General features: G+C 69.5%; 45 protein-coding genes and 2 pseudogenes (2 of these 47 running past the window's edge). 29 read left to right on the forward strand and 18 right to left on the reverse strand.

The features are described 5' to 3' along the window. The 5 genes from ACIBJC_RS08355 to ACIBJC_RS08375 form a co-directional block, all read right to left on the reverse strand. Positions 1–637, reverse strand: the 5' portion of a protein-coding gene (locus tag ACIBJC_RS08355) for an alpha/beta hydrolase (RefSeq protein WP_399289504.1). Its footprint begins 53 nt before the window's first position; only the first 637 of its 690 coding nucleotides appear in the window; the start codon lies at positions 635–637; its stop codon lies off the left edge, out of view. 5 nt (positions 638–642) lie between these two features. Then, the gene (locus ACIBJC_RS08360; RefSeq protein ID WP_399289506.1) at positions 643–1,653 is read right to left on the reverse strand and encodes an ABC transporter permease; all 1,011 of its coding nucleotides are present in this window, start codon (positions 1,651–1,653) and stop codon (positions 643–645) included. A gap of 71 nt (positions 1,654–1,724) precedes the next feature. Next, positions 1,725–2,672: an ABC transporter permease gene (locus tag ACIBJC_RS08365; RefSeq protein ID WP_399289508.1), complete on the reverse strand. Its 948-nt coding sequence runs from the start codon at positions 2,670–2,672 to the stop codon at positions 1,725–1,727. Beyond that, on the reverse strand, positions 2,665–4,329 hold the full coding sequence (locus tag ACIBJC_RS08370; RefSeq protein ID WP_399289510.1) for an ABC transporter substrate-binding protein: 1,665 nt from the start codon (positions 4,327–4,329) through the stop codon (positions 2,665–2,667). The genes ACIBJC_RS08365 and ACIBJC_RS08370 overlap by 8 nt, the downstream gene beginning before the upstream one ends. A gap of 182 nt (positions 4,330–4,511) precedes the next feature. Further along, positions 4,512–6,458 (reverse strand): primary-amine oxidase, encoded by a 1,947-nt coding sequence (locus ACIBJC_RS08375; protein ID WP_399289512.1) that lies wholly within the window; start codon positions 6,456–6,458, stop codon positions 4,512–4,514. 188 nt (positions 6,459–6,646) lie between these two features. On the opposite strand from ACIBJC_RS08375, the gene ACIBJC_RS08380 reads away from it, so the two are divergent. Then, positions 6,647–7,369 carry a GntR family transcriptional regulator gene (locus ACIBJC_RS08380; protein ID WP_399289514.1) on the forward strand — a complete coding sequence of 241 codons (723 nt, stop codon included), beginning with the start codon at positions 6,647–6,649 and terminating at the stop codon, positions 7,367–7,369. 140 nt (positions 7,370–7,509) lie between these two features. Here ACIBJC_RS08380 and solA read toward each other — a convergent pair whose 3' ends face one another. The 11 genes from solA to ACIBJC_RS08435 all read right to left on the reverse strand — a co-directional run bounded on the left by solA (position 7,510) and on the right by ACIBJC_RS08435 (position 23,599). Then, on the reverse strand, positions 7,510–10,062 hold the full coding sequence (gene solA / locus ACIBJC_RS08385) for an N-methyl-L-tryptophan oxidase (protein WP_399289516.1): 2,553 nt from the start codon (positions 10,060–10,062) through the stop codon (positions 7,510–7,512). Next, on the reverse strand, positions 10,059–11,510 hold the full coding sequence (locus tag ACIBJC_RS08390; RefSeq protein ID WP_399289518.1) for an aldehyde dehydrogenase family protein: 1,452 nt from the start codon (positions 11,508–11,510) through the stop codon (positions 10,059–10,061). The genes solA and ACIBJC_RS08390 overlap by 4 nt, the downstream gene beginning before the upstream one ends. A gap of 73 nt (positions 11,511–11,583) precedes the next feature. Beyond that, positions 11,584–13,116, reverse strand: a complete 1,533-nt coding sequence (locus tag ACIBJC_RS08395) for a glutamine synthetase family protein (protein WP_399289520.1) — start codon at positions 13,114–13,116, stop codon at positions 11,584–11,586. After that, complete coding sequence (locus ACIBJC_RS08400; protein WP_399289522.1) at positions 13,103–14,455, reverse strand: Rieske 2Fe-2S domain-containing protein; 1,353 nt, start codon at positions 14,453–14,455, stop codon at positions 13,103–13,105. Before ACIBJC_RS08400 ends, ACIBJC_RS08395 begins: the two co-directional genes overlap by 14 nt. Positions 14,456–14,579: 124 nt before the next feature. Beyond that, entirely contained in the window at positions 14,580–15,194 is a 615-nt protein-coding gene (locus tag ACIBJC_RS08405) for a hypothetical protein (RefSeq protein ID WP_399289524.1), read from the reverse strand. Positions 15,195–16,040: 846 nt separating this feature from the next. Continuing rightward, the gene (locus tag ACIBJC_RS08410; RefSeq protein ID WP_399289526.1) at positions 16,041–16,211 is read right to left on the reverse strand and encodes a hypothetical protein; all 171 of its coding nucleotides are present in this window, start codon (positions 16,209–16,211) and stop codon (positions 16,041–16,043) included. Between the two features lie 624 nt (positions 16,212–16,835). Next, entirely contained in the window at positions 16,836–17,858 is a 1,023-nt protein-coding gene (locus tag ACIBJC_RS08415) for a hypothetical protein (protein ID WP_399289528.1), read from the reverse strand. A gap of 336 nt (positions 17,859–18,194) precedes the next feature. Next, complete coding sequence (locus ACIBJC_RS08420; protein ID WP_399289530.1) at positions 18,195–18,647, reverse strand: hypothetical protein; 453 nt, start codon at positions 18,645–18,647, stop codon at positions 18,195–18,197. A gap of 212 nt (positions 18,648–18,859) precedes the next feature. Beyond that, complete coding sequence (locus ACIBJC_RS08425; RefSeq protein ID WP_399289532.1) at positions 18,860–20,689, reverse strand: ABC transporter ATP-binding protein; 1,830 nt, start codon at positions 20,687–20,689, stop codon at positions 18,860–18,862. Further along, the gene (locus ACIBJC_RS08430) at positions 20,686–22,590 is read right to left on the reverse strand and encodes an ATP-binding cassette domain-containing protein (protein ID WP_399289534.1); all 1,905 of its coding nucleotides are present in this window, start codon (positions 22,588–22,590) and stop codon (positions 20,686–20,688) included. Before ACIBJC_RS08430 ends, ACIBJC_RS08425 begins: the two co-directional genes overlap by 4 nt. Before the next feature lie 763 nt (positions 22,591–23,353). Beyond that, complete coding sequence (locus ACIBJC_RS08435; protein WP_399289536.1) at positions 23,354–23,599, reverse strand: acyl carrier protein; 246 nt, start codon at positions 23,597–23,599, stop codon at positions 23,354–23,356. 356 nt (positions 23,600–23,955) lie between these two features. Here ACIBJC_RS08435 and ACIBJC_RS08440 point away from each other — a divergent pair, with 356 nt between their 5' ends. The 21 genes and pseudogenes from ACIBJC_RS08440 to ACIBJC_RS08540 all read left to right on the forward strand — a co-directional run bounded on the left by ACIBJC_RS08440 (position 23,956) and on the right by ACIBJC_RS08540 (position 47,534). Beyond that, positions 23,956–25,479 carry a class I adenylate-forming enzyme family protein gene (locus ACIBJC_RS08440; protein WP_399289538.1) on the forward strand — a complete coding sequence of 508 codons (1,524 nt, stop codon included), beginning with the start codon at positions 23,956–23,958 and terminating at the stop codon, positions 25,477–25,479. Continuing rightward, complete coding sequence (locus ACIBJC_RS08445; RefSeq protein ID WP_399289540.1) at positions 25,476–26,765, forward strand: type III PLP-dependent enzyme; 1,290 nt, start codon at positions 25,476–25,478, stop codon at positions 26,763–26,765. Before ACIBJC_RS08440 ends, ACIBJC_RS08445 begins: the two co-directional genes overlap by 4 nt. Beyond that, the gene (locus ACIBJC_RS08450; protein ID WP_399289542.1) at positions 26,758–27,936 is read left to right on the forward strand and encodes an acyl-CoA dehydrogenase family protein; all 1,179 of its coding nucleotides are present in this window, start codon (positions 26,758–26,760) and stop codon (positions 27,934–27,936) included. The genes ACIBJC_RS08445 and ACIBJC_RS08450 overlap by 8 nt, the downstream gene beginning before the upstream one ends. Positions 27,937–27,994: 58 nt before the next feature. Continuing rightward, complete coding sequence (locus tag ACIBJC_RS08455; RefSeq protein WP_399289544.1) at positions 27,995–29,107, forward strand: nucleotidyltransferase family protein; 1,113 nt, start codon at positions 27,995–27,997, stop codon at positions 29,105–29,107. A gap of 541 nt (positions 29,108–29,648) precedes the next feature. Next, positions 29,649–30,794: a glycosyltransferase gene (locus ACIBJC_RS08460; protein ID WP_399289546.1), complete on the forward strand. Its 1,146-nt coding sequence runs from the start codon at positions 29,649–29,651 to the stop codon at positions 30,792–30,794. Between the two features lie 348 nt (positions 30,795–31,142). Beyond that, a complete protein-coding gene (locus tag ACIBJC_RS08465; protein WP_399289548.1) occupies positions 31,143–33,044 on the forward strand; it encodes a condensation domain-containing protein in 1,902 nt (633 codons plus the stop codon). 76 nt (positions 33,045–33,120) lie between these two features. Next, positions 33,121–33,556 (forward strand): annotated as a pseudogene (locus ACIBJC_RS08470) (transposase); the annotation flags it as partial. A 56-nt stretch (positions 33,557–33,612) separates the two neighbouring features. Further along, a pseudogene (locus ACIBJC_RS08475) lies at positions 33,613–34,077 on the forward strand (DDE-type integrase/transposase/recombinase); the annotation flags it as partial. 23 nt (positions 34,078–34,100) lie between these two features. After that, on the forward strand, positions 34,101–34,382 hold the full coding sequence (locus ACIBJC_RS08480; RefSeq protein WP_399289550.1) for a hypothetical protein: 282 nt from the start codon (positions 34,101–34,103) through the stop codon (positions 34,380–34,382). An 830-nt stretch (positions 34,383–35,212) separates the two neighbouring features. Beyond that, entirely contained in the window at positions 35,213–36,472 is a 1,260-nt protein-coding gene (locus tag ACIBJC_RS08485; RefSeq protein WP_399289552.1) for a nucleotide sugar dehydrogenase, read from the forward strand. Positions 36,473–36,664: 192 nt separating this feature from the next. Further along, positions 36,665–36,820 (forward strand): hypothetical protein, encoded by a 156-nt coding sequence (locus ACIBJC_RS08490; protein WP_399289554.1) that lies wholly within the window; start codon positions 36,665–36,667, stop codon positions 36,818–36,820. 112 nt (positions 36,821–36,932) lie between these two features. After that, a complete protein-coding gene (locus tag ACIBJC_RS08495; protein WP_399289556.1) occupies positions 36,933–38,297 on the forward strand; it encodes a protoporphyrinogen/coproporphyrinogen oxidase in 1,365 nt (454 codons plus the stop codon). Positions 38,298–38,324: 27 nt separating this feature from the next. Beyond that, positions 38,325–38,996: an AAA family ATPase gene (locus tag ACIBJC_RS08500; RefSeq protein WP_399289558.1), complete on the forward strand. Its 672-nt coding sequence runs from the start codon at positions 38,325–38,327 to the stop codon at positions 38,994–38,996. Continuing rightward, entirely contained in the window at positions 38,993–39,877 is an 885-nt protein-coding gene (locus ACIBJC_RS08505) for a glycosyltransferase family 2 protein (protein WP_399289560.1), read from the forward strand. Before ACIBJC_RS08500 ends, ACIBJC_RS08505 begins: the two co-directional genes overlap by 4 nt. Beyond that, positions 39,874–41,028, forward strand: a complete 1,155-nt coding sequence (locus ACIBJC_RS08510) for a hypothetical protein (protein ID WP_399289562.1) — start codon at positions 39,874–39,876, stop codon at positions 41,026–41,028. Before ACIBJC_RS08505 ends, ACIBJC_RS08510 begins: the two co-directional genes overlap by 4 nt. A gap of 67 nt (positions 41,029–41,095) precedes the next feature. Beyond that, the gene (locus tag ACIBJC_RS08515) at positions 41,096–42,028 is read left to right on the forward strand and encodes a phosphotransferase family protein (RefSeq protein ID WP_399289564.1); all 933 of its coding nucleotides are present in this window, start codon (positions 41,096–41,098) and stop codon (positions 42,026–42,028) included. Positions 42,029–42,111: 83 nt separating this feature from the next. Next, a complete protein-coding gene (locus tag ACIBJC_RS08520; RefSeq protein WP_399289566.1) occupies positions 42,112–43,107 on the forward strand; it encodes an NAD-dependent epimerase/dehydratase family protein in 996 nt (331 codons plus the stop codon). A gap of 148 nt (positions 43,108–43,255) precedes the next feature. Continuing rightward, positions 43,256–44,368: a radical SAM protein gene (locus tag ACIBJC_RS08525; protein WP_399289568.1), complete on the forward strand. Its 1,113-nt coding sequence runs from the start codon at positions 43,256–43,258 to the stop codon at positions 44,366–44,368. 13 nt (positions 44,369–44,381) lie between these two features. After that, positions 44,382–45,347: a hypothetical protein gene (locus tag ACIBJC_RS08530; protein ID WP_399289570.1), complete on the forward strand. Its 966-nt coding sequence runs from the start codon at positions 44,382–44,384 to the stop codon at positions 45,345–45,347. A gap of 28 nt (positions 45,348–45,375) precedes the next feature. Further along, a complete protein-coding gene (locus ACIBJC_RS08535; protein WP_399289572.1) occupies positions 45,376–46,356 on the forward strand; it encodes an aKG-HExxH-type peptide beta-hydroxylase in 981 nt (326 codons plus the stop codon). Further along, positions 46,353–47,534 carry a phosphotransferase gene (locus ACIBJC_RS08540; protein WP_399289574.1) on the forward strand — a complete coding sequence of 394 codons (1,182 nt, stop codon included), beginning with the start codon at positions 46,353–46,355 and terminating at the stop codon, positions 47,532–47,534. The genes ACIBJC_RS08535 and ACIBJC_RS08540 overlap by 4 nt, the downstream gene beginning before the upstream one ends. Positions 47,535–47,720: 186 nt before the next feature. Here ACIBJC_RS08540 and ACIBJC_RS08545 read toward each other — a convergent pair whose 3' ends face one another. Further along, positions 47,721–48,284, reverse strand: coding sequence for a histidine phosphatase family protein (locus ACIBJC_RS08545; RefSeq protein WP_399289576.1), 564 nt, complete (start codon positions 48,282–48,284; stop codon positions 47,721–47,723). 144 nt (positions 48,285–48,428) lie between these two features. Here ACIBJC_RS08545 and ACIBJC_RS08550 point away from each other — a divergent pair, with 144 nt between their 5' ends. From ACIBJC_RS08550 to ACIBJC_RS08570, 5 genes are all read left to right on the forward strand, one after another. Continuing rightward, positions 48,429–49,403 (forward strand): class I SAM-dependent methyltransferase, encoded by a 975-nt coding sequence (locus ACIBJC_RS08550; protein WP_399289578.1) that lies wholly within the window; start codon positions 48,429–48,431, stop codon positions 49,401–49,403. Then, the gene (locus ACIBJC_RS08555) at positions 49,400–51,070 is read left to right on the forward strand and encodes an MBL fold metallo-hydrolase (RefSeq protein ID WP_399289580.1); all 1,671 of its coding nucleotides are present in this window, start codon (positions 49,400–49,402) and stop codon (positions 51,068–51,070) included. The genes ACIBJC_RS08550 and ACIBJC_RS08555 overlap by 4 nt, the downstream gene beginning before the upstream one ends. A gap of 14 nt (positions 51,071–51,084) precedes the next feature. After that, on the forward strand, positions 51,085–51,714 hold the full coding sequence (locus ACIBJC_RS08560; protein ID WP_399289582.1) for a 2OG-Fe(II) oxygenase: 630 nt from the start codon (positions 51,085–51,087) through the stop codon (positions 51,712–51,714). Positions 51,715–51,727: 13 nt separating this feature from the next. Beyond that, positions 51,728–52,729: an aldo/keto reductase family protein gene (locus ACIBJC_RS08565; protein WP_399289584.1), complete on the forward strand. Its 1,002-nt coding sequence runs from the start codon at positions 51,728–51,730 to the stop codon at positions 52,727–52,729. A gap of 107 nt (positions 52,730–52,836) precedes the next feature. Beyond that, positions 52,837–53,040: a hypothetical protein gene (locus ACIBJC_RS08570; RefSeq protein WP_399289586.1), complete on the forward strand. Its 204-nt coding sequence runs from the start codon at positions 52,837–52,839 to the stop codon at positions 53,038–53,040. An 80-nt stretch (positions 53,041–53,120) separates the two neighbouring features. Here ACIBJC_RS08570 and ACIBJC_RS08575 read toward each other — a convergent pair whose 3' ends face one another. After that, positions 53,121–53,552 carry a nuclear transport factor 2 family protein gene (locus tag ACIBJC_RS08575; RefSeq protein ID WP_399289588.1) on the reverse strand — a complete coding sequence of 144 codons (432 nt, stop codon included), beginning with the start codon at positions 53,550–53,552 and terminating at the stop codon, positions 53,121–53,123. Between the two features lie 440 nt (positions 53,553–53,992). On the opposite strand from ACIBJC_RS08575, the gene ACIBJC_RS08580 reads away from it, so the two are divergent. Continuing rightward, positions 53,993–56,950: an AfsR/SARP family transcriptional regulator gene (locus tag ACIBJC_RS08580; RefSeq protein ID WP_399289590.1), complete on the forward strand. Its 2,958-nt coding sequence runs from the start codon at positions 53,993–53,995 to the stop codon at positions 56,948–56,950. Positions 56,951–56,966: 16 nt separating this feature from the next. Continuing rightward, positions 56,967–57,671: the 5' portion of an ATP-binding protein gene (locus ACIBJC_RS08585; RefSeq protein WP_399289592.1), read on the forward strand. 1,383 nt of this gene lie beyond the right edge of the window; 705 of the gene's 2,088 nt are visible here — the first part of the coding sequence; it begins with the start codon at positions 56,967–56,969; the stop codon falls past the right edge of the window.

Genomic DNA, 57,671 nt, shown 5'->3' on the forward strand with positions numbered 1-57,671 from the left:
GTTCCGGATGCACCAGCGTGGTGTAGTGGCTGCCGGGAACGTTCGAGGTCGTGGCCTTCATCCGGGCGGCCATGTCCCGTTGGGCCTCGGGGCGCAGGGTGCGGTCGTCGTCGGCGACCAGGTACCAGCTGGGCAGGGTGCGCCAGGCAGGCTCTCCGGTCGGCTGCCTGAAGATGAGGTTCGCCGCGGGGCGTCCCTCGGCCTCGACGACGGCCCGGTGGCGGGGCGAGAGGTCGGGGCCTATCTCGGCCCAGAACCTCTCGTCCGGTTCGGACTTCCACTCGCCGTCGGGGCCACGCCGCATGTACGCCGATATCTCCGCGGGCTCGTACCGTTCGACGATCCCGTTGACGGTCTCGCCCTTGTCCGGCCCGAACGCGGCGATGAAGACGAGTCCGCGGACGGACTTGTGGTTGCCCACGTTGGTGATGACCGCGCCCCCGTACGAGTGACCGGCGAGCAGTACCGGGCCCTGGAGCGCCTCGACGGCGGCAGTGGTGTGCGCGACATCGTCCTGAAGAGAGGTCAGCGGATTGGTGACGGTGACGGTCCGGTGCCCCAGGGCGGCGAGCCGGGGCTCCACGTCGATCCAGGTGGTGGGGCGCCCTCCGGCGCCGTGGACCAGCACGATGTTCATGTGGCTCAGCCTTTCCCTGTTCGTGGGTCGAGGATCATGTACAGCAGGTCCACCGCGTAGTTGACGAGAGTGAACAGAAGGGCGATGGCGAGGGCCGCGCCCTGCACGACCGGGTAGTCGCGCTGAAGCACTCCCTGCACCAGGAGTTGGCCGACACCGCCGTAGGAGAAGACGGTCTCGGTGATCACGGAGCCGCCCAGGAGCGAGCCGAACTGGAGGCCGAGGACGGTGACGATCGGAAGCCAGGCGTTGCGCAGCACGTGGCGGCGGACCACGGCACCCGGCGCGAGACCTTTCATCCGGGCGGTTCTGACGAAGTCGTCGCCGAGGACCTCCAGCACCGAGGCGCGCACGATACGGGTGATGTAGCCGGCCATCGACAGAGCCAGGGTGGTGGCGGGCAGGACGAGGTGCTGGATCCAGGGGCCGACCAGCTCGGGCCGGTTCTGCAGGACGGCGTCGATCAGCACGAAGTTCGTCGTCGGCGAGTAGTCGAGCGAGCTGGGCAGCCGGCCGAGTACGGGCAGCCAGCGCAGTTGGACACCGAAGACGACGATGCCGAGGACACCGAGCGCGAACCACGGCAGCGAGAAGCTCACGGTGGCCACGGTCCTGGTGACGGTGTCCACCCAGGTGCCCCTGCGCAGTGCGGCGAGCACGCCGGTGGTCACCCCGATCAGCACCGCCAAAGCCATCGCGGCCACGGTCAGTTCGATGGTGCCCGGCAGCGCGTCGCCGAGCAGGCTGAGGACACTGTTGGAGCCGAAGAACGACGAACCGAACCGCAGGTGCACCAGGTCGTCGAGATAGCTGACGTACTGGGTGAACAGCGGCTGGTCGAGGCCCAGGGCCTGGCCGGCGCGCGCCTCGTTCTCCGCGATCTGCTCGGCCGACAGGTTTGTTCCGCCACCCGCGAGGGATGCGGCGGGCGAGCCGGGCAGTAGACGCATGGCGAGGAACACCAGGGACGCCAGCGCGAACAGCACGACCGGCACGGCCAGCAGCCGGGCGGCCATGACCCGGAGGGTGCCGAGGCTCCCGGAGCCGGGGCGTCGCGGGCGCCGGGGACGAGGCACAGTGAGGGTGCTCATACGGTCCCCCGGGGGTCGAGCGAATCCCGCAGGTCGTCGCCGACGAAGTTGCAGGCCACGACGTACAGCAGGGTTAGGCCCGCGGGGAGCACCACCAGCCGCGGTGCGGAGTGCAGGAACTCCTGACCGGCCTGGACCATGTAGCCCCAGTCGGACGTGGGCGGTTGGATACCGAGGCCGAGATAGGACAGGCCGGCGGCGAATCCGGCGGCGACGGAGAGGGTCATCACCACCTGGGCCAGCATGGGCCCGGCGATGTTGGGCAGGATTTCCTGGACCAGCACACGGGGTGTACGGGTTCCGCCGAGCCGGGAGGCGACGACGTAGTCCTTGGCGGCCTCCCGGGTGGTGAGGGCGCGGGCCAGCCGGGCCAGGCCGGGTGCCAGGGAGACGCCGATGCCGACCGTGAGGCTCACGGTGCCCGGTCCCGCCGCGGCCACCAGCAGGATGACGAGCAGGATCGACGGGAACGCGAGCGCCAGGTCGACGACACGCATCAGCGTCTGCTCGGTAATCCCGCCGACGTAGCCCGCGAGCAGGCCGATACCGGTGCCGGCCGCGGCGGCGAGGGCGGTTGCCGCGAAGGACACCAGCAACAGGGGACGCGCCCCGTACACCAGCCGGGCCAGTTCGTCGCGGCCCAGATCGTCGGTGCCGAGCGGATGGCCCGGCGAGCCGATGGGCAGCAGCGCCGAGGGAGTCTGGCGTGCCGGGTCGGCCTGGATCAGCAGCGGCCCGACGAGGGCGATGAGGATCACGGCGGCCAGGAACACCCAGGACACCACGGCCGGCCAGGATCCGCCGATGCCCAGGCCGCGCAGCCACTCGAGCGGGCCCGGCCGCCCCGCCCGGCCCCTGGGGGGAGCGGGGCGGGGGACGGGGGGACCGGCGTCCCCCGCCGGCACCTCGATGGCGCCGGTCACGGCACCCACCGGGTCAGACACTGGCTTTCTCCATGAAACAGCGGTGGGTGCTGAGGGCGGCGGTGTTCATGCCCTTCACGTCGGCGCCGCTGACCACCAGATTGGTGGAGCAGGCCAGCATGGAGATCACCATGTACTCCTCCGCCCAGCGCCGCTGTATCCGGGAGTAGGCGGCGGTGCGTTTCGGGCCCTCCGGCAGGTTCTTGGCCTCTCGCAGCTCGTCCGCCAGCGTCTCGGCGCCTTTCAGCGTGTCCATACCGGTGATGGTGCTGCCGTAGAGACCGGCGGGGTTGGCCATGGAACCGACCATGTTGTTGGGGTCGGGTACGTAGGAGTTGCGTTCCCAGATCATCAGGTCGTGGAAGTCGTCCTTCGTGTCGGCGAGCCGGCTGAAGTAGGACGCCGGGTCGACGGACGCGGTCTTCACTGTGAACCCGGCGTCCTCCAGGTTCTGCTTGATGATCTGGGCGGCCTTGGGGTGCCAGGAGTCGCTGGCCGCCATGAGCCCGATCTCGCGGCCCTGCGCCCCGGCCTCGGCGAGCAGCTTCTTGGCCAGCGCGAGGTTCCTCTCGCTGAGATCGGCGAGGCTGGTGTCGTAGCCGTTCTGGGCCGGCGGGATGGCGTAGCCCTTCGGTTCGCTGCCGATGCCGTAGAAGGCTTGTTGCAGGATCGCCTTGCGGTCGATGGCCAGGTTGATGGCCTTGCGTACCTTCAGCTCGGGGACGCGCCGGGCATCGATCATCAGGATCGCGTCGAAGCCGTCCGGGGTGTCGTGGACGGTGACCGCGGGGTCGGACTTCAGCTGCTGGGCGGCCGAGTAGGGAGTGAACTGGGTGGCGGACAGGTCGCCGCTGAGCAGGGAGCTGACGATCGTCGACTGGTCCTGCACCTGGCGCAGGACCAGTCGGTCGACCGGTGGGCGACCGAGCCGGAAGCCGTCGAACGCCTTGAGGGTGATCGACTGGCCGGAGGTGGCCGAGGAGAGCTGGAAGGGGCCTGTACCGACGAGGTGCTTGCCGATGTCGGCGCCGTACTTGTCGAGGGCCGCCTTGGAGATGACGCGTCCGCCGATGTCGGAGAGCTGGGCGAGGACGGTGCGGTCCGGCGTCTTGAGCACCATCTTGACGGTGAGTTCGCCCTCGGCGGTGAGCGAGGCGACGTTCGCGCCGAGCGAGCCGAGTGGTCTGGTGGCGCCCTTGGGCAGGGTCTTGTTCTCGGGATCGAACTGCCGGTCGAGGCTTGCCAGGACGTCCGCGGAGGTGAGGGTCGTGCCGTCGTGGAACCTCACGCCCTCGCGGAGGGCGAAGGTGTAGGTGAGCTGGTCGTCGGAGACCGTCCAGCTCTTCGCGAGGTCTCCGGTGGGTTCGTTGGACGCGAAGGATATGAAGGTGAGGCCGCGGCAGACGCAGTCCACCGCCATCCAGTCGCCGAGCGTGGTGTAGAAGGCGGGGTCGTTGACGGCACTGGTGGAGTCGATGCCGAGGGTCAGGGTGCCGCCCTTGCCGGATCCTCCACCGGACTTCCCGGCCCCGTCGACCACACCGCAGGCGGTGAGCAGGGGAGTGAGTCCGAATCCCACTCCGACACCGAGGACGCCTGCTCCGCGCAACATGGTGCGGCGCGAGACGTCCGGTGCGGCCTGCTGGTGTGAGGGCGATCTCTGCGACTGATCCGGCATGAGTGCCTCCTTGGCGGCGCCATCCCTCTAAGGAATGGATCTAATCAACAAAGAATTGGATCCAAAGTATTGTGTCCGGCTCGCGCTTCACGGGTGTATCTCGGATATTGCGAGCTGATTAAATGCAAACTTATGTGACAACTGTTGGCATAAGTTGACATCACATGGTGTGTGACGGTCGGTCAGTCCGCGCAGCAGTGGTCGCCGCTGCCGTCGGCGGAGGGGTCGGGGATGTCCATGGCGGGGTTGCGGTCGAAGAATCCGTCGGGCTCGAAGACCAGCCTCACCTTGTCGACCGGCATGACCGGCCACTGCTCGGGACGCGGGAAGTGGTGCGATCCCACGACCGGCCACAGCACCAGCTCCGCCCCGTCCAGCGAACGGTTCTTCCGTTGCCAGACGTGTACGCCGTCCTCTCCGGGCTCCGCCTGGTTCGGGTACTGGCCTCCGAGGTACTGCTCGGCCGGGTCCGAGACGGTCGCCCACAGATGCTGGTGGACGAAGGGCGCCCGACGGGCCATCACCGAGTCGGGCCGCGCGAACGGCCGGGTGGTGTGGGGCAGCAGCAGCCGGTACGCCGTCGGCTCCCCGTAGCGGTTCGTCCGCTCGGCGCTCTCCACCCGCCAGTGCCGCGCCGTCTCCGGGCTGGTCCGGCGGGCGGCCTCGGACTCGGAGAGCAGCGGCGTACGCACCATCCGGACCGCGTTGCCGTACGGGTCGTGGGCCGGGTCGTCCTCGGCCTCGGCGTTCTCCTCCACCAGGCGGTTGCGCGGGCCGTCGACGGCGGTGTCCAGGCGCAGGCCGAAGTAGTGTTGATGTGTGGGGGTCTGGACGGTGCGCGAGACCACCCGGCCGTGGCGCACCTCCTCGCCCTCCTGGATGCCGGAGGCCGACAGCATGCCGGTCAGCTTGATCTCCAGCTCGATCCTGCCGTCCTGGTAGAGCGACCAGTAGAAGCCGTAGTCGTAGTTGGCCACCGTCTGGAAGCAGGAGATGATCAGCCGCCGGGAGCGGCGCACCTCACTCACCCCGCGGCGCAGGTCGTTGTGCTTCCAGAGGATGCCGTCGTCCTCCTCGTGCATGCAGATCGCCTGGGTGATCTCCTGGGCGGTGCCGTCGCCGCCGAGGTAGGCCGCGTCGAAGTAGTGGATGACCCCCAGGCAGTCGCAGCCCAGCGCCAGGGAGTTGGTGAGCGGGCCCGCGCCGTACTCGCCCCAGTCGAAGAAGTTCTTGCGGAACTGCGTGGAGCTCGGGTCGAGGTAGGGGACGTACATCTCGTTGCAGGCGGCACGCTTGAGCACCGAGCGGTCCAGGAACCGCAGGTCGTACAGGACCAGGCCCTCACGGTGGGTGAAGCCGATCCGGAAGTCCCAGCCCTGCCAGCGGACCCGGTGGCCGTCGACGGTGAAGCTCGGGCCCTCCGGCTGCACCACTTCCAGAGGCTTGAGGCCCTCGCGGTCCGGGCCGAAGCCACCCGCCGCCAGCGGGCCGGGCTCCTCCGAGACCGGGACGACGCCGTGGTCCTCGACCTCCAGCACCTCCATCGTCGCCATGTCGACGAGGGGGATCACACCCTGTACGGGACGGACGTAGGCGTTGTCGTCCTCCTGGACCCGGTGCCAGACCGAACCCCAGGTGATGCGGCGGTCCTTGTACTTCTCCGGCACGAAGCCACCGATCGACTCGGCGTCGATCACCGTCAGAGACACGTCGTGGATGCCGCGCCGGGCCAGCGCCTCACGGAACAGCGGACTCTCCCTGCACGCTTGGGCCGCGGCGCGCGCCTCGGTCGAGGTGATGCCGGGGCGGCGGATGTCCACCGGCCGCCAGTCGAGACAGCGCGGCTCGGCGCCGAGCTGGACGTCGATCTCCCAACCGCCGGGCAGGTCGTGGTCCATCGCGACCAGCCCGACCCGCAGTTCGCCCTCGGGATGCCTGCCGGCCATGACCTCGCGGGCGAAGTCCTCGTCCAGGACCGCGCCCCAGAACCGGGTCCGCTCGCCGAGCCGTCCGTCGGCCCGCGCGACGGCGACCGCCGCGTCGATCTCCGCGGGGGACAGCGGGTCGATGGGGTGGGTACGGTCCCGCCGCGCGTGCACGCGCGTGCTGACACTTCCAGGACGATTCATGGCTTGCTCCACTCACTCGCGCGAACTGCGGATCCAGTAGTGGATCCTGAAATCACCGAACTGGATACATAATGGTCGGCATGGAGTCCTCAAGGGAGTCCCGACTCCTGCCGGGGCCGGGGCTCCCGGTGCGGCTGCGCCGCGTCCCGGACCGCCGCCCCGCCCTTTCCCGACCAGACGGAGGCTTCATGGACACCGCCCCAGCACAGGACGAGAGTTCGCCCGGAGGAACGGGCAAGGCCCTCGTCGACGACACGGCCGCCGCCATCAGGGCCCGCATCCTCTCCGGCCTGATCCCCATTGGAGCCCAGCTCCGCCAGGCCGAGCTCGCCAAGGCCCTCGGCGTGAGCCGCACCCCCGTGCGGGAGGCGCTGCGCCAGCTCCAGGCCGGCGGTCTCATCGAGGTGCTGCCCAACCGGGGCGCCGTCGTCCGGGTCCCCGCCCCCTGGGAGGTCCGCGAGGCCTACGAGGTGCGCGCCGAGCTCGAAGGGCTCGCCTGCGTACGTGCCGTACGGGCGATCACCCCCGATGTGCTGCGGGAGCTTCGCGAGGCCAACCAGACGGTGCGGGCGATGAGCGGCCGGACCGCACCCGTGGAGGGCGCCTCGCCCTCCACCTCGGCGAACGACTGCTTCCACACGCTCATCCACACCACGGCCGGCAACGAACGGCTCGCCCGGGCGATCAAAGACATCAACGAGGCGTTCCCGCGCAACATCTCCGCCCTCGTCCTCCGGGACAACTCCCGTCATCGTGAGGACAACATCCGTGAGCACGAACGGATCGTCGAAGCGCTCGCCGCCGAGGACGCAGAAGACGCCCGCCGCCAGATGAAAGCCCACGTGATCAGTGCCGGCGAGCAATTGGCCCGGTGGTACGAGCAGCGGTCGGCCACCGTATTCCGGGGCTGAGAAGCCGTTGTCCGACCCCGCTCCGGGCCCGAGGGGCTCGGCACCTCCGCCTCGGATTCGACAGCCCCGCGCCCCTCGGTCTGATCCGAATCGGAGTTGGGCAACAGCTCTTGACGCTTCGCCCGCGCGGGCACCGGGGGTCATGTCCGGGCCTCCCGCGTCGGCCCGGCGGCCCCGGAGCGGCCCGTTTCCGCGGTGCCGGCCATCGCGGCCGGGGACAGGAAATCCAGGTCGGCCCGCTCCTTGCCCTCCGCCAGGTCCGCGAGAGCGGCGCCCAGGGCGGGGCCGAACTTGAAGCCGTGGCCGGAGCAGGCCGCGACGACCAGGACCCGCTTCTCGCCGGGCAGCCGCCCGACGGCGAACCGATTGTTCGGTGCCATCGTGTAGCGGCAGGTGATCGTCTCCTCCACCGGACCGTCGGCGGCCGGGAGGAACCGCGAGGCCACGCCCAGGAGCCGGTCGCGCTCGGCGGCGGTGACCGGCTCGGCCGGCGCCGACGGGTCCTCCTCCGGGCCGTGGTCCAGTCCGATCTTGACGCCTGCGCCGTCGAAGGAGGGGATGCCGTACAGCAGGCCCAGGTCCGGGACATCGACCGAGAACGGGCCGAGGAGCGGTGGCTGGAGCAGGTGCTGCCGGGAGGAGCCGAGGTGCACGTTGACGATCCGCACGACGCTCAGCGGTCCGGCGAAGGCGGGGAGCAGTTCGCCGGTCCAAGGGCCCGCGGCGACGACCAGCCGGTCGGCCCGCAGCACGCCCACCTCCGTCTCGACGCGTACGCCGTCGCCGTCCCGACGCCAGCCGAGTACGGCGCAGCCGTCCCGCCGGTCCACCCCGTGGACCCGGCCGAGCGAGGCCAGCGCCGTGAGCGAGGCCGCCGCGTCGATGACTCCGGCGGCCGGGTCGTGCGTCGCGGAGAATCCCTCGCACAGCCGCAGGCCCGGGAACAGCTCCGCGGCGCGGACGTGGTCCACCTGTTCGCAGCCGGGGCCGCGCAGGGTGATCGGGGCGTCGGCCGCGCGGGCGTACAGACCACCGGTCCTGGTCACCAGCCGCTGTCCGGCGGCCAGTTCGAGTTCCGCCCAGGCCGCGTAGGCGGTGTCGACCAGCGGATCCCAGACAGGGGAGGGGTACGCGCGCCTGATCATCCGGGTCCGGCCGTGCGAGGAGCCCCGGGTGTGGCCCGCCGCGAACCGGTCGAGGTGGACGACGCGTGCACCCCTGGCCGCCAGATGCCAGGCGGCGGAGGACCCGTGAATCCCGGCCCCGACGACGATCACGTCGGCCCGCCCGCCACCGCGCCCGGCCCGAGCGCGAAGCACGGAGCCCGGGGCGGGCTCCCCCGCAACGGCGGCCGGGTCGGTGACAGGTCCTCTCGCAGCGGCGGGGAGGCCGGGGACGCGCCCCGCGAGCGCAGCTCCGGCGGGCCGGGGCGCGGCGAGTGCCGCGGTTCCGCGTCGCCGTTCCCGCTCCGCCAGAGAGGCAAGGAGGGCGTCCACGTCGTCCTCACTGTTGTAGACGTGGAAGGAGGCCCGCGCCACCCGCGCCAGCCCGCGCCGCCCCAGGTCCCACTGCCCGTGCGCGGCGGGCACCGTCGTCAGGCGGCAGCCGGTGGCCCGCAGGTCCCGTACGGTCTGGCGCGGGTCCTCGTCCTCCCGAAGGAAGGTGACGATCCCCGACGCCGCCGCGGGCGGATCGGTGACCCGGATCCCGGGTACGCCGGACAGTCCGGCCCGCATCCGCCCGGCCAGCGCGGTCACGTGGTCTCTGATGCGCTCCACCCCTAGGTCGAGCGTCTCCTGAAGGGCCGTGCCAAGACCCAGCCGCAGCGCGTGGGAGGCTTCCCACGTCTCGTAGCGCTGGGCCCCGGCCACGAGTTCGTAGCGGTGGGCCGCCGACCACGCGGCCCCCCGCACGTCGGGGGCCGCGGGCCGGGCCGTCGCGCGCAGCTCCGGAGCTACGTACAACAGCCCGGTCCCGCGCGGGCCGCGCAGGAACTTACGGCCGGTGGCGACGACGATCCCGCAGCCCATACCCTCGACGCTGACCGGGAGTTGCCCGAGCGACTGCGTCGCGTCCAGCAGCATCGGCACGCCCGCGCGGGCGGCCAGCGCGCCGACCTCGGCGACCGGTTCCACCAGCCCCGACGAGGTGGGCACATGGGCGACCGTGACGAGCGCCGCAGGCTCGCGCAGAGCCCTCTCCAGCGCACCGAGGTCCACCTGTCCGCTCGCGTCCGCGGGCAGCACCTCCAGCACGATGCCGTGCGACTCCCGCAGTTCCAGCAGGTGCAGGGCCGAGCTGACGTACGTGGACGAGGTGGCCAGGACCCGGTCCCCCGCCCCGAGCCGCAGTGCGCCGAGCGCGCGTTGCCAGGCCACCGACGCGCTCTCCACCAGCGCGATGTCCTCGGGCCTGGCGCCGAGCAGCCGCGCCGCCGCGCGGTACACCTCCTCCGTGCGCGCGCTCAGCGCCTCGGCGGCTTCGTAACCGCCCAGCAGGGACTCCAGACGCAGGTGCTCGGTGACGGCGGACAGCGTCGCCCGGCTGGGCAGCGCGGCGCCCGCCGCGTTCAGATGGCGGGCGTGCAGCATGCCCGGGGTGGCGGCGCGCAGCGCCGCTACGTCGAAGGCCCCGTTCAGGGCGGCGGCCGGGGACTCCGCCGACGCCGCGGTGCCGGCTGTGTTGGCGTTCATAGTGCGACGACCACCGCCTTGCGCTCGCAGTAGGAATAGAGGGCGTCGTCGCCCAGGTCCCGGCCCAGTCCGGAGTCGCCCAAGCCGCCGAAGGGAAGCGCCGGGTCGAAGATGTTGTAGGTGTTGATCCAGACGGTCCCCGCCCGCAGCCGCGCCGCCATCCGGTGCGCCCGGGACAGGTCTTTGGTCCAGACGCCGGCCGCGAGGCCGTAGGCGGTGTCGTTGCCGATGGCGACGGCTTCCTCCTCGTCCTCGAACGGGATGACGCCGAGCACCGGGCCGAAGATCTCCTCGCGGGCGATCCGCATCATGTGGGTGACGCCGGTGAAAAGCGTGGGCTCGACGAAGAAGCCGACCCGGTCCGGCACGCCGCCGCCGACCACGAGGGTCGCTCCCTCGGCCACGCCGGCTTCGACGTATCCGAGAACCTGCGCCCGCTGCTCCTCGGAGACCAGCGGTCCGACGGTGACACCACCGTCCAGTCCGTTGCCCATCGGGACCCCGCGTACCGCCTCTGCGAGACGTTCCTCCATCTCGGCGAGGACGGAGCGCTGGACCAGCAGCCTGCTGCCGGCCGTGCACATCTGACCCGAGTGGCCGAAGGCGGCCCGCATCGCGGTGGTGACGGCGGCGTCGAGGTCGGCGTCGGCGAAGATGATGTTGGGGCTCTTGCCGCCGAGTTCCAGGGTGAGGCGCTTGACGGAGGGGGCAGCGGCCGCCATGACCTGTCGGCCGACCTCGGTGGAGCCGGTGAAGGACACCTTGGCCACGCCGGGGTGCGCGGTGAGTGCGGCGCCCACCGCGCCGTCTCCGGTCAGCACGTTGAGCACGCCCGCCGGCAGGCCCGCCTCCTCGCACAGGGCGGCGACGCGGAGCATGGTCAGCGGGGTCTGCTCGGCGGGCTTGACGACGACGGTGCAGCCCGCGGCGAGCGCGGGGGCCAGCTTGAAGCAGCCGGTCATGATGGGGAAGTTCCACGGCAGGATCAACGCGGCCACGCCCGCCGGCTCGGGCACCGTGTAGATGTGGTGTCCACCGTCGACGGGAACGACGGTGCCGGTCAGCCGCGTCGGGGCACCTGCGAAGTGCCGGAAAGTCTTCGCGCTCATCGCCGTGTCTGCGCGCGACCTCTCGATCGGCTTACCGTTGTCCCGGGTCTCCAGCACCGCCAGCTCTTCGGCATGCTCCTCGATCAGCTCCGCGACTCGGTTCAGCACGCGGGTCCTCTCCGCGGCGGGCAGACTCCGCCAGCGGCCGTCCTCGTGCGCACGGGCCGCGGCCTCCACAGCGGCGTCCACGTCGCCGGACGTGGCCTGCGCGACATGCGCCAGGACGGTGCCCGAGGCCGGGTCGACGACCGGGAACGTACGGTGGTCTCCGGGGGCGATCCACCGGCCGTCGACGAAGAAGGGTTCCAGCTCCATGGGCTGTGCGGTAAACATGGTCATGGGGTCTTCCTGGATCGGATGCGGGGCATGGGACCTACCTGTGTGTCGCGGGAGCGGGGCCCTGGGGCCGCAGTCAGACGAGGTCGAAGTACTCGCGCTGCTCCCAGTCCGAGACATGGCCCAAGTAGCGTGCGAACTCGGCACGTTTGATCGCGGTGAGCCAAGAGACGACGTGCGGGCCGAGCGCGCGGGCGAAAACCGGATCCGCGTCGAGCGCGTCCAGCGCCTCGGCCAGCGACCCCGGAAGTCCCGGGGCCTTCGCGTCGTACGGGTCGAGGACCGGCGGGCCGGGATCGAGTCTTCGGGCCATCCCGTCCATCCCGCTGACCACCTGCGACGCCACGTAGAGATACGGGTTGGCCGCCGGCTCCCCCGATCTGTTCTCCAGCCGTACGCCGCCGGTGCCCGGACCGCCGACGACCCGCACCATGGCCCCCTTGTTGTCGACCCCCCACACCACCCGGTCCGGCGCCAGCGACAGGGGCAGGTACCGCTTGTACCCGTTGACGGTGGGGGTGGTGAACACGGTGGCGGCGGAAGCGTGCTCCAGCAGCCCGGCCAGGTAGTGCCGGCCCTGTGCCGACAGCACCTCACCGTCCCCGTCCCGCGCCGCCGAAGGGTCGAAGACGGTCTCGCCGGTCGCCCGGGAGCGCAGCGACTGGTGCAGGTGCCAGCCTGTCGACGCGGTCTCCGCACCGGCCGGACGGGACATGAACGTCGCGTGGTAGCCGTTCCTCCGGCAGATCTGCCGCACCGCCGCCCGCGCCAGCAGCGCGTCGTCCGCGGCCCGCGCGGCGCCCCGCGCGTCCAGCGTCAACTCCAGCTGATTCGGCCCGAATTCGAGTTCGAGGGAGCGCAACGGAAGATCCAGGCCGGTGAGCCCGCGGTGCAGCAGCCCCACCAGCCCGTCGAGCCGGTCAAGACCCTCCTCGTGCAGCAGTTGCGAACCGTCATTCACCGGCTCCACCTCGGGCGCCGGACCGGGCGTCCCCGGCCTGCCCGCACCTACCCGTACGGACCCCGCCGCCGGGCGGAAGACGTGGAACTCCAGCTCCACGCCGACCGTGAGGTCGTACCCCGCCCCGGCCAGCGCGTCCAGCCTGGCGCGCAGCATCCCGCGCGGGCAGAACGGCGAGGGCGTGCCGTCCGGGTGGAACACGTCGCACAGGATCCAGCCGGTGCGTTCCGTCCAGGGCAGCACCCGGAACGTCGTCGGATCGGGCACCAGAACGATGTCGCCGGCGCCGGCGAAGCGGCGATCGACCCGTGGGTCGCTCCCCGAGAACACCGGGAGGACGGTCCTGCCGGAGGTGTCCTTCAGCAGCAGCGAGGACGGGGCGGTGACTCCGGAACGCAGCGCGCCGGGCACCGCGTCGCGGGTCAGCGTCTTGCCGCGCAACACTCCGTGCTGGTCGGCGAAGGAGAACCGCACCATGTCCAGGCCGAGTTCGTCGATCACGCGGCGGATCTGACCGGCAGCGGCGTGCTGCCTGTCGTCCCACAGACCGTGCCGTTCCACGAAGCCTCCGGCTCCGGCGTTCGTCAGCGGGCGCACCTTCAGGCCCTCGCCGCCCTCGGCCCGCGGCCGTTCGTCAGCACTGCGCACGACGCACATCCCGCCCGGCCCACGGAGACCGCTTACGCCGCTCCGACTCCCGCTCCCGCCAGGCCCGTTCCCAGTCCTCGGCGGGCGTGACGGTGTCGATGGCGGGGGGACCGGTCAACTCCTCGGCGGACTCCACGTCCAGCGGCAGACCCGGCACCGGGTTGCCGTTCTCGAAGGAGTCGATCGCCTTCAGCAGCAGCCGCCGGTTGGCTGTGACGGCGCGGTCGGACACACCCAGCCGCTCGACGGTGCGGTCCTGGACGGGCCCCATGCTCTCCACCGCCCACTGGTCGTGGACGTTGATGTCCAGACCCATGCCCGTATAGGTGAGTTCCCGCTGCTCCGTGGGGTCGAAGCCCCAGTCGTTCGTCCGGTTGCGCAGCGGACGGTAGTCCGGCAGCGAGACCTCCCTCAGCCGCTGGGTCAGCAGAGTCTCCTGGTCGGTGACCTCCTCGAAGTCGTAGAGGATCATGAACCAGTAGTGGTTCTCGTCGTCGATGGGGACGTGCCACTGGCAGAAGGACTTGCTGTTGCCGAAGGGCACCACGAAGGCGTTCGGGAACACCAGGTTGGTGATCCGCACGTGCCGTACGTCCTCGGTGAGATCGCGCAGCGCGAAGACCCGGAGACCGTGCTCGGCGCCCTCCACCTCGATGTCCGGGCGGAAGTTGTCGCCGACCAGCTCCGACAGCTTCTTCCCGGTGCCCGCCACCTCCTCGCTGAACTGCTGCCCGTACGCCTCGCGCGGGTCCTCTCCGACGAAGCGGTGCAGGAAGGAGACATGGCTCGGGTCGATACCACCCTCCAAGCCCTGCAGCCAGTTGCACTGCCACCGTCCTTTGAAGGCGAAGGTGTACGACTCGGGGGCGCGGAAGCAGTCGTAGGCCGGAAAGGGCGGCGGGTCTCCGGCACCGAGGTAGGCAAAGACGATGCCGTTGTGTTCTACACACGGATAGCTCGGGATGCGCACCTTCTCGGCGAACGAGCTGTGCTCGGGCTCCGCGGGCTGCTCCAGGCATCGGCCGTCCGGCCCGTACAGCCACCCGTGGTAGAGGCAACGCAGCCCGCCGTTCTCCCGCCGCCCGTACGAGAGATCGACCCCGCGGTGCGCGCAGTAGCGGCCGACCAGACCCCATTCACCCGTGGGGCCTGCCGCAGCTGATCCGCCCTCGCCGACCTCGACGGAAACCTCATCCCGACGAAAGAGGACAAGGTCCTCGCTCATGACCCGGACCGCCTTGACCGGGCGGTCCTCGGGCATCTCCGAGACAAGGGCGACGGGCTGCCAGTAGGCCCGCAGGAGCCGACCCAGCGGTGTACCCGGGCCGCTGCGCGTCACGCGCACATTGTCCTCGTGTCTGAGCATCACTCTCCCCTTGCATGCGATCACCCCAACATTGGATCCAATACTTACACATTGAGATCCCATTGCGGAAGGCCTTGCTATGACGGCCGAACGTTCCTCACGCCCCATCGACCATCCCGGCCATGGCGGCGACCATAAGCAGGGCCCCCGACTCCCGGAGCAGCGCCACACGGCGCCCGGGGCGAGCCGAGGCAACTCCAGGCAACCCCCTGGACGGGGCACCGGACGGGACACCGGGCGCTGGCCACGCCTGGGAGACGAGCACGACAGCCGCGCGGACCACGGCCCAGCATGCGACGAAGAACAGCGCCAACCACGGTTCCGTCGCGACCGGCGCGGAGCCACCGTGACCGCCGGTGCCGTGCTGACCCCGCGGGAGGATCGACACCGCCGCCAGCAGCGCCATCATGGTCAGGTTCACCACCTCGGCACCTCGGCGGAACGAGCAGCCCACGCACGCGTTCCACAGGCAGGCGGCGGCGAGCGCGGCGGCTGCTCCCGCCATCAGCGGCCCCGCCCCCTCCGCCCGGAGCCCCATCGGCAGCATGGCAGCCAGGGCGACCGCGTGCGGCCCCCACTGGCGCGCGGGGGCCGGCAGATGACCGGCGAGACACAGGAGCCCGCCCACCGAGCCGACCAGCCACAGCGCGTCATGCACGACGTCCACCCCGGCTGCGGAGCTGTGCGCGACGAGCTTGCGGGGTCCGGGCACGCCCGGCCGCGACGAACGGATGGCAGTGCGATGTGCTCACAGCTCTCGTGCTCCTGGTGCGATTTGCATCGGATTGCCGCCTTGGCGGACAGGAACAAAGTGCACCGCGCACGTTTCAAGTCGAGACGGTGTCGCGTTTCCCTCTCATTACGGCTCCTGACACGGCTCCGCTCGCCACGGACCCATCGCTGCACGTCAGCGGGCCGGACACGACCCTGGGCCGGAACAGCCGGTTCGAGTCACAGCCGCTCGCCACCACAGTGCCGCGCACCACATGGCTCAGGCCCGCCGCCGCTCGCATCTCCTAGCTTGCCGAGATGGAATGGACGACGCTCCTGACCACCGTTCTCGGAGCCGCCATTGCGATGGGGGCGACTCTCCTCGTCGAGGTCTGCAAGGAACGACGGGAAGCGATGGGGGAGTGGAGGCGCAGCAGGCGTGAGCTGTACGGGGCCTACCTCGGTGCGCTCTCCGCAGCGCGTGGCCAACTACAACTGATCATGCTCAACCGAACGTTGACCGACACAGAGTGCACCGTCGTCACACGGAGGTCATCGCACCCAAAGCAGTCGTTGAGCCGGCGCTCTCCTACTTCCGAAGCATGCGCCGGTTGAGACGTGCCGCGGAAGCAGGAGCGCAGGATGGTGACGAGGAGTGCGAGAACGCCTTCCGCGAGGTGATGAATGCCTTGACGGAGGCACGCGCCGCCATGTAGCTGGACATGGGAACCGATGCCTTTGGCACCGCCTGAGGCGCGGCTTGTATTCCAGCTGTAGTTCGCGATCTTCATGTCTGCTTGCCGTCGGTGTGGAGCAAGTCGCCGCGGGCGGCGGGGCGCAGACCTTGTCAGGTGTTGGCGGTGAAGTATGCAGCGGCAGCGTCGATGAAGCGGTCGTGTGCGGCCCGTGCTGTGTCCTGCGCTGAGGTGAGCTTCTCGATGCTCGCGGCGGCATCGACCATGTCGTAGGTGGCGACGACCATCGCCTGTGCGGTGGCGTGGACAACTGGGGCGGGCACGAGGTCGCAGCGCGACCAGGGGGCGGGTGATGGCGGCGCGGGTGACATGGGACTTGGCCCGCAGTTCTTCCAGCTCATCGTTGCTGGCGCCGGGCAGCCGAGCCTCCCACGCATCCACAGGGCCCGGCGGTGGTCGGAGCCGGCTGGCTTCGTTCACTTCCAGCAGGCGACGCGTGGGTGGACGCGCTGGCGCCCCGCTGAAGCCTGCGGGCCGGCATTTACGAAGGTGTCTGTTCTTCGTGCCCGTCACCGTCAGCCAGATGTCCGCGCCGGTCCTCGCTACGGCTTTTGGAACCTACGCCTGGAGGGAGTTCGTCGGAATCTCGCCGACGCCGTGCTGAGAAACAGTGCGGTATCGAAAGCGTCGTAAAGCTGCCGCTCTTCTTCGCCTGCACCCTTCCTGTGCCGCACGTTGCACAGACGGGGGTTTAACAGGTGCTTATCGGGGCGACTGCCGTTCGCCCGCTGTCGCGGGCCCTGGCTGTTTGCGCCGCCCGACCGGGCCCCTTGATCGCGGCGTCAGCGTCGGTCCCGCGCCGCAGACCTTTTATGCGGAGCCGTCAGTGCTTCCTGATGGCCTGACGAGGAGCCGGCGGTCTGCTGAGTGCCCAGGCCGGGGGTGAGTCAGCGTTTGATGCGTCCGCGGATGGCGAGGACTCCGAGGGCGAGGAGGGTGGGTTCGAGGAGGCGGGAGGTCATCTCGATGTAGGTGTCGGGGGTGGTGAGGTTCTGTCCGCTGGAGCGGAAGACGACCGAGTTGACGGCGACGCGGGTAGCTTTCTCCGCGCGGACCCAGGTCATGCGCAGCTGCCATCCTCCGTGCAGCGCGGGCTCGGGGGTGCTGGTGTTGAGACTGACCTTGCTGCCGTGGAGAAATCCGGTGGTGGCGGGGTCGGGGTCGTGGGTGGGCAGGCCGACGCCCATGAGGAGCACTACGGTCAAGGCCATGGCGGCGAGCAGCCAGGTGAAGGCGCGGGAAGCACGCAGGCCGTAGCCGGACAGCAGCCAGTACCCCCACAGCGGGCGGCGTTCGCTCTTCGTGGTGCCGGTGGGGTCGTGGCGGCGCATCTCGCATTCGCCGTAGTAGAAGTCGGCGGCGCCGGGTTCGTTCTTGCCGTCCTCGAAGGCTTTGCGTAACTGCCGGTACAGCGCGGCGACGTCTTCCGGGCCAGGGGTGCGGGCAGGATCGGTGTGGTGCGGGCCGGGACGCCACAGCCGGAGCTCCGGTGCCGCGTCCGCGGCAGGAACAGGCTGGCCGGCGGTGTGGGCGCGCCAGTGGTGTTCCTCGGCGAGGACGCGCCGGCGGGTGAAGCGCACTGGCCGGATGGCGCGGCGGTGCCATCCGGTGGGTGCGGGGGCGACGGCGGTGCGGCCTTCCAGACGGATCTGGTCGAGGTGGAAGGCCCCGGAGAACAGGCAGTCGCTCAGGTCGGTGTCGGTCAGCACCAGGTGCGCGGCATCCACGCCCTGCACCGAGACGACCCGCACCTGGTCCGCAGGCCCCGGCTGCGGACCGGGGCCTGCCAGCAGGGCCTCACCCACATGCTCGCTGCCGCGGCCGAAGGGGATGGGGTGGGCGATGACCGCGACGGGGGACCGCGCCGCGATGCGGTGATCACCACCAGCCGAACCGCCAGGCCAGCACACCCCGACCTCAGTCGCGCACCACGCCGTAAAGGTGTGCTCATGGCGCGGCGGCTCCACAGGAGTGTGTCGAGGTGTCAGGCATGCACAAGCGAGTCGTGCTTAGGACCTGGCCGGTTCAAGCCCGGGCGTGGCGTGGAGCGTTGCCGCCGAGTCCCGCTGCTGCCGGGTGCTGACCGCCGGACGCCTCGGGATGATGGTGGCGAACTCTGCCCTCGGACGTGTCGTCATCCCTTCTGACCCCTGTCGTGCTGGGATGGGGGTGAGATTTCCCGTGCTGGTTTGTGGGGCGAAGCTGGACGGCGGAAGGGGACGGTGCAGTCAACCGACCCGCGATCACTATTTCTTTCCTTCCAAAGGTTCTCGTGAAACTGGATTTGCGTCTGCCTGATGTTTTCTATCTCCGAGCCGAGGAGTGGAAGGTGTCGGGCATGCGGAGGTGGCGTGACGGAGGTCGTGCCCCGTCTGGCCGAGGCTGAGGTGGACGTGCGGCATCTCGACGAGGTGCACATGGAGACGCTGCTGGAGGGCCGGTTCCTTGCGAGCGAGCATGTGATTGCGGGGCTGCTCCGGTCCAGTCGTAGATGTAGTCAGCCGTGGCGTCGTGCATTGGTCCGATTCTGTCGTCTGTGTCGTCGAACGCGGCGCGACAGATGCGGAGTTGCCCGACTGGTCGCTCCAGGTCACCCTCAGCACGGGCGCCTCGCCGCCGTCGTCGACGCATATCCGCAGCAGCCCCGCCGGACTCCAGCCTCCAACGTGCTCGGTCTCTCCGTGTCGAACTCGTACCACCGAGCGTCGTCAGTCCGCTGCGGGTACTCTTGTCGCTCGTCGAGTTCGCCCCGTACCTCCGCCAGGTCACCGTCGGATGTACGCCGATGGCCATAGCAGCTCTCCAAGTCCGGAGAGGAGCCCAGCCGATAATCTCTGGGCGATCAACGACTACGAGAATCTTGTATGAGCCAAGAGCCGCACCCATCTCACATGTCAAGAGTTGGCTCATCTCATCGGCTGTCCTTCTCCTGGTAGGCGGCGGCCTGGGTGATGTAAAGCTCTGCGTAGCGGCCGCCTGCAGCCATCAGCTCGACGTGGGTGCCCTGTTCGGTAACGCGGCCGCCGTCCAGAACCACGATGTGGTCGGCTCCCCGCACCGTGGAGAAGCGGTGAGAGACCAGCAGCGTGATCCGGCCCGGGTCCGCACCCGCCTGCCGCATGAACACCTCGTAAAGCTCGTGCTCGGCCAGCGGGTCGAGGGCGGCGGTGGGTTCGTCCAGGACGAGTAGCGCGGGGTGCCGGCGCATCAGGGCGCGAGCCAGGGCAAGGCGCTGCCATTGCCCCTGGGAGAGTTCCGCTCCCCCGTAGACGGTGCCCAGTTGGGTGTCCAGACCCTCGGGCAGCTGGGCGATGATCGGGTCGGCCCCCGCTTCACGCACCGCGCGGGCCACCTCTTCCCGGTCGTCCATTGCGTCCGGCTCGCCGATCCCCACCGTGTGACGGACGGGCAGCTGAAAGCGGACGAAGTCCTGGAAAGCGCCGGTGAGACGGCGGCGCCAGGCCGTGGTGTCCAGCTCGCCCAGCGGGATGCCGCCGACCTCGACCTGCCCGGCGGTGGGTGCGTACATCCCGCTCAGCAACTTGACCAGGGTGGTTTTGCCTGCGCCGTTCACGCCGACCACGGCCACTGTGGACCCAGGCCACAGCGTGAGGTTCACTCCGGAAAGGACCGGCTCGTGCGAACCAGGGTAAGTGAAGGCAACGTCGCGCATCCGGATGCCGTGCTCCAGCCTGCAGGGGGCGTGGCGGGCGCCGGTGGGGCGCTGCCGACGGGCGTAGGCCGACAGCCACAGGTAGTGGTCGGTGGCGTGGCCGGCCTCGGCGATGCGGGAGAAGCCGGAGACGGTGGTGTGGATCTGGAAACGCAGCTGCGTTCCCAGGGTGATGACCAGCATGAGATCACCAAGCGAAGCCGCCCCCCGGGCGACTAGCGAGACGGTGAGGACGAGAGCGGCGATGAACCCGGCGGCGTAGCACACCCAGCCGGTGAGCTGCCAGCCGGTCGCTCCGAGCCGGGCCTTGAGGACGGCGCTGACTACGCGTGTGCGGGCGGCGTGTGCGGTCTCGTCCAGGACGGCGTCGGCTCCGGCCAGGTAGATTTCCTTGCCCGACTCCGGTGCCAGGAACATGCGGTGGACCCGCTCCTCCAAGCGCTGGTCCTCGGCGGTGGTGGTACGGGCGCTGGCGAGGCTGCGCTGGGCGCGCTTAGCCGCCCACAGCGGGGGGAGCGCGAGTAACGCCAGGGCGGCGAGGGCGGGGTGGACGCCGATCAGGAGCCACAGTGACAGCCCGGCGCCAATCACGGCGATCCCGGTGTCGGTCAGGGCCCAACAGGAGCCGGCCAGCGCGCTGGTGTGGCGGCGCAGCAGCTCCAAACGATTGAGATAGTCGGGGCGTTCGAGGTGCTCAAGGGTGGGGATGGAAGCGGTGGCGGTGAGGATCTCCCGGTTGACTTCGAGGTCGACGCGGTCGGTGAGGTCGTGCTGGTAGTTGTACCGGGTGCGGTTGCCGGCCGCGGCGGTTATGTGGGCAGCCACCCCGATCAGGACGGCCAGGGCCAAGGCACCGAGCGGCTGCCCGCCGGGACTCTGTGTCGCGTCGACGACCCAGCGCTGGCTCAGGCCGGTGGCCGCGACCGCCCCCGCCTGGGCGAGAGAGAGGCCGATGATCACGCTCACTACAGGGGGGTCGGCGCGCCAAGACAAAGCGAAGGTGTGGCGTGCGGTGAGCAGGGTGCCGGATCCGGTCCTCCCCACGCCCATCGAGCTCTTCGTGCTCATCGTGCTGCTTCCTTCCCGCCGCTGTGCTGTTGGGTATCGGTGAAGCGGGCGGCCTGGAGCCGGAACAGGCGGGCGTACTCGCCGCCGTTCTCCAGTAGTTCACGGTGGCTGCCCTGCTCGGTGACCCGTCCGGCTTCCAGCATGACTACCCGGTCCGCCTGACGCACCGTGGACAGCCGGTGTGAGATGAGCAGCACGGTCGCCCCTGTGACCTCTGCGACGACCTGGCGGTAGAAACGGGCCTCCGCCTCGACGTCCAGGTGGGCCGTCGGCTCGTCCAGGACCAGTAGGTCGCGCCCGTGCTCGACGGCGAAGACGGCGCGCGCGATCGCGACGCGCTGCCACTGGCCGCCGGAGAGATCCGTGCCGCCGGTGCGATCGGCGCTCAACACGGTGTCATAGCCGTCGGGGTACTCCTCGGCGAGGGCGGCGATACCGGCGCGGCGTGCGGCGGCGCGGATCCCCTCCCTGTCGTGGCGGTGTTCGGGCGCGGAGAGGGCGATGTTGTCGGCGAGCGTGAGCGGATAGCGGTTGAAATCCTGGAAGACGACCGCGACGCGCCTGCGCCACGCCGCCACTCGCGCGGCGTCCAGGGGCTGTCCGTCGACCAGCAGGCGTCCGGCAGTCGGGAGATAGAGGCCTGCAAGCAGTTTGATCAGCGTGGTCTTGCCGACACCGTTGTGCCCGACCAGGGCCAGAACCTCACCGGAACGGACGGTCAGGTCCAGACCGTCGATGACCCGTTGCCGGCTGCCGGGGTAGGCGAAGACGAGCCCCTCGATACGCAGGGCCGCCGGGGCAACTTCCCCCGTGGTGGCCGACGGCTCACCGGACCGCTGGGCTCCGGTCCTGGCGGGCGTGGCGATCCCGCGGTAGGTGGTGTCCAGACGCTCCAGCGCCCGGACCGCGCCGAGCCCGTACTCGATGTCGAATGCTTCGCGCCCCATAGCGGCGATTTGGAAGACGCCCCATGCGGCCACGATCACGGTCATCAAATCGCTGGCGGGGAGGCTGCCCCGCGCGGCAGCCAGCCCTGGCAGGAGAAGCGCGGAGCCGGCGGCGATCGCTGCCAACAGGGCGATCCAGCCCTGCTGGCGCAGGATCCCTCGGCGCGCCGACCAGATCGTCTCCGCCCAGGCCAGCAGTTCGCGGGTGTGCCGCTGCACCACCCACTCCTGCAGGCCGAAGAGACGGACCTCCTTGGCAGCCGGCCCCATCGAGGCGACCTCGCTCCAATACTCCGCGCGGCGCCGCATGCTCTCGCGCTCGTCTCGCACCTCGGCCAGATACACCCACCAGCGCCGTATCAGCGCCCGGTTGACTATGCACACCACCAGCAGGATGACGGCGAGCCACGGGGAGAACGTCAGGGCGATCACGGCGGAGGATCCCAGCGCCCCCAGAAAACGGAAAATCAGGCGGAGTTGACCGACCGCCGCAGTCCCCGGTGAGCGGACCCGGCCCTCACCGACATCCGATGCACGGGCAGCGTCATCGGCGAAGACAGGATCCTCCAGGTGCGCCATACTCGACGGCGTCATGGCCAGGCGGCGCACCCGGCGCCGCATTCGCGCGTCAAGGCGTCCGGCGGTGTACTGCTCAAGGGTCCCACTCAGTGAGGTGAGGATCTCGTCGGCCACCAGTAGCGAGGACACTGCGACCAGCGGCCACGCCACTGCCGAGGCGGTCTCCCGCCCGGTGGCGGCGCCGGTGAGTCCGGATACCAGCCAGCCGGTGGCCACCGCGGTAAGGGCGGGTACCGCCGCTGACCACAGGTGGACCAAGGCCAGGAGACCACCGGCGCGACGGTCGGCGACGAACAGTTGCACAAGGTGGAGACGGTCGGTAAGTAAGGATCTGACGAGGGATATCCGTGAAGAGAGCACACGGAATTGCGTCATCTGACCCCCTGATGTTCAAAATCGCGGAATTCTTGTCTCAGGTCGTGAGTATGTCATCGTTGCATCGTTGCTCAGATGCGATTTTCGTGATTAATCTCTGCGAATTCTTTCGCGAGCGGAGGGGTGCATGTTGCCAAAACAGGGGAGTGATCGGACTGCAAGCGGCCCCCAGCCATTTGTGGAACTCTCGAACGGCTGAAGAAAAAATTCGCTAAGCTCCTGCGCTTCGCAGAGAGAGGTGAGAGCTGTCTCGTTCCAGGGCCGCATTACTGTCGACGTCGCCTGCTTCGCTTTCGATCCTGCCTTGGTCTGTCCACTCCTGGCCTGGAATGGCGGAAAGCCTGGCCGCCATGCTGCCGATGGGCGGTCGGCAGCGTGGGCAGTTAGGCTTGCTCCTTGCCGCGCACACCGATAGCAGTACCGCCAAGCAGCTCGGTGCAAGCCTTCGCACGGTAACAAATACTCTGTGTTCCTTAATGAACCGACTCGGCGTCGAAAATCGCTTTCAGCTGAGTGTGGCCATCGGCAGCCTCATCCATGCGGCGTCATCCCGCGCGCGAACCGTCAACGATGCTGCCGGCAGTAAACGGAGCCGTGACCGAGGGATGGGCTGACAGCCTCGGATTCGAGGTTTGTGATGGCGTGGTAGGTATCCGTCGAGTCTCCCCAAAACTCTTGGGGAGACTCGACGGATACCCTGCGACCAGCATCTCACTCCGCCAGAGGCCCGAAAACGGCGCATTCGTGATCGAAGTACAAGTTCTCAAGCAGCGGTCTTCGCCGACAGCAGGTCGACAATAGACGCAACACTCTCGAAATTCTCAAATGCCAGCTCGTCATCCTCGAAGACCACACCGAAACGATCCTCCAGGCGAAGGGTGAGTTCCACGCTACCCAGCGAATCAAGACCCAGAGAATTCAATGACACGCTTTCTTCCATCTCGGGTATATTGGGGGCGATTTCACGAACCACCTCTCGAACCGCATGTGCGATCTCCGGTTGCTCCATGAAATCCTACCTCTCGATTCTATTTGGCGACTCGGAAGGCCGGCGGGCATTCCCAGGAAAAGCGAATATGACGCTCCAGGGTTTGGCCGGAACCACGAATATTCGCCTGCACGCGAGATAGGTAGAGTGCACCGTTCCCGAGCCAGCCGATTAGCCGACATGCTACACCTGAGGATCCTCCGTGCAACTTGCGACAGCGCCAGTTTTTGCGCATATCAGCAAATTGAGAGACAGTCGGCTCACCAGTCGACAATGTGAGTGTGGACCGGGAGATTCCCCTACCTGGTGCGACTGCACGAAACAAGCGTTAGAAGAGTGGAGATCATGGGCGTTATGGATTTCCGAAAGGTGACGCAATGACTGTCCCGCCACCCGCCGAGGCCGTAGCACTTCGCCCTGCTCCCCACGCCTACACCGACCTGGTCGGCCTACTGGAGTTCACGGCGCGAGCCCACGCCTCGCGAACTGCGGTCCGCACCACTGACGAGGACTCGCTCACCTGGTCTGAGCTCGACCTGGCCGGGCGGCGGCTGGCCGGAAAACTGGCTGCCTGCGGGGTCGGACGGAGTGACCGAGTGATGGTGTCCCTACCGCCCGGTCCCAGATTTGCCACTGCACTCTCGGCAGTCCTGCGACTCGGAGCGATCCTGGTCCCGGCCCGGCACAATGCGACCTCCTACGAGCTGGAGTGGCTGATCCAGGACGCCGATCCGGTCGTTGTCGTCGCGGACGGGCTGTCAGCCGACGCAGTCGAGCAGGCTGGCGCTGCCGTCCTGAGGCCCGCCGACCTGCACGGCGACGATACTCCCGCCCTCTTGGCAGCGCAGATCGACGGCGCGGACCCGGCTCTGCTGCTCTACACCTCAGGCAGCACCGGCCGCCCGAAGGGAATCGTGTGCCCGCATGCTGCGGTCCTGTTCGCCGTGCGAGCTATTGCTGAACGGGTGGGCTACCGCACTGGCGACGTCGTATGGAACCGGCTCCCGGTCTCATTCGACTATGGCCTCTACCAGCTGTTCCTATGCGCCTTGGCAGGTGCCGAACTCGTCGTGCCAACCGGGGAGCTATCCGCCCGTGAGCTGGCAAATATGCGAGCCGCACGGGCAACGGTCGTCCCAGTCGTTCCCGCACTGGCCCAGACTCTCACTCGACTGGCCCGGCGCGACCCCAGACCGACCCACGTTCGACTATTCACAAACACCGGCGCAGCGCTGACCCCGGCCCACACTGCGCAGCTGCGCACGGCGTTCCCCGAGGCCGGCATCGTCCTGATGTACGGCATGAGCGAGTGCAAGCGCATCACGGTGGCAGCCCCGGACGAGGACCTGGTCAGCCCTGAAAGCGTCGGACGCGCTCTGCCCGGCACACGGCTGTTCATCGTGGACTCCGCAGCACTACCTCTACCCCCAGGCAAGACGGGCGAGATTGTTTCGGCCGGACCGCATGTGATGGGCGGTTATTGGCGCGCACCGGCCGAGACCGCACGAAGGTTCCGGCCTTCACCGGACGGCCACGGCAAGGCGGTGTTTACCGGGGACCGCGGCAAGCTCGACGACGCCGGCAGGTTGTACTTCATGGGACGCGACGACGACATGTTCAAGCATCGCGGGTGGCGAATGAGCAACACAGAACTCGAGGTCGTCCTCACGGACATCCCCGGCGTCGAGGCTGCGGCAGCCCTACCTCCCGGCCCCGACGGTCGGCTGACAGTGTGGGCGGTAACCGCGCTCACACCGAGTCAGGTCCTCAACGGGGTAAGGGCGCGACTCGGCCCCGAGCGAACCCCGGACTGCTGCATCGTGCTCGACAGCCTCCCTCTGACCGCGCACGGCAAGGTCGACGCCTCGGAACTCCGCCGAACTACACGGATGCAGCCATGACCGAGTCCTCTACCGGATCGGGAATTCCCGCGTCGACCAGGCGCCATCTGGCGCAGATCGTCCAGAACGTCGGCACCCCCGCGTACGTCTACGATCTGGCCGTCGTGCGCTCGTCCTTCGCCGCCCTCCGGGATGACCTGCCGGTCGGCTCGGAGTTGTTCTACTCTCTGAAGGCCAATCCGCATCCACGGTTGGTAGCTCAGCTGGTCGCTCTAGGCGCACGGGCGGAGGTCAGTTCGATCGGCGAGCTGGCTGTAGCGCTGGCTGCCGGCTGCCCAGCGCACCACGTGCTGTACACCGGACCGGGCAAGACTCCGGAAGAAGTGGAGGAAGCACTCAACCGTGGAGTGCGGCTGTTTTCGGTCGAGTCCGTCACCGACCGGCAGCGCCTCGCCGAGACATGCTCGCGAACTGGCACCACGGCCGGCTACCTGATACGGATCAACAGCCCGCGGGGGAGCACCGGTGGATCCCTCCGCATGACCGGTCGCCCCAGCGCCTTCGGTGTCGATCACACCGACATCCAGGCTCTCGATCGGTTGCTGCGACCGCTCGGAAGGGTCCGGCCAGTGGGTATGCACACCTTCTGTGCAACCAATATCGCAGACCCTGCGGCACTGGCTGCCGAGTTCGAGCAGTCCGTTCGCACCATCGCCGCAATAGCCGGGCGTGCAGGATTCACGCCTGACGTGCTCGACCTCGGCGGAGGATTCCCCGCCCCGTTCGCCCGCCCTGGAGCAATGCCTCGCCATCCCTATCTGAAGGGAGCCGTCGATGCGGTCTTGGACACAGCTTTCCCCGATCGGCGCCGCAATGGCACGCGCGTGGTCTTCGAATCCGGCCGGGCCCTGGCGGCATCCGCCGGAACTCTGCTTACCACCGTTCTGGATGTCAAGCGGAGTGGTGATCGCACCTTCGCCGTGCTGGATTCCGGCGTCAACGTCCTCGGTGGAATGTCGGGACTCGGCCGGCTCCGGTCGCCAAGCATCGTCCCTGTCCCTATCGATGCAGGAACCGCTTCCCCTGAACCCCGCTTGACCACCCCGGTGACCCTGGTCGGCCCGTTGTGCACGCCACTCGACGTACTGGCTCCCGCCATTGACGCCCCGTACCTCTACCCCGGTCAGGTACTGGCGGTTCCTAACACGGGCGCCTACGGCCCTACCGCAAGCCTCTTGGGCTTCCTCAGCCGTACTCCCCCCGCTGAAGTCGTGCTCGATGGCGACCACATCGTCGCCACAGGCCGCTTCGAACTACGCACCCAGGAAGTGACCTTCCGTGACTGAAGCCGACAGCCCCGCACCACCACCGACCGTCGCCCCTGCCTCTCTGACAGAGCTCATCGGCCGCCATGCCCGCGACGTCGACCGAGAGGCGCGCTTCCCCATCGAGAGTATGGCGGCACTACGGACGAACGGCTATATGGGCTACCTCGTCCCGACGGAATACGGCGGCATGGGCGGCAACCTGAACGGGCTGGTCAGTATTGCCAAAGATCTTTCCGGTGCCTGTATGTCCACAGCACTGATCTGGGCGATGCATTGCCAGCAGGTCGACTGCCTGGTCCGGCACGCCAGTTCGGACCTGAAGGCAGAAGTCCTACCGCGGATCGCTTCTGGTGAAATCTACCTTGCCTCAGTCACCACCGGCACCGGCGGCAGCCATCTGATGTCGGTCGACGAGACCCTGACCGGCGCGCCCGACGAAGAAATACTCGCCCTCGGTCGGACCGCCCCGGTGGTTACCGGCGGCGAGTATGCCGACGCATTTCTGGTGACGATGCGCGGCGGTGCCGACCAAGCCGACCAGGGGGTCTCCCTGGTTTATGCCACCCGCGCGGACTTGACGATACGCCGGATTGGTGACTGGAACCCCCTGGGCATGCGGGCCACTGCCAGCGGAGCTCTGCGTTTGGACGGAACTGTCCGCCGGGACAGGCTGGTCGGACAGCCGGGAGGCTTCCGCGAGATCTCGTACGACAGCATGATCCCGTTGGGCCACCTGGCCTGGAGCGCGTGCTGGCTGGGCGCCGCCCAGAAGGCCCTTTTCGGTTTGCTGCAGCAGATCGGCACTACCGTTCTGGTCGATCGCAGTTCACCACTGGTTCAGGAGCGAATTGCCCGCATTCGGGTTGATCTGGAACTGGTCCACGCCTACCTGGAGCGGACCTGTAACGAGATCGAGTCCCTGCGCGAGCAGAGTCGCAGCCTCAATAGGCCAGATCTCCACATCCACGTGAACACGCTTAAACTCGCAGCCTCCGAGCTTACTTTCCGCGCGGTCGACCGCATGGTGCAGCTGGCCGGACTGTCCGTTGGTTACAGCGCCGACGCCCCCATCCCCCTGGAACGCGTTTTCCGCGATCTGCGCTCGGCCGCGCTCAACTACTCCAACGACCGTCTCTGGACCGCCACCGGCATCCTCAGCCTGGTCGACCGCTCCGTGCGACTGCTGTGAGACATGACCACAGCCCGCGAAGGCTCACCGGACCTCAGCGAAAGGAATCGCATTCACGATGAGCACAACCCTCGGTGCAGGGCCGACCCAGGTAAACATGTCCGACACGATCTGGGAGGTACTGATCACCGTCGCAGCGGCCCGCGCGATCCCCGACGGACGGGAGCGTGTCATGCCGCTCCTGGCCACCCCGGGCTTCGACTTCGAAGGACTGATCGGGAACGCGGTACGTCACCGCCTGCTGGCAGCCTTGGCCGACTTCCTGAAAGTCCACGGCTTGCGCAGGGCCGTTCCATACCGGCTACTCGGCCAGTTGGACATCCACTGCAATGCAGGACGGCATCGCGCAGCGATCTTGACCGAAGAAGCACAGCGCCTCGGCGGGGTGCTCCGTGATGCCAACGTCACCAGTGCTTGGACCAAGGGTGTGGTGTTCCACCACACCCTTCACGAAGGCTCCGGCGCCCGGCTGTTCGACGACATCGACCTCATGATTCACCCGCGGCACCGTGAGACGGCCGACGAGGTGCTCACCGCTTCTGGCTACAGCCGGCACTCCCGCTACGATGCCACCACCCGTACCCTGGTGCCGCAGTCGAAGGCAGCGTTGCGCGTCTATCAGCTTTCTCCGGATCACCTTCCGCACTACTACCGACTCGGCCCTGATCCAGTGGTCCCCTACATCGCTGTCGACGTCGCGAACAGCCTTACCTGGCACACCAGTTCCTGGCAGGTGCCAATGGAGGAGGTTCTGAGAGAACGGCGCAGCGTCGAAACCGGCCCTGGGAAGCAGCTATACGCTCTCATGCCGCAGTACGCCTTCTTGTTCACCTGCCTCCACTTGTTCCGTGAGGGATGGCTCGCTCGCATCGCTTCGCGCAAGCCGTTGACGCTGTCCCAGTTCGGTGATGTGGTCACCGAATGGCATCGACTTCGCCCTGCCGAGCGCGCCGAAATCAACCACACGATTAAACGATTCGGCTTGACTCAGCCGACGGCTTGGGTAGTCGCCCACACTGACGCGCTGTTCGGCTCCGAGATTACCGCCGAGCTGGACTTGACATTCGAGGCCACCCCGGAGTGGCTTGCCACCTCCATGATCCCGGATGGCACTTCCGGCGTCTTGCCGGGCACCATGGCACAACGCCTGCGTCGCCCACTGAGCCTGTAGTGCAGCCCACCGACCAAGCCGGAATTTGAGTGTTGATCTTGTGCGCCAGGAGTCTCAGCGTGATCACTCGATCCGGTTGAGCTAATTCGTTGAGGGCAGTGACCGATTCGACGAGTTATCGCGGAGTCCGGGCCCTCTGATGCTCCAGCCGCAGATCGTGATCTTCATGGAGTGGCCGCTGTTCGGCATCACCAGCGGGCGACGAGCGTTTCTCCGCGTCACGACAGATTGCTGCTTCTTTGTTCGGAAAGGACCTTCTGCGAGCCTGGCGGGATCCCTCAACCGCGAAGTGCCATCCAATCAAATCGACACGACGGTGACGGATTCTCATTGGGATGGGAGCCCCCCGGGGTTGGTGTTGCCGGCAGCGCATCAGGATCCGTTGGGGGAGTGGATGAGCCCGGATAAGGGTACTGAAGGGGCTGCCGGTCGAGTTCTATTTGATGGGTAGTAACCAGTGCAGCAGCACGCATCGGTCCTGCTTTGTGTGTGATCTGAAAGCCACCGACCGAAACCCTCTTCGTCACCAGGAGCGCAAGTGATGCGGTTTCTAGTAGTTACCGGCACGCGGCCCTGGGCGGCCACGGGAGGGGCCCGACGCATCAGGGCCGCTTCCGAAGCTCTTTCCAGGCTCGGGACGGTCGATTTGATCGTGTTCCGCTCCAAGGGGGCGCCACCGGTCGAGACCGACCCACCGGTTGGCCCGTTCCGCAAGGTCCTCTCGCTGGAGGACACCTACGACACTCCCCGAAATAGGGCATTACTCACGGAAGCCTTGCCGCAGTGGGCAGGCGACGACTCGTACGACGTGGTCTGGTACGACAGAGAACGCTTGTGGCACATCGCCGGCGGCCTGACCCATGGAAAAGCCGTGGTGGATGTGGATGACCTGGAAGATGTGATTCTGGAACGCTGGCTGCGTCTCGGGAGGAGTCCGAACCGAAGTAAATTGGACACTGTTGAGATCGAGGCGCAACAGTCCGAAATTAAGCGCCTCAGGGCCGCACACGCCGAGGTTGCCGCAGCAGTCGACATGCTGGTGTTTACCAGCGAGCTGGACGCAGCCAAGTTCGCCTTCGACAACAGCACCGTGGTTCCTAACACCTATCTGCCTGATGAGGGAGCCGGCCAAGAGCGGAGGGACCGAACCTACGGTGAAGGCGACACAATTCTTTTCCAGGGGTGGCATGAATGGCCGCCTAATGAGGACGCGGCGATCTGGTTCGTCAGAGATATTCTGCCGCGCGTCCGTGACAGGCGCCCACAAGCCCGATTGCTGCTGGTCGGAAAGCCCTCGCAGGCCGTGAGGGATCTCGGATCGACACCTGGTGTAGAAGTCGTCGGTGAAGTGCCGCGCATGAGGCCTTATCTTGACCGGGCGCACGTAATGATCGCTCCGTTACGCGTGGGCGGCGGCACCCGGATCAAGATCCTTGAGGGGTTTGCCAGTGATGTCCCTGTCGTCTCGACAAGTGTCGGGTGTGAGGGGCTGAGGGCCGAGAACGGAGTGCATCTTCGGATTGAGGACGACGTCGAGGAATTCGCTCACGCGGTAGCTCAGTTACTCGTGGACGGAAACAAAAGTCGCTCCCTCGCGGAGAACGCCAGAGGCCTGTATGAGGAGCGGTACGCTCCACATGCAGCGAACGAAGCAGTACGCCAACTCATCGAGCGGATTACCACGTAACGCCGAATGAAAATTACCGCGCGGAAACCAGACAGCGCGTAACTGGACGAAAGACCGATTTCCCTGGTTTATCGCCGCAGGCGTAGGGCCGTTTTGAGGGAAGCCCCCAGTCGGCCCGACTCGTGGACCGTGACGCAACAGCTGCTCTTCAGGCGGCGCCGAACTCGGCTGCCGCCGACCCGACGGATAGCCTTCCCAGGAGTCGTTCCAATAAGGAGTGCGATGACTTCACGGAAAACCTGTGTGGAAACAAATAAAACTACCCCGCCTCCAGGTGGCGGCCTCCGGGGACCGCTGATGTGGTCTCAGGAGATGTATTGGTATCAATACCACCTGCCACTTCCCATCGTGGACAGCGCAAAGATTCCATTGATTCTGCGAATGCCGGATCCGGGGGTTCCGGAAGAACGGGTTATTGCTGCTGTCAGGAATCTGATATATCGGCACGAGGCGTTCCGTACGATCTACCCGACAGACCAGCTCGGTGTGCCTTTTCAGTTGGTGCTCGATCAGGTCGAAACTCCCATCCCGTTCTGTCGGGACGGTAATGACCCCGAAGATATTGATGCCGTCTTTCATGCTCTTTTCGTCCCACCCATGGATCAAGCGGTGGAACTTCCATTGAGGTTGGGTCTCAACTTTAAGGATGGGCGCGTGGCCACGGTCGTCCTGGTGCTGAATCATATCGCCGTGGACGGGGCCAGTATGGGACAGATCGAGGTGGAACTGGCGAGATATCTGAGTGTTTCTGACGAGAGGAATTCATCCTCGACAGATGATCAGAAAGTGAACATTCAGCCGCTCGCCGTCGCACGGCGGCAATCGACTGTACGCGCCCCTGCACATGAGCGGGCCATGCGGTATTGTGAGAATGTCCTGTCATCTTCACCCGCCGCTCAGTTCCCTCGATTTCGCTCCGCCACGCTTATGGATCCGCACCGGGATGTCGTGAGTTACTATCATCGGGTAGTTCTCCGGTCGCCCGCCCTTTTTTCGGCACTGCAAAAACTTTCCAAAAGGGATCCAGGATTCAGGGCCACGAATTACCTATCCGCTATATTTGCCGTAGCGATTTCCGCTCTGTCCGGAAATTCAGGCGCTACCCTCATGATGAATTTCTCAAATCGCTTCCGGGAGGTGCGTCGGTCCGTTGGCTGCTTCTTCCAGGAGGCGTTGTTCTCGGTAAACCTCCTCTCGCAAGCAACGATGAGCGAAGTGATGGCCGAAACCAGACAACGTATTCTCGTTGCAACTCGGCATGCGCAATACTCCTACCTTTCCTTTCGGGACCGTAAGGCAAGAGTCGAGGCAGATCGTGGTCTATCGATCCGGGTGGGCACGGTCCTTAACTGCAATGACCGGCTTGAGCGGAATCTGCGTAGTCCAGCCTCTGGGGACCGGACGGGAGGAGAGCAACCGAGCAGCACGATGAAGCGTCTTGAGTGCCTGTGGCGCGACGAGCACACCGACCTTTGCCTCAGAATCTCCGCGCGGAACGGCGAGGTGCACCTGGACCTCATCGCTCACCGGTCCGTGATTGAGCAAGATCAGATCGAGAATATGCTGACAGCGATGGAGCAGTTCCTCATCGCCTGGGCGAATGAGCCGGATCTGGCGACCGCCACCGTCGCGGAGGTGGTCGAGCGATTCGGGCTACCGGCCTCGTCCTACGACGAGGGGTGGGCCCACGTCGATCACAGCTGGGTCAATACAGCCAAGCTGGAGCAAATCGTCAGTTCGGTGGAGGGAATCGAGGCTGCCCTGGTCGGCGTTGAAGAGCGCCCATCGGCGGGTCGGACCCTCGTGGCTCAGCTCGTCGGGGACCCGAGTAGGCAGGACCAGGTGCGCGCGCACGTCCTGGCCTCGCTGCGTGAGAACGTGGACCTGATGTGTCCGCATGAGTTCGTGTGGTGCGACGAGTTGCCGGCGTCCGGTTCTCTGATAGCTGTCGGGTCCACGGCGTCCGACAACGCCGCAGGTGCAGCGGATGTCCCTGTTGGCCCGGAGAACCCGGCCGGTGGAGCGGGCTACGAAGCGCTTGCGGCAGCTCTGGAGATCGCTCTGGGTGGTGCCCCAGTAGACATGGACTGCTCGTACATCCGGCAGGGCGGAAGCGCCGTCATGGCGCCGGCGGTGATGAAGCATCTGAACCGGTTGGGATTCGAGGGCCCTACCCCGGACGATCTGTTGGGGCCGTGGCCCCTGCGAGCCGTGGTGGAGCTCTGCATGAAGCGGGTGAGCGACGAGTGATCACCGCTTAGGACACGGCCTCATACTGCAACGGTGCTTGCCGCGACTGCTGGCCAGTTTGGTCGTTGGTCGGGTCATGGGTGGGGACCTTGCTGATGTCAGGTTGCGGGCGAGTGAACTCAAGTCCGTGCACAAGCGGTTCGTACACCGGTCATCGGGAGGAGCCACGCCAATCGGCGCCGGCTTACATGCGGGGCCTCGTCGCTCCGCTGCAGCGCAGGAATGGCTGGACCCTGGCGGAGGAGGCCGGCCATGGCGGGCCGGATCGCATTCACCGGCTGCTGAACCGGATCGAGTAGGACGCCGACGAGGTCCTGGACGATGTGCGTGACTACGTCGTCGAGCACCTCGGCGACGAGGACGCCGGTCTGATCGTCGACGACACCGGCCTCCTGAAGAAGGGCCCCCGCTCGGCCGGCGTGCAACGGCAGTACTCCGGCACCGCGGGGGCCCGTATCTCAGTAACTGTCAGCTACCGTCTTCTTGGGGGCGCTGACCCCGGATCTTGGACACCGTGGACACCGGATCTTGAGGATCTGGGGGAATGGAGTCCCTGTGGGAATGAAGCAACCACAAGCGCATCGCGCGCGTCATGCGCGGCATCGGCCTGGCCGGAGTCCGCCTGCGCCGCACCACTGTCCCGGACCCGGCCGCCACAAAGCCCCGGACCGGATCGGACGCGACCTCACCGCCGAGAAAGTGAACACCGAGTACGTCGGCGACATCACGTACTTGAGTGTCGGCGGCGGAAAATTCTGCTGTCTCGCGACCGTGATCGACCTGTGCTCACGCCGCCTGGCCGGCTGGGCACTCGCCGACCACATGCGCACCCCGTGTTCTCGGACGCCTGCCGTCGGGCAGGCGTACTCCGGAGCATGAGCGCGGTCGGCAGCTCAGCCGACAACGCCGCCGCGGAGAGCTTCAACGCAAGCTTCAAAGAGAGACGTTGAAGGGCCGAAAGGACTGGTCAAACGAGCGAGAGGCCCGTCTCGACGCATTCCGCCGGCTACACCACTACAACATCCGGCGCCGGGGGTAGGGGCGGTGGTCCGAGCGGTGCTGCTGACCCATGGGCTGCGGGCGGTGAGCGACGGCCGTCCGGCGGCCGAGGCGTTCGGACCGGTGGCGTCGGCGGTGCTGACGGCCGCCTGCCGGCTGCTCGCGGCGGGCGTCACCTTCCACTGGTCGGTCGCGGTGCCCGCCCGCCGGGCGGGCACCCTGGCCCTGTCCTACTGGCCGCCGCCGCCCGCGCAGCCGCACGGCCGGTCCGCCGCCGGCCGCTGCGCGAGCAGGGCCGCGACGAGCGCCTCGGTGGCGGTGCTGAGCGCCGCGAAGTAGGCGCCCTCGCCAGCGCCCGGGGCGGGTTCGAGGCCGAGGTCGAGCACGGGATGGCGGCGCCCGCTGCGCCCGCAGGTCAGGTCGCACGTGCCGAGCGTGATCCGGACCGGCGCGGGGACGGCCGGGTCGGCGGCGCACCCCCTCCGGCACAGGGCCGCCGCTGCCCGGGTGAACTCCCGCGGGGAGCGGGGCAGTACGCCGACCCGGCGCCGGCCGGGGCGAGGGACTCGGAGCGGTAGGCGTGGCCCTCGCAGCTGTCATACGTGGTGAGCCGCCAGGCGCCCGTGGTGAGCGCGTCCACCAGGGGCCAGACACCTTCCTCGATGGCGGCGCGCCACTGGGGGTGCCCGGGGTCGACGTCGCCCGCCTCGTGGATGCCCGGGAGCCCGACCGTGTTGATGTTGCCGTCCGCGCTCCTGCGCAGCCGGGCGGCGGGGCGCGGCGGGCGCGTTCCAGCGGCCGGGGAACTCGTCGACGTCGGGCATGACGTTCGGGAACCGGGGGCGGTGCGCGAGCGTGCGACAGCCCCCGCCCGTCGCCGTCCTCTCTTCGAGTCCTGTCACAATTCCCTCCCGGTTTGTGGTACACGGATTCAGGATGCTGTCCGGCGATTCTGACGAAGAAATGCCACGAAACGGTCCGCCACTTCTCCCGCGGGGCCCGAAAATGCGCATTCCCGCAGGGCCCGGAGACGGCTGACGCCTTCTTCCGTACGCATTTGCGCAATTCCTTGGCCGCGGGCCGGGCGTCTCAGTCATCCTGCTGGAACATGCCGCCGTCCACGGCGGATCACAGAATCCTCTTCCGCCGTACTGGAAGGAGTCGGGGCCGTGTCTGAAAGGTATGACCTGGCCGTCGTCGGACTCGGTTACGCCGGACTTCCGCTGGTTGTCGCGGCTGCCCGCAACGGTATGCGGGTCGCGGGCTACGACCTCGACGCCGGCCGCGTCGCCGCCCTGGCCGGCGGGACCAGCTACGTGGACGACATCTCCGACCAGGAGATCGCCGAGGCGCTGGCCTCGGGCTTCACCCCGTCCTCCGATCCGGAGGTGATCGCCGCCGCGGCCGCCGTCACCATCTGCGTGCCGACGCCGCTGCGGGACTCCGTGCCCGACTTGAGCGCCGTCCTGGACGCCGTGCGCCTGGTGGCACCCCGGCTGCGCCCCGGAGGGCTGGTGGTGCTGGAGTCGACCACCTACCCGGGGACCACCTGCGACATCGTGCTGCCCCTCCTCGCGCAGGGTTCGCGGACGGTCGGCGAGGACTTCCTGCTGGCCTTCTCCCCCGAGCGGATCGACCCCGGCAACCCGGCGTTCGGGCTGCACAACACCCCGAAGGTGGTCGGAGGCGTCACGGCCCGCTGCGCCGAGGCCGCCACCGTGCTGTACGAGCGCGTGGTGCAGAAGGTGGTGACGGTGAGCACGCCGGCGGCGGCCGAACTCACCAAGCTGCTGGAGAACACGTACCGGCAGGTCAACATCGCGCTCGTCAACGAGCTCGCCGTGTACTGCGACGGGCTCGGCGTGGACGTGTGGGAGGTGGTCGCCGCCGCGGCCACCAAGCCGTTCGGCTTCCAGCCGTTCCGACCGGGCCCGGGGGTGGGCGGTCACTGCATCCCGGTGGACCCCGGCTACCTGACGTTCAGCGGACGGGCCCTGGGGTTCCCGCTACAACTGCCGGAACTGGCGCAGAAGGTGAACGACCGGATGCCGGAGTACGTCGTCGACCGCATTGCCCGGCTCCTCGACGACCGGCGGCGCAGTGTCCGCGGCACCCGTGTGCTGCTACTAGGGGTGACCTACAAGGCGGACATCGCTGACGGCCGCGGTTCACCGGCGGTGCCCGTGGCCGAACTCCTGCTGGACCGGGGCGCCCTCGTGCGCTTCCACGACCCCTATCTGCGCACCCTGCGTCTGCACGGGCGGAGCGTCGCCGGGGTCGAGTCGCTGGACGCGGCGGTGGCCGAAGCCGACCTCGTCGTGCTGCTGCAAGCGCACCTGGACTACGACCTGGCCGCCCTCGCCGACACCGCGCCGCTGCTGTTCGACACCACCGGACGTACCGTCGGCACGCGCGTGGCGCATCTCTGACCCGGTCGCACGACCACTCGGCCGGCCTCCTTCCGAAAAGGACGCCGGCCGGGCATTCCGCATTCCCGGAGAACAGCGCTGCGGATTTCGGAAATCAAAGCCTCTGTAATTCATTGATCCGGCCGTGCGGGCGCTGCTAATTTCGTTCCAGGGAATCAACGGATTCCTCGAAGTAAAAGAAAGAGGTGCATCATGTCCGAGAAGAACGAGATCTCCTTCGACGCGTTCGTCGACGCCGTGAAGTCGTACGACCTGGAGTCCGTCAGCGCCAAGGACACCGCCCACTCGTCGGCGGTCTCGGTGAAGCCCTGGGAGCACGTCACGGAGCAGACCTCGAACACCGTCTGATCCGCTGCGCCACACCGGCGGGCGGCTGTCCGCAGCCGTCCGCCGGGACCTCCGCGCCCGCCGTGCTCCAGCGGTCCGGCGCCCGTCCCGTCGGCCCTGCGAGGTGGCACACATGCTCGACCCGTCCCCGTGGGCGGACCCTGCGGACCGTGAAGTGGAGACCGAGGTGCTGATCCTCGGCGGCGGACTGGCCGGACTGGCAGCCGGTTCCCTGCTCGGCGACCGCGCGGTGGTGGTGGAGGCAGCGGACCGGCCCGGTGGCCTGGTGCGCACCGAACGCATCGGAAACTACTGGTTCGACCACGTCATCCACCTGCTCTACTTCAGTCATCCCGACGTCGAGGCCCGCGTCCGCGCGCTGCTCGGTGACGTCCTGCGCCCGTGCCCCCCGGACGCCCGGGTCGAGACGGCCCGGGGCACCACCCGCTTCCCCGTCCAACTGAACCTGCACGGCCTGCCCGGCGAGGTGCGCGCCGCCTGCCTGGCGGACCTGCGGGCTGCGCACGCGCGGGACACGGCTCCCGGCGACTACGAGGAACTGCTGCTGAGCGCCTTCGGCCGCACCCTGTGCGAGCTGTTCTTCTTCCCGTACAACCGCAAGCTGTGGCGGCGTCCGCTCAGCGCGCTGTCGGCGTCCGGCTTCCACTGGAACCTGACCCGGCCCAGCGTCGCGGAGATCGAGCGCGGCGCCGACTCGGCCCGCCCGGCGGACGGTTACAACGCGCGGGGCTGGTACCCGCGGCCCGCTTCCGGCGGCCCGCGCGGCATGGAGGTGCTCTCGCAGGCGCTGGCCGGCCGGGTCCGGGACCTGCGGCTGCGGCACACCGTCACGGCCGTCGACCCCGAGTCCCGTACTGTGCGCACCCGTTCACCCGAGGGCGTCACCGACTTCCGCTACACCCACGACTGCGTCTCCACGCTCCCGCTGCCCGCCACCGTCGAGCTGTGCCACGGAACGCCCGAGGCGCTCGTCGAACGCTGCCGTGCGCTGCCCCGCAACCGCGTACGGTCGGTGGCGCTCGCCGTCCAGGGGCCGCGCCCGCGCGACACCGGGCACTGGCGGTACTACACGCGTGAGGACGTGCCGTTCACCCGCCTCGTCTTCATGACGGAGTTCGACCCGGACATGGCACCCGCCGACGGCTGGGGCGTGCTCGCCGAGGTACTCGAACCGTCCGAGGGGCCGCGCGCGGCGGACGACGCACTGGTGGCCGATGTCCTGCGCGGGGTCGGGACGGTCGAGCTGCTCGGCCCCGGCAGCCGGGTCGTCGGGTCCCGGGTGTTCACGAGCGACCCCGGCTACGTCGTCTTCACCGACGAGGCCCGGAAGACCGCCGACGAGGCCACCAGCCACCTCGCCTCCCTCGGCATCACCCCGCTCGGCCGTTACGGCACCTGGACCTACTCCTCCATGTCCCAGGTCATGGAGGAGGCCTTCGCCTGGGCCGCGCGGCGTTCGGCCCCGGCGACAACATGACCCGGACAACAGACAGGGAGATCCCCCTTGCCCAGCACCACGAACCACGGATTCCTCGCGCTGGAGGGCGTCGACGGATCCGGGAAGACGACGACCGCACGGCTCATCGCCGAACACGTCCGCGCGCAGGGACGGCCGCTGTCCCGCATCGGCCAGCACTCGTGGCTCGATCCGCAGGCGGCACGCGTCATTATCGACGTCCGCGAGGACCGGACGCACCGGCACAGCCACCGGCGGATCACCGAGGCCTACTTCCGCGACAAGCAGTTGCAGGCCGACGCGATCGGCGACCTGCTGCGCGACCGCACCGTGCTGTCGGACCGCTACATCTTCAGCGACGCCGCCTACCTGGATGTGCTGTACGGCATCCCTGCCCGCGAGACGCTGGATCGCCACCACGCGCACGGCACCCTGCTGCCCGACCTGATCGTCTACCTCGACGTCCCCGTCGAACTGGCCGCCGACCGCGTCGTCTCCCGCGGCAAGAGCATGCGGCACTACGAGAACAGCTACACCCTCGACAAGGTCAGCACGGTGTACCGCGCGCTGCTCCTCGACGACCCGCCGCCCTACCTGCCGCCGGTGCACGTGTTCCGCAACACCGCCGGTGCGCACGAGGACGGCCGGATGAGCGCCCTGTACCGGGCCGTGGAAGACGCTGTGGCCGCGCCCGGACGCGAGCTGCTGGAGACCTCGTGAGCCGCCTGGACGTCGTGATCCCCTGCCACAACGCTGCGCACTGCGTGGGCCGGCAGCTCGCGGCGCTCGGTCGGCAGCGCACCGACGCCGACTGGGGTCTGGTGATCGTGGACGACGGCTCGACCGACGCCCTCGCGGCCGTCGTCGACGAGCACCGCCGCCACCTGCCGGCGGACACCCGCATCGTGACCCGCCCCGTGCGCGGGGGCACCGGGGCCGCCCGCAACACGGGCGCGCGCGCGGCACGGGGCGACCGTCTGCTGTTCCTGGACGCCGACGACGAGATCGCCGACGACCATGTCGCGGCGATGGCGGCGGCGCTCGACCGGGCCGAACTGGTCACGGCCGGCATCGACTACCGGCGGCTCAACCCGCCCGAGGTACTGCGCGGCACACCGCCCGACCAGCTCTGCGACATCCTGACCGCGAGCCTGTTCAAACCGCATGTGCTGGGCGGGCTGATGGGCATCTCCCGGGGCCTGTTCGAGGAACTGGGCGGCTGCGACGAGCAGTTACCCGCGCTCGCCGACGTCGACCTTTCCTGGCGTGCCCAGTTGGCGGGCCGCACCATCGGCGTGGCGGACACCGTCGTGTCGGTCGGCATCCGCGCCACACACCGCGACAGGTTCCGCCGGGGCAGGTTCCAGGGGCACGACATCGTGGCCCTGCGGCGCAAGTTCGCCGCGCACGGTACCGACCCCGTGACCTGGCGGGGCCATCTGGTGGACTGGCTGCGCCTGCCGGTCACGGCCGCCCGAGCGGGCGCACCCGCCGCCCTGTCCGCCCTGGTGTGGGAACTCGGCTGGCAGACGGGGGTCCTGGACGCCCTCCGACCCCGAACCGCGCCTCCCGTCCCCCTCACCGCGCCGGAGCCTTCATGATCACCCTGTCCCGGGGGCTGAACCCGCACGAGACCGCCTGGGCGGAACCGGTCGTCCCGGACCGGCCCCCCTTCACCCTCCTGCACGGCAGCCCCTCGTACATCAACGTGCTCGACGCGCTCGGCGCCCGGGAAGCGGTCCGGGCCCTGCGCGAGCGGACCGGCGTGGCAGCCTGTGCCTCGTTCAAGCACACCTCCCCCGCGGGCGTCGCGATCGGCGGGCCCTTCGCGCCGGGGGAGGAGGATCTCCACGACCGGGGGCCGCTGCCGTACGGCGTCCTCGGCCGGGCCGTCGTACGGGCCCGGAACACCGCGCCCAAGTGCTCCTACGGGGACTTCGTCGCGGTGTCCGAGCCGGTCACGGCCGCTCACGTGCCGCTGTTCGCGAACGCCATCGGGGTCATCGCCCCGGACTTCACCCCCGAGGCGCTCGCCGGCCTCTCCCGCTCGAACCACGGTCGGTTCATCCTGCTGCGCGCCCACGAGGGGGAGGAGCGGAACGGGCACGGCGGGAGCGCGCGGGAGTCGGTCGAGACGGCGGGGCTCCGGCTGACGCGCTCGGCCGCACCGCTGCCGGGGTTCGCGGGCGGGACGCGTACGGAGTGCGGCACGCCCGGCAGCGCGGACGACCTGGCCGTCGCCGTCGAGGCGGTCCGGCACGCACAGTCGAACGCCATGGCCTTCGTCGTGGACGGCAACACGATCGGCATCGGCATGGGGCAGCAGAACCGCCTGGACTGCACCCGTCTGGCCGCGGCCCGCGCCCGGACCTGGCAGCGCCGCCGGCATCCGGACGTCCTGGGCCTCAGGTTCCGGGAGGGTGTGGGGTCCGCGGAACGCGCGGTGTGGCGGGCGCGGCTCGCCGAGGGCGACCTGACCCCCTCGGTCCGCGCCGAGTTCGCCGGGGTGCTGGCGGACCCCCGGGACGCCGACCGGGAACCGGACTGGAACGCGACGCCACCGCTGTCCGGGGTGACCCTGGCGGCCGACAACCACTTCCCGTTCGTCGAGGTCGTCGAGCTCGCGGCCCGCCGGGGCGTCACCCAACTGGTCACGCCCGCCGGATCGACCGATGCGGACGCGCTGCGGGACGCCTGTGCGGCCCACGGCATGAGCTGGATCGTGACCGGTGAGCGCTTCTTCCGGCACTGACCCCGGCCCCCTCGGCACCAGTGCTCCCGCACGCCCCTGGCGGCAGCCTGGCTGGCGTCCGCGTGCCGTGGCGGTCATCGACGCCCGGCTGTCCGCGGCGGGCCTGCACCGCACGGGGCCCGTCGAGGACGTCAAACGCTGGGCGCTGTCGGCCGTGCTGCGCTGCCCGACCAGCGGGGGAGCGGTGTTCCACAAGCAGTCGCTGCCGTCCCTGGCGCACGAGGGCCGGGTGCTGGCCCTGCTGGCCGACCGTCACCCCGGTCTGGTGCCCGAGGTCCTGCCACCCGGGCCGCCGGACGAGGGCTGGTGCACCCGCGAGGTCGCCCTGCGGCCGGGCACGGAACTGCCCGACGCGGAACGGGGCCGGGCCCTGGCCGTCCTCGGCGCGGTGCAGCGCGACTGGCTGGGCCGGACCACCGACCTCACCGCCGCCGGCTGCTGGGTGCGCACGGGGCACGCACTGGCCGGCCTGGCGCCGTTGTCGGAGCGGAGCGACCTGTTCGGCCCGGACTCGGGACTGCCGGACCCGCTGAGTGCATCCGAGTCCGTCCGGCTGGCCGATGTCTGCGCCCGGCTGCCCGAACTGTGCGCGGCGCTGGCCACGGCGCCGCCCGGCGAAAGCCTCGTCCACGGCGACCTGCACCCGGGCAACTGGGGCGTGACCCACGCGACCGGCCGGACCGTGTTCCTCGACTGGGCGGAGGCCTCCGTCGGCCACCCGTTCCTGGACGTCGCGGCGGCCCTCAGGAGCTGCCCGGACCCCGGGGTCCGATCCCGCGCCCTCGACCGGTACTTCGCGAGCTGGTCACCACTGATGCCGGCGGCCGAGTGCCGGGAGGTGTGGCGGCTCGCCGAACCGGTCGCCGCGTTCAACCAGCTCGTCACCTACACGCACTTCACCGACACGGCGGAACCGCACGAGCGGTCCGGCTGGGCGCCACGGCTGCTGGGGTGGGCGCGGGCGCTGCTGCGGACCACGGACGGCGCCAGGCGCTGCTGACTCACCCCGCCGCCCGCCCTGCGCGAACCCCTCGAACCCCCTCGGCCGCCCCTCCCCGCTTCCCACCCGAAGGAGACACCGACATGTGGTCCACCCCCTCGACACCTGTGCTCGTCACCGGCGGTGCCGGCTTCATCGGCAGCCGGCTCGTCCGTTCCCTGGCCGCGGCGGGCCATCCCGTCCGGGTCCTGGACGACCTCACGACGGGCCGACCCGAGTCCGTCGCGTTCGTCCCGGGCGCCACCCTGGTGCGCGGCAGCGTGCTCGACGCGGACGCGGTGGCCGAGGCCGCGCGCGGAACGGGTCTGGTGCTGCACCTCGCGGGCGTCGTCGGCATGCGGCTCGCGGCACAACAGGCCGAACTGGCCTACGCGGTGGGCCGCCAGGGAACGGCGAACGTCCTGGCGCACACCGGGGACACACCCGTCGTGCTGGTATCCAGCTCTGCCGTCTACGGTCTCAGCGACAGCAGCGCCGAGCTGCGCGAGGAGCGGGCCGTGGACCGGGCCGTCCCGCTGGCCTACGACGGCGGCAGCCCGGGCTACGCCACCGGCAAGTGGGAGATGGAACGGCTGGGGCGCGAGGCCGCCCGGCACCGGTCCGTGCTCACGGTGCGGCCCTTCAACGTCGTCGGCCCCGGCCAACGGGGGCGCTACGGCATGGTGGTGCCGACATTCTTCCGGCAGGCCTGGTCCGGGGAGCCGCTGACCATCCACGGCGACGGCAGCCAGCGTCGCTGCTTCACCGACATCGACCAGTTCACCCGACGCCTGCTCGACCTCGCGGCCACCGAGGCCGCGTGGCGGCCAGGCGCCAACGTGTTCAACATCGGCTCCCGCACCGAGACGACCATCGCCGGCCTCGCCCGCCTGGTCCTCGACGCCACCCGCAGCACGGCGGGCTCCGTCCACGTACCGTACGAGTCGGTCTTCCCCGGCCGCACCGACGTGACCGGCCGGGTGCCCTGCCTGGACCGGCTGACCGCCGCCGTCGGCGAGACGGACTGGCTGTCCGCCGCGGCACTGGTGCGCGAGATGGCGCGGGCACGGTTCGCCGAGGCGATCACCGCCACCCGGTGACGAATTCGCCGCGTGCGGGTTCACGCAAGAAGAACGGCATTTCGTTGACGCGTTTCCACCGCCACGAGAGTCTTTCCCCAGACATTCAGCACGGAGGAGCTGCCCCATGAAACTTCAGCTGCCGGCCCCCGGGGAAACCATATTGGCAATGCTCAAACTCCCCGGAGAAATGTGCAATATCAACTGCCATTACTGCTACGAGCGGCGCAAGCCGTACCCCAACGCCCTCATGCTGAAGCCGGAGGTGCTGCGCGAGTTCCTCACCCTGTGCGGCGGACGGCCGCTGGCGGTCGAACTGCACGGCGGCGAACCGCTGTTGATCGGCCGTCGCAAGATGGGCGACCTGTTCGCCGAACTGCGCTCCTACGAGGGCCCGGTGACGGTCTCGATGCAGACCAACGGCATCCTCCTGAACGAGGCGTGGCTCGACTTCTTCGACCGTGAATGGCCGGACATCGAGATCGGCATCAGCCTCGACGGGGACGAGCAGGGCAACGCGCACCGCGTCGACTTCCGGGATCGCCCCACCTACCGCAAGGTCACCAAGGCGCTCGACATGATGGCGGCCCGGGGCCGCAATGTCGGTGTCATCGTCGTCGTCACCCGCCGCATCCTCGGCCGGGCCGCGGACGTGCTGGACTCGCTGAGCAAGTTCGAGGCCGTGAAGGTCGTCAAGCTCTCCGGGTGCCTCGACTTCAACGTGAGGAGCAAGGACTACCAGACGCCGAACCGCAAGTCGCTCCAGATCCTCAACCCGGACGGCGTCGGCATGCCCGGCTGGGCGACGACGCCCGACGAGTACGCCGACTTCCTGATCGAGGCGTTCGAGCACTGGTCGGCGACCCGCTCCTACGGCGCGTACGTGCTGGAGCCGTTCTTCAGCGTCATCCGGTCGCTGTCCGGGCTGCCCACGAGCTACACGAGCTTCAGCGACCGCAAGGAACCCTTCGTCGTGACGCTCTACCCCGACGGGCGCATCGGCAGCTCGGACGAACTGAGCATGCCCGGCGCGCTGCTGGGTTCCGTGGACACGGCGACCGGAATGGACGAACTGCTCACCCTGGACAGCAACCCCGGGCTGCGCCGGGACCTGTCCGCACTGCTCGCCAAGTGCGCGGGCTGCTCGCACGAGGCCTCGTGCCGCGGCGGCGCCCTTCCCGACCGGCTCCGCTTCGAGGGGACCGGGTTCGAGGAGGAGTACTGCGACTACCGACGCAAGGTCATCGACCATGTGGCCGCGGCACTCCCGGCAGCGGCCTGAAAGGGAAACCACGATGTTCCTCCTCCCCGTCATCGACGACGACGAGACACAGAACCGCCGCTGGAACGCCTCGCTGGACGGCCGGGCCATCCACTCGTTCCTGCTGTGGGTCGAGCCGCACAGCACCGCCTGGGCCCGCCGTGCCGCCGCGGCGGCCGGTGCCGGGGCGCCGGACACCACGGAACTGCCCGACCCGCTCACCCGCGCCCTCGCGGGTCTCGCCGGCGCCCCGGACATAGCCGTCGACCCCGCCGAGGTGGGCACCGCGCTGCTGCCCCTGCCGGACGGTCCGCGTCTGGCAGTCCTGCACGGCGTGCCCGAGGACGGCGGCCGGCTGCGGCTCGCCCCGGCCACCGCGCCGGACCGGGCGGCGGTGGGCGACGCCGTGCGGGTGTTGGAGGGCGTCGGCCTGCGGTACGTCGTCGACCTCGCAGTGGGGGCGGTCGTCCTCGGCGACACGGCGGGCGCCGCCGTACCGGCCGACCTGTGCGACGTGGCCCGGTTCTCCCCGGCCGGGTCCGACGCGCCGTCCCGCGCCGAGGCGCTGCTGCGCGAGGGCGCCGCGTCCTGGATGGGCCAGTGGCTGCGCACCGAGGAGGCCGTCGGCGCCCGCGGCGGTCCGCTGTCCGGGACCGACCGCGCCTGGCTGACCGGTGTCTTCGCCGACTCCCTCGCCTTCCAGCTGTACGACCGGCTCGCCGCCCGCCGGCCCGAGGACACCCCGGAGCCCGTCGCACGCCGTTGGCAGGAGCTCCTCGACGGGCTTCGCCAGCTGCGTGCCGTACTGCCAGGCCGGGTCGGCGAGACGGTCGGCATGGGCATCGTCGCCGAACTGATCGGCACCACCTATCCCTGCTGGAACCGGCGGCAGTTCGCCGTCAAGTCCCCCTTCGACTACATCCGCGAGATCCGGCCGCTGACGGACGCCGAGAAGGCGGAACACCTCGACCGGTGGGCCGCCTCGAGTGCCGTACGGTGACCACTGCCCGAAAGGACCGGAGACCATCATGACCGAAGCCGACACCATCGAGGCGGCCGCGTCCGTCACCTCGCTCCAGGCCGAGCTGACCGCACGGTTGGTGGAACACCGTGCCGAGCGGGCGCGCACGCTGCTCGCCAGCCTGCGCAGTCTCGTGCCGGGCACGGAGCTCGACGGCCCGGACGGGGCTCCGGACGCCTTCGACAACGCCGTCCTGCACCACGCCTTCCAGCAGGCGCGCCTCGCCGCGCGGAGCCGCGACGCGGACCGGGCCCGGCGGGCCGTGCGCCTGTGGCAGAACCGGGCGGCACTGCGGGCCGAGGCCGTGCAGACCGCTGTCGGACCGGTCCTGGTGCTGCGCGCGGTGGACTGCGACGCCGTGGACGACGACCGCCTCGGCAGCCGGATGTACCTGCTCGGCAGCTCGCCCGAGCAGGACGCGGCGGAACGGGCGCGCATCGCGCGGACCCTGAACGAGGCAGTCGACGCCGCGCTCGCCGTAGGCGGCGAGGTGCTGCGCTCCTCCACCGCCGTCGTCGTCTGGACCGAGGCCGTACCGCTCGGGGCGACCTGCCGCAGCTACACGTTCGACTTCCTGCCCGGCACCGTCGTCCTGAACTGGACCGACGAACCGCTGCGCCTGGGCGAGACCCTCGTGCACGAGGCCACGCACTCCTGGCTGAACGAGTCCCTCGACGCCGAGGGCGTGTCCTTCGCCGACGACGGCCCCCGCTTCCACTCCCCGTGGAAGAACGAGGACCGTCCGGTGTTCGGGATCGTGCACGCGGCCCTCGCCTTCGCGAACGTCATCCACTACCTCTCCCGCATCCAGCCGGCGCCGGACGACGACTCTCAGCTCGCCGCCGTGCTGCGGCGCCGCCTCGAGGTGGAAATGGAGTCGCTGGAGGTCGGCCACGCCTCGGCCCTCACCTGCTTCGACCAGGTGCCCAGCGCACCACTGCGCACGTACCTGCGGGCCGCCGTCGCCGACGCGCGGCGCGCGGAGTGACGGCGGCACCGGTGCCGGGTCCGCCGTACCGTCACCAGGGGCCGCTGCCCGACCTCACCACCGAGGATCTGAGCGAGCCCGTACGGACGCTGCTGGGCGATCCCACGGCCGAGGTGAGCGGCTGGACGGGTGAGCCGATCGGCTACGAGAGCTGGAGCAGGGCGAGCGACGGGCTGTACGCGGTGCGGGGCACGGCCTCGGGCGACGGCGACGACCGCGCGTGGGAGATGGTGCTGAAACAGGTTCGGCACCGCACTTGGGTGCCCGGCCCGCATGATCTGGGCCGGCAGATCGACGACGGCGGCGACGGTCCTGCGGACTGGGCCTACTGGCGGCGCGAGGCGCTGGTACTGGGCTCGTCGCTCCCGTATGACCTCGCCGGCCGGTTCGCCGCCGTCCGCTGTCTGGGGATCGTGCCGGGTCCCGGTGGCCGGCTCCGGCTGTGGCTGGAGCGAGCCGACGGGACGCCCGGCGAGGCCTGGACAGCACGTGAGCTGCTCGACTCCGCCGAGTTCCTCGGCGGGTTCCACGCCCGCTCGCTGCGGCGGCCGCCGCCGTCCCGGGAATGGTGGTGCAGGCCGTTCCTGGAACAGGCCGCCCTGCACGCGCGGTTCGCCCTGATCGAACGGGTCGCCGACGCGGAGACGAGCGCGGATCCGGCGGTGCGCGGCCTGTTCCGGCCGGGGACCGCCACGGCGCTGCGGTCGCTGGCGCGCCGGCACGCCGAGGCCGTCCGGACGGTGCGGTCCCTGCCGGCGGGGCTGGTGCACCGGGACCTGACACCGCGCAACCTGTTCCGGACGGCGCGGGGCACGGTCGCGATCGACTGGGGTCAGGCGGGGCTGGGACCGGCCGGTGAGGATCTGGCCACTCTCGTCCTGTCGTCGGCGGTGGCCGCGGATCTGGACGCCGCCGCCACGCTCGCCCTCGGGGACGCCGCCGCCACGCGCCACGCCACAGGGATGGCGGAGGAAGGGGGCCCGTGCGACCCGGAGGACGTGGTCCTCGCCTACCGTCTCGTGGCCGCCTACCACTTCGGGCTGCCCGTGGTGCGGCTCGCCGACCGGCTGCTCGCGCGGGACGCCGCGTCCCGCGCCGAGACGGCCGCCGATCCCGACACGCGACGGCGGGTGGCGGTGATGACTGCGCTGGTGGAGGAGGCGCAGCGGGACCTTTGAAGGAGGCGACCCGGTCCCGGTGAGGGCCGGTGGACTGCCCCGGCGAGGACGGAGCCCCATGAGGCGGCCCGGCGAGGCCGGCTCTCCGGCCGGGCTCTCCGGCCGCCGGACAGGAGACCTCGCGCGGCGGACGCAGGTCCTCCGCACGCCGTGCCCAAGCCCTCGGGAGCCTCCGGAGTCCGGTCGTCAGGCGGGGCCCGACGGGCACATGCCGGTCATGGTGAGCCGACCGCGTTCCACGCACAGCCGGTACCAGGCGCCCCGGCCCACGATCCGCGGCAGCGCGCAGTCGTGGGCTGCCGACAGGTAGGCCAGCGCGGCAGGGATGGCGTCGCCGTGCGAACAGGCCACCGCGTGGCCGCCGTCGTGCCGGGCGGCGATCTCCACCAGCGCGCCCAGCACCCGGCCTGCCGCCCACGCGCCGCCGAGCGACGGGCCGACGAGGGCGTAGACCCCCTCGGTCCAGGCCGCCGGCTCGGCGAACCCGCGCGCCTCCCTCAGCCGGTCGTCGGCCACCACGGGGACCCCGGCGACGGCGGCCAGCGGGGCAACGGACTGCCGGCATCGCAGTGAAGGGCTGCTGTAGACGGCGTCGACCCCCTCCGTGAAGACTTGGCCAAGGACTTCGGCCTGCCGTGTTCCCTCGTCGCTCAGCGGACGCAGATCGTCGTCACCGCTCCACGCCTCGCGCGGCGACGAGGAACAGTGCGGAACCAGATCCAACACAGCGGTGCATGAATTCGCGAACATAGCGCGCATCATGCCCGGGCCGACGGGCGGAGTCCAACAATTAGCGGGTATCCGCAAAAGGATTGACCACGCCGATCGGGCACACGGAACCTGAACTCGAAATGGATTTTAGGGCGGGCATGTTCCGCAGGCTACGGAGTCGGTATGGAATTGGTCGACACAGCGGCGCACCATGGTGCGCGGGAGATAGCCCGGGAATTCCTTGAGCACGGCGCCCCGTTCCTCTGGCCGGAGCTGCCCGACCTCGCCGGCCTGCCGCCGGACCGTATCGCCGCGCTCCCTCCCCTGCCGTACGGCGACCCGGAGTTCAGCGCCCAACTGCTGCGGGAGCAGATCGACACCACGACGACGGACTCGTCCCGGCCCCCGGCGGTGATTGAGCAGCAACTCGACTGGCTGCGGCACGAGTTGCCCGGGTGGCGAGCGGGTCGTGTGTACCATCCACTGTGCGGGCCCGGCGCCTACACGGCCGCGCTGGGCGGTCACGGTCTGACGGCGTACGTCGGCGTCGACGCGGGCCCCGCGGTGGTCGAACACGCCCGCCGCCGCTTCGCCGGGCAGGACCACATTCGCTTCGTGCTCGGCGACGCGACGGACACCGCCGCCCCGCAAGGGGAGGCGCTCTGCGACACGCTGCTGCTCACCTACGACGCCGCCAACTTCTTCGCGCCGTCCGCCTTCCGAGAGCTGCTCGGTTCGTTGGTGCGGGGGCTGCGCCCGGGCGGCATCGCCGTCCTGGACCTGCGGCTCGCCGAGGACGGCACCGCGGGGTTCGACGAAGGCCGGCGCGTGTACCGGCGCCGTACCGGCTCGGTGTTCCGGGACGGCCCGCACCTGCTGCTCAGCGAGGGGTTCACCGCCGCGGACGGCGCCCTGCTCGGTCACCGCCTCGTCGCGGTGGACGACGGCCCCAGCGGCCGGCCGTCCGAAGTCTTCCACTCCGTGCTGCACGTCCCGACCGCCGCGCAACTCACCGCCGCGCTCACGGCCGAAGGACTCGACGTATGCGTACGGGGACGTCCTTTCGCCAGTTCCGACGACCCCGCTCTCGCGCGGCACCTCGTCGCGGCGCGCAAGCAGCGCACCACCCACCGCACCCCTCCGTGGAGGCAGCCATGAAGATCACGTTCCTCGGGCACGCCGGCGCGCTCGTGGAGGCCGACGGCGTGAAACTGGTCTGCGATCCGTGGTTCTCCGAGGGCGGGGCCTTCCTGTCGGGTTGGCACCAACTGCCGGACAACAGTTCCTGCGCTCCGCTCGTGCACGAGGCGACCCACGTGTACGTGTCGCACGACCACCAGGACCACTTCGACGCCGACGTGCTCGACGCGCTCGACCCGTCGGTCACGCTGCTGATGCCCGACTACCCGCTGCCCACCTGGAAGCGGCTCGTCCGCAGGCTGCGCGGCCCGGCGCCCGTACTCCTCGGCGACCAGGAGGTGTTCCAGGCCGGCCCGCTCCGGCTGCGCCTGATCCACTCTCCCACGCCCCGGCACCAGGACTCGGCTCTCGTCATCGAGGACACCGTCACCGGCCAGGTCGTCGTCAATCTGAACGACTGCCAGGTGGACCGGGACCAGTTGCGGACCATCCGCCGGCTCCATCCCCGCATCGACGTCGTCCTGGCACAGTTCTCCGGCGCCACCTGGTTCCCGTTCGCCTACTCCTTCCCCGCCGCGGAACAGGTGGAGGCGGCCCAGCGCAAGAGGGTCAACTCCATGCGCCGGTGGACTCGTTACATGCAGGCCCTGGACCCGCGCAGCGCGGTCGCGTTCGCCGGGCCGCCGGCGCTGCTCGACCCGGAGCTGGCCCCGCACTTCTTCGCGGAGTCCTCGGTGTTCACCACGCCGCCCGAACTGCTCGCGTGGCTGCGCCACGACCACCCGGGCCTGGCGGAGCGCACCGTGGCACCGCTGCCGGGTGACGAACTCGACGTGGCCACGGGCCGGTTGACCGCCGACCCGGAGATCCGACGGGGATTCGACTGGGAGAACCTCGCGCCCTACATCGCGGACTACGCCCACAGACGCGCCCCCGCCATCGCCGAGGTGGTCACCGGGTACCCGGAGCCGCGGCACAGCCTCTACGACGGCTTCGCCGCCCACTTCAAGGCGCTGTTCGCGGCCGGGGAAAGCCTGTGCCGTGCCGTCGACGCCGTCGCCGCCTTCGATGTGCGCGGCGCCGGGGGCGGCTTCTGGCTCGTCGACTTCCGGTCGCTGGAGGTGCGCGAGGGCACCGGGCCGGAGACCGACGCGCACGACTACCGCTTCACCCTGTCCTCGCGGTACCTGCCGGAGATCCTGGAAGGCGGGATGAGCTGGGAGGAATTCTTCTTCTCGTTCCGTTTCAGCGCCTGGCGGCCCGGGATCGGCGCGTACAACGAGGAGCTCATGTCGGTGCTGCGGTGGAGCGATCCCGACGACCTCGCCACGTACGTGCGGCGGACGGCACAGGGCGGCGAGCGCCCGGCCGGCACGTTCATGCTGGAGACGCCGAGGGGGACGTACCGGGTGTCCGACGTCTGCCCCCACCTGGGCGCGCGGCTCGGCCCGGGGGACTACGACCCGGAACTGGACGCGGTCGTCTGTCCCCAGCACGGCTGGCGCTTTGCCCTGCCGGACGGCTCCTGCGCCAACGGCCGGGCACGGCTCGGCGTCTCGCCGGCCGGAGGGGCGGCAGATCCGGACTCGTCGACGGACCTTCCCACGGACCTCTCCACGGACACCCCGACGGACACCCCGACGGACGCCCCGCGGCGTCCCCGAGAAAGGCAGGCACACCAGTGATCGACTACGCGGCCATGGAACGGCAGCTGAACGCGGCCCACGAGCCCTGCTTCCGCTCCGACCCCTTCCCGCACTACGTGTGGGACGGCCTCCTCCCCGCCGACGCCCTGCGCGCCGCCGCCGACGCCTACCCGGACACCGCCGTGATGACGGCGAAGCCGGGCATTCCGCGCTGGCACTCCCAGGACCGGGAGCTGGCCGGGCCGGCCCTGCGGGACCTGTGCGAGGCGCTGCTCGGCGAGGACCTCGCCGCCATCCTCAGCAAGGTGACGGGGGTGGAAGGGCTGCGTACGGAACCGGACGGTGACTGGGGCAGCTACCGGCTCGCCGGTCACGGTGCCGTGCACCACGCGCACGTCGGCTCCAACCGGCACCCGGAGACCGGGCGGCTGCGCCGGTACTCGTTGTTCACGTATCTCACCGAAGGCTGGGGCCCGGAGGACGGCGGCTGGCTGGAGCTGGGCGAACCGGTCGACGGCGCGTCCCCGGCCCGGATCATGCCCTCCTTCAACCGCAGCGTTCTCATAGAGACGACGGCCCGTTCGCTGCACGGCGTGTCCCTGCTGCGGGCCCCGGCACCGGTCCTGCGCAAGACCGTGACCGTGCACTTCTGGACCGATCCGGCGGCGGACGGCGCGGCGTGAGAGGGGACACGAGGTGAGGCACCGCCGGCTGGGCCGAAGCGGTCTGCACGTCAGCGAGTTGGTGTACGGGAACTGGATCACCCACGGCGGGCAGATCGACGAGGACCGCGCCCGCGCGTGCGTCAGGGCGGCGCTGGACTGCGGTGTGACCAGTTTCGACACGGCCGACGGTTACGCGTTCGGCGCGGGCGAGGAGATCCTGGGCCGCGCGCTGGCGGGCGAACGGCGGTCCGGGGTCGAGATCTTCACCAAGGTGTACTGGCCGGTAGGCCCCGGGCCGAACGAGCGCGGACTGTCCCGCAAGCACATCGTGGAGACGATCGACGTCTCGTTGCGCCGGCTCGGCACCGACCACGTCGACCTCTACCAGGCCCACCGCTTCGATCACGGCACCCCGCTGGAGGAGACCATGACGGCCTTCGCCGACGTGGTCCGCGCGGGCAAGGCCCTCCATATCGGCGTATCGGAGTGGCGGGCGGAGGAGATCCGTGCCGCGCAGGGCCTCGCCCGCGAGTTACGGGTGCCGCTGGTGTCCAACCAGGCGCGCTATTCGGCCCTGCACCGCGTGATCGAGGCCGAGGTGATCCCGGCCTGCCGGGAGCTGGGCCTCGGCCAGCTCGCCTTCTCCCCGCTGGCGCAGGGTGTCCTCACCGGGAAGTACCTGCCCGGCCGGCCGCCGCCGACCGGGTCGCGCGCGACCGATACCAAGGGGTTCGGGGGGCACTTCATGGAGAAAGTGCTGCGCGAGGACATCCTCGGCCGCGTGCAGCGGCTGCTGCCGCTGGCCGAGGAGGCGGGGCTGCCCCTGCCCGTCCTGGCCCTGGCCTGGGTGCTGCGGGAGCCGAACGTGGCGGCCGCGGTGATCGGGGCCAGCGGACCCGAGCAGATCGCCGACAACGCCGCGGCGTGCGACATCGTCCTCGATGAGGACCTCAAGGCCGCGGTGGACGCCGTCCTGGCACCGGTAGCGCTCACCGACCCGGCCCTGACGACCAGTCCGGCCGCCGTGTCCTGAACGCCGCCTACGGTCCCAACTCCCCGCACCAGCATGACCAAGCACTACCAGGCCTCGCCCCGGCCACCGTGTTGGAGGCGCTCAAAGGGTCGTCGGGATCGAGCCGGATGCCGGAGCGGTTCGGTGAGCAGATGCCGAGCGGCCGCTGTCCACGGCAGTTCAGCGCGCGGCCGGCCCGCGAGGACATCCGCAGTGTGCCGGTGCCGGTGCCGGAAGCGACGGTTGCCACCATGATCGAGGAACGCCTGCGGGCCCTCGTCGAAGCCGGGTACGGCGAGGACAACTTCACCCGTCTCGCGAGACGGGAGTAGAACGCGATGAGCGGGGGGCGGGGCCTGTTACGGGCCCCGGCCCCCGCTCACGTGGGCATTGCCCGCCAGACTGCTCGGTGTCAGGTGAACAACGGGGCCGATGGGCCCGGCGGCAGGGCGTAGTAATAACGGCGGCACGTTTTGACCAGGGTCTGCTCGGACAGGGTGAACACGTCCGCGAAGTCCGCGCTGTGCACGCCCCGGCCGCCGTCGCCGGCCGATGAACGCACCACCCGGCCGAGTGCGACGACCGTGTCTTCGTCGGCCACCACCGCGGTCAGCTCATGCCGCCTGAGCAGCTGGGCCTGCGCGGCATGCGCACTGACCACCGCGTCGCGGCCCCGGTGGGGAGCGGCGCCGGGGTGGTCGACGATCAGATCCTTCTCGGTGAGGGACGCGTACCCGTCGGTGTCCCCGATGTCCAGGTAGTGGTACGTGAGCATCACGTGCCTCACCCCTGCTGCCGTCGCCGTCGCGCTGGTGGGCGATATGCGGATTCTGTCGTGTCTCATGACTGGAAGACCCACCTTTCGTCATCGGTGCAAATGGTGCGACGGCGCTGAAGGCCCCCGCCCGTCAACCCTTCGGCACTCCGTTAACTCGGCGCTATCGTCCTGTTATCTCGGTGGCTGGAGGTGGTCAACCTATGCTCGGAAAGTGATCACAGTTGGTCAGTCCGGGTGTGCGGTAACGAACGGACCGCGGGCCGCCGGACGCCTTGCGCGACGCTGCGATCTGCTCCCGGTCACCATGCCCGCCACAGCTATCCAACTACTGGTCACAGCTGTTGTCCGCCGAGTCGGCGCTCTAAAGTTGCATGTTCAGCCGTGTGGTGAGCAGGTGAGCCAAGGAGGCGATCATGGCCGGAGGGCACCCCGTGCCGCGTAACCCGAGCGCGGGACCGGCCTTTCGGGTACTGGGGGCACTGAAAGTCCTGAGCGGTGGACGGACGGTGCCCGTCACCGCGGGACGGCAGCAGGTGGTGCTCGCCGCCCTGCTCCTGGAGAACGGCAGACTGCAGAGTCGGGACCGCCTGATCCGGCTGCTGTGGGACGAGGAGCCGCCGGAAACCGCCCGCACCCAGGTGCAGATCTGTGTGTCCCGGGTGCGCAAGACGCTGGTGGCCGCAGGCGTCAAGGCCACCATCGTGACCCGGCCGCCGGGCTATATGCTCCAGGTCGAGGACTCCGCGCTCGACCTCGACGTGTTCCGGCGGACCGTGGCCGAGGCCAATACGCTGGCCGGGCAGGGTAGGACGGCCGAGGCGGCCGGCTCGATGCGCGCCGCGGTCGCCCTGTGGCAGGGGCCGTGTCTTGACGGGATCGCCAGCGAAACGCTCGCCCGCGTCGCCCAGCACATCGACGAGGAGTGCCTGGCGGCTGCCGAGTCGTTCGTCGAGCTGGAGCTGGAGCTGGGCCGCCACCGCCAGTTGATTGCCGAGATAGCCCGCCTGGTGAACGACAATCCACTGCGGGAACACTTCCGCGGGCAGTTGATGCTCGCCCTCTACCGATCCGGCCGCCAACCCGAAGCTCTGGAGGTGTACCGCGAGGCGCGCAAGCTGCTCCAGGACGAACTAGGGCTCCAGCCCGGCGAGGAACTGCGTCGCCTCGAACGGTCCATCCTCACCGAGGACCCGGCGCTGCGGCTGCCGGATGCCCCCGGCCTCGGAAGGACCGCGGGCCCGCCCGCCGCGGAGGCGGACTCCACGCAGCCCCGCGAGGACTGGCCGGCCGCCGCGCGCGTCCCCGTCCCCCGTCAGTTACCTGTCGACACCGCCGACTTCGTCGGCCACGAACACCTCGTCGCGGAGGCCGAGGCCGCGCTGACCGGTACCGTGCCGCACCGGGCCACGGGCATCGTCGTCGTCGCCGGCCGCTCCGGCGTCGGGAAGAGCACCTTCGCCGCCCGGGTAGCCCACCGGCTCGCCGACACTCACTTCCTCGACGGCCAGCTCTACTGCCAACTGCACGGCGGCCGGACGGATCCGATCGACCCGCGCGAGGTCCTGGGCCGCTTCCTGCGCGCGCTGGGCCTGCCGGGGCCCGCCATCCCGGACTCCCTGGAGGAACGCGGGGAGATCTACCGCAGCATGCTCGCTGTCAGACGCATCCTGGTCGTCATGGATGACGCCGCGAGCGAGGAGCAGGTCCTACCTCTGCTGCCGGGCAGCCGCTCCTGTGGTGTCCTCATCACCAGCAGGGCACGGCTGACCGCCCTGCCCGGAGCCCACCGTGTGACCCTGGACATCCTCGACGAGAAGGACTCGCTGGAACTCCTCGGTAACGTTGTCGGAGCCGACCGGGTGCAGGGAGAACCGGCTGCAGCCAGGGAGCTCGTCGCTGCCGTGGGCAGACTCCCGCTCGCGCTGCGCATCGTAGCCGCGCGCCTGGCGGCACGCCCGTTCTGGCCGCTGGCGTCGATGGTGCGGCGTCTGGCCGACGAGAGCCGGCGCCTGGACGAGCTGGCCCACGGGGAGATGACCGTCCGAGCCAGCCTCTCGCTCACCTACGACGGGCTCACCGAGCCGGACCGCAGACTCTTGCGCCTGCTCAGCCTCACCAAGGGCTCCACCTTCCCCGGCTGGATGGCGGCCGCGCTGATGGGCGGCACGCCGGGCCCCTACCCGTCCGACATCCTGGAACCACTGATCGACGTGCAGATGCTGGACATCACGGGCGTCGACGCGGGCGGAGAGCTGCGCTACGCCTTCCACGACATCATCCGGCTGTTCTCCCGCGACCGGTTGGCCGCCGAGACCGACGACGGCGAGCGCGGTGCCGCTGTCCGCCGGGTAGGCGGCGCCTGGCTCTCCCTGATCACCGAGGCCCAGCGGCGAGTCCTGGGCACCCGCTACCTCACCGGTTCGGCCGAGCACTGGCACCTGCCCGAGCGGCATGTCTCCACTGTCCTCGCCCGGCCACTGGAGTGGCTGGACACCGAGCTGGAGAACCTCAGCCTGACCGTGGAAGGGCTCGCGCAGGAAGGCGAGGACGAGCATGCGTGGGAACTCGCTGTGAACCTGGCACCGTTGCACGAGGCCCGCGGCTATCTCGACCACTGGGCCCGCACCCACCGCAAGGCACTCACGGTGGTCCGCCGCCGCGGCAACCGTATGGGGGAGGCCGCACTGCTGGCCTCCCTCGGATCGCTGCACCTCAACCGCCGTAACCTGCCCGAGGCACGCAAGGCTCTCACCACGGCGTCGGAGATCTTCGAGGACCTGGGGCACGACAAGGGACTCGGCCTGAGCCACCGGGACCTCGGCATCGTGGCCCGGCTCACCGGCCGCGATGTCTCGGCGATGCTCCTCTTCGACAAGGCGCAGCGGTACTTCGACCGCAGCGGCGACCCGTGGGCCCGCGCCACCGTGCTCACCCAGCGGGCGGTCATCCTGCTCAGGCAGGGTGACGTCCGGCGCGTGGAGGCCGAGCTGAACGAGGCGCTGAGGATCTGGCGGGATCTCGGCTACGTCGGCGGACAGGCCCGGGTGCTCCAGCGCGTGGGTCAGCTCCTCCTGCACCGGAAGCAATTCGAGGGGGCCCGCAAGGTGTTGTCCGAGGGGCTTTGCATGGTCCTGGCGGACGGCGACGTAATCGGCGAGGGATACATGCTGCACGACCTCGGCCGGGTCCACATGGGCCTGGGCGAACTCGATGACGCCGCCGCTTTCTTCGACCGGGCGCTCGCCCTGCGCGAGGGCATCCGGGACCATGCGGGCGCGGCCTCCTTGCGTGTGGACCTCGCGGCCCTGTCGCTGCGCGCGGACCGGGCGCGGCGGGCCAGCACACTGCTGGCCGACGCGATGGAGGTGTTCAGCAGACTCGGCATGGTCGAGGAGCACGCCCGCGCCGCGCGGCTGTACCCCCACCGCTCCGCCGACGGTATCGATGTCCCGGCCGCAAGGTGACCCGCACTCCGCACCGGTGAGGGGACAGCGGTCCACCGGCACCGCGGCCCCCCTGCACGCGCGACAGCAGACGTTCCTGCGCCGCTTCGTGGGCCGCCAGGACGAACTGGAAGCCTTCCGCGCAGCGCTCGACGACCCGTCCGGCGCCATCGCGGTCCTGGCCTTGCACGGCCCCGGCGGCATCGGTAAGACGACGCTGCTCAGACACTTCGCCCTGGAGGGTGCCCAGCGAGGACGCGACGTCGTCGAGGTGGACGGGGAACGGACCGAGCCCACCGAGGAGGCGTTCCGCGCCGCGGTACCTGTGACCGGAACGGCCCCGCCGGTCCTCCTCGTCGATTCCGTGGACCGCCTCGAACCGCTGGCCGACTGGATCAGGGACCAGTTCCTGCTGCGGCTGCCGCCTGGGTCGGTGGTGGTGTTCGCGGGCCGGCTGCCACCGAGCCTGCGCTGGCAGACCGACCCCTCCTGGGCCGACACCCTGCGGGTGCACCGCCTGGGCGGGCTCTCCCTTTCCCAATCGGCGCGTCTGCTCCGGGACAGCACGCCCGGCCGGGTCACCCAGAGCAGGGCCCGGCTCGCCTTCGCCGACGGCCACCCCCTCGCGCTCCGGCTCGTCGGCCAGGGCCAGGACACCCCGTTCGGGGGCGAGTGGCAGCCCTCCCCGGAGATCGTGCAGGACTTCCTGGAACGGGTGCTGGGCCCCGTGCCGTCCGCCGTC

Origin of the sequence: Streptomyces sp. NPDC050509 (assembly GCF_044457965.1) — a bacterium.
GTDB lineage: Bacteria > Actinomycetota > Actinomycetes > Streptomycetales > Streptomycetaceae > Streptomyces.

What these genes read in the sequence shown, in the direction of transcription:
- ACIBJC_RS08430 (WP_399289534.1), bottom strand. Translation starts at nt 22,590, where the DNA reads ATGACGCAATTCCGTGTGCTCTCTTCACGGATATCCCTCGTCAGATCC.
- ACIBJC_RS08445 (WP_399289540.1), top strand. Translation starts at nt 25,476, where the DNA reads ATGACCGAGTCCTCTACCGGATCGGGAATTCCCGCGTCGACCAGGCGC.
- ACIBJC_RS08535 (WP_399289572.1), top strand. Translation starts at nt 45,376, where the DNA reads ATGACCGAAGCCGACACCATCGAGGCGGCCGCGTCCGTCACCTCGCTC.
- ACIBJC_RS08530 (WP_399289570.1), top strand. Translation starts at nt 44,382, where the DNA reads ATGTTCCTCCTCCCCGTCATCGACGACGACGAGACACAGAACCGCCGC.
- ACIBJC_RS08460 (WP_399289546.1), top strand. Translation starts at nt 29,649, where the DNA reads ATGCGGTTTCTAGTAGTTACCGGCACGCGGCCCTGGGCGGCCACGGGA.
- ACIBJC_RS08455 (WP_399289544.1), top strand. Translation starts at nt 27,995, where the DNA reads ATGAGCACAACCCTCGGTGCAGGGCCGACCCAGGTAAACATGTCCGAC.
- ACIBJC_RS08575 (WP_399289588.1), bottom strand. Translation starts at nt 53,552, where the DNA reads ATGAGACACGACAGAATCCGCATATCGCCCACCAGCGCGACGGCGACG.
- ACIBJC_RS08555 (WP_399289580.1), top strand. Translation starts at nt 49,400, where the DNA reads ATGAAGATCACGTTCCTCGGGCACGCCGGCGCGCTCGTGGAGGCCGAC.
- ACIBJC_RS08545 (WP_399289576.1), bottom strand. Translation starts at nt 48,284, where the DNA reads ATGTTCGCGAATTCATGCACCGCTGTGTTGGATCTGGTTCCGCACTGT.
- ACIBJC_RS08380 (WP_399289514.1), top strand. Translation starts at nt 6,647, where the DNA reads ATGGACACCGCCCCAGCACAGGACGAGAGTTCGCCCGGAGGAACGGGC.
- ACIBJC_RS08390 (WP_399289518.1), bottom strand. Translation starts at nt 11,510, where the DNA reads ATGACCATGTTTACCGCACAGCCCATGGAGCTGGAACCCTTCTTCGTC.
- ACIBJC_RS08370 (WP_399289510.1), bottom strand. Translation starts at nt 4,329, where the DNA reads ATGCCGGATCAGTCGCAGAGATCGCCCTCACACCAGCAGGCCGCACCG.
- ACIBJC_RS08560 (WP_399289582.1), top strand. Translation starts at nt 51,085, where the DNA reads ATGGAACGGCAGCTGAACGCGGCCCACGAGCCCTGCTTCCGCTCCGAC.
- solA (WP_399289516.1), bottom strand. Translation starts at nt 10,062, where the DNA reads ATGAACGCCAACACAGCCGGCACCGCGGCGTCGGCGGAGTCCCCGGCC.
- ACIBJC_RS08490 (WP_399289554.1), top strand. Translation starts at nt 36,665, where the DNA reads ATGTCCGAGAAGAACGAGATCTCCTTCGACGCGTTCGTCGACGCCGTG.
- ACIBJC_RS08425 (WP_399289532.1), bottom strand. Translation starts at nt 20,689, where the DNA reads ATGAGCACGAAGAGCTCGATGGGCGTGGGGAGGACCGGATCCGGCACC.
- ACIBJC_RS08570 (WP_399289586.1), top strand. Translation starts at nt 52,837, where the DNA reads ATGCCGGAGCGGTTCGGTGAGCAGATGCCGAGCGGCCGCTGTCCACGG.
- ACIBJC_RS08520 (WP_399289566.1), top strand. Translation starts at nt 42,112, where the DNA reads ATGTGGTCCACCCCCTCGACACCTGTGCTCGTCACCGGCGGTGCCGGC.
- ACIBJC_RS08440 (WP_399289538.1), top strand. Translation starts at nt 23,956, where the DNA reads ATGACTGTCCCGCCACCCGCCGAGGCCGTAGCACTTCGCCCTGCTCCC.
- ACIBJC_RS08550 (WP_399289578.1), top strand. Translation starts at nt 48,429, where the DNA reads ATGGAATTGGTCGACACAGCGGCGCACCATGGTGCGCGGGAGATAGCC.
- ACIBJC_RS08360 (WP_399289506.1), bottom strand. Translation starts at nt 1,653, where the DNA reads ATGGCCGCCCGGCTGCTGGCCGTGCCGGTCGTGCTGTTCGCGCTGGCG.
- ACIBJC_RS08525 (WP_399289568.1), top strand. Translation starts at nt 43,256, where the DNA reads ATGCTCAAACTCCCCGGAGAAATGTGCAATATCAACTGCCATTACTGC.
- ACIBJC_RS08375 (WP_399289512.1), bottom strand. Translation starts at nt 6,458, where the DNA reads ATGAATCGTCCTGGAAGTGTCAGCACGCGCGTGCACGCGCGGCGGGAC.
- ACIBJC_RS08495 (WP_399289556.1), top strand. Translation starts at nt 36,933, where the DNA reads ATGCTCGACCCGTCCCCGTGGGCGGACCCTGCGGACCGTGAAGTGGAG.
- ACIBJC_RS08510 (WP_399289562.1), top strand. Translation starts at nt 39,874, where the DNA reads ATGATCACCCTGTCCCGGGGGCTGAACCCGCACGAGACCGCCTGGGCG.
- ACIBJC_RS08435 (WP_399289536.1), bottom strand. Translation starts at nt 23,599, where the DNA reads ATGGAGCAACCGGAGATCGCACATGCGGTTCGAGAGGTGGTTCGTGAA.